Annotated in this window: 57 protein-coding genes and 1 other RNA gene (2 of these 58 running past the window's edge); 34 read left to right on the forward strand and 24 right to left on the reverse strand. The window is 33.7% G+C overall.

Annotation, left to right across the window (positions count from 1 at the left end):
* The 3 genes from EYD45_RS04765 to EYD45_RS04775 all read right to left on the reverse strand — a co-directional run.
* Positions 1-18 carry the 5' end (the start) of an anthranilate synthase component I family protein gene (locus EYD45_RS04765; protein WP_130963208.1) on the reverse strand. It extends 1,389 nt beyond the left edge of the window, so 18 of the gene's 1,407 nt are visible here — the first part of the coding sequence; the start codon lies at positions 16-18; its stop codon lies beyond the left edge, outside the window.
* A gap of 47 nt (positions 19-65) precedes the next feature.
* Entirely contained in the window at positions 66-380 is a 315-nt protein-coding gene (locus tag EYD45_RS04770) for a GIY-YIG nuclease family protein (protein ID WP_317127925.1), read from the reverse strand.
* 288 nt (positions 381-668) lie between these two features.
* A complete protein-coding gene (locus EYD45_RS04775) occupies positions 669-1,130 on the reverse strand; it encodes a MarR family winged helix-turn-helix transcriptional regulator (RefSeq protein WP_130963209.1) in 462 nt (153 codons plus the stop codon).
* A 124-nt stretch (positions 1,131-1,254) separates the two neighbouring features.
* Between EYD45_RS04775 and EYD45_RS04780 the strand changes: the two genes are divergently transcribed.
* From EYD45_RS04780 to EYD45_RS04805, 6 genes are all read left to right on the forward strand, one after another.
* Positions 1,255-1,788, forward strand: coding sequence for a TlpA family protein disulfide reductase (locus tag EYD45_RS04780; protein WP_130963210.1), 534 nt, complete (start codon positions 1,255-1,257; stop codon positions 1,786-1,788).
* 6 nt (positions 1,789-1,794) lie between these two features.
* Entirely contained in the window at positions 1,795-2,412 is a 618-nt protein-coding gene (locus tag EYD45_RS04785; RefSeq protein WP_130963211.1) for a thioredoxin family protein, read from the forward strand.
* A gap of 101 nt (positions 2,413-2,513) precedes the next feature.
* Entirely contained in the window at positions 2,514-2,834 is a 321-nt protein-coding gene (locus tag EYD45_RS04790) for a rhodanese-like domain-containing protein (RefSeq protein ID WP_130963212.1), read from the forward strand.
* A 7-nt stretch (positions 2,835-2,841) separates the two neighbouring features.
* Positions 2,842-3,237 carry a rhodanese-like domain-containing protein gene (locus tag EYD45_RS04795; protein WP_130963213.1) on the forward strand — a complete coding sequence of 132 codons (396 nt, stop codon included), beginning with the start codon at positions 2,842-2,844 and terminating at the stop codon, positions 3,235-3,237.
* Positions 3,238-3,430: 193 nt separating this feature from the next.
* On the forward strand, positions 3,431-4,204 hold the full coding sequence (locus EYD45_RS04800) for a hypothetical protein (protein ID WP_130963214.1): 774 nt from the start codon (positions 3,431-3,433) through the stop codon (positions 4,202-4,204).
* A 198-nt stretch (positions 4,205-4,402) separates the two neighbouring features.
* The gene (locus tag EYD45_RS04805) at positions 4,403-4,729 is read left to right on the forward strand and encodes a hypothetical protein (RefSeq protein ID WP_130963215.1); all 327 of its coding nucleotides are present in this window, start codon (positions 4,403-4,405) and stop codon (positions 4,727-4,729) included.
* 52 nt (positions 4,730-4,781) lie between these two features.
* Here EYD45_RS04805 and EYD45_RS04810 read toward each other — a convergent pair whose 3' ends face one another.
* A complete protein-coding gene (locus tag EYD45_RS04810; RefSeq protein ID WP_130963216.1) occupies positions 4,782-5,807 on the reverse strand; it encodes a LacI family DNA-binding transcriptional regulator in 1,026 nt (341 codons plus the stop codon).
* 222 nt (positions 5,808-6,029) lie between these two features.
* Between EYD45_RS04810 and EYD45_RS04815 the strand changes: the two genes are divergently transcribed.
* From EYD45_RS04815 to EYD45_RS04825, 3 genes are all read left to right on the forward strand, one after another.
* On the forward strand, positions 6,030-7,076 hold the full coding sequence (locus EYD45_RS04815; protein WP_130963217.1) for a sugar kinase: 1,047 nt from the start codon (positions 6,030-6,032) through the stop codon (positions 7,074-7,076).
* An 87-nt stretch (positions 7,077-7,163) separates the two neighbouring features.
* The gene (locus EYD45_RS04820; RefSeq protein WP_130963218.1) at positions 7,164-7,832 is read left to right on the forward strand and encodes a bifunctional 4-hydroxy-2-oxoglutarate aldolase/2-dehydro-3-deoxy-phosphogluconate aldolase; all 669 of its coding nucleotides are present in this window, start codon (positions 7,164-7,166) and stop codon (positions 7,830-7,832) included.
* Positions 7,833-8,018: 186 nt separating this feature from the next.
* A complete protein-coding gene (locus tag EYD45_RS04825; RefSeq protein ID WP_130963219.1) occupies positions 8,019-10,340 on the forward strand; it encodes a hypothetical protein in 2,322 nt (773 codons plus the stop codon).
* A gap of 83 nt (positions 10,341-10,423) precedes the next feature.
* On the opposite strand, the gene EYD45_RS04830 is transcribed toward EYD45_RS04825, so the two are convergent.
* Together EYD45_RS04830 and ssrA are read right to left on the reverse strand one after the other, a co-directional pair.
* Positions 10,424-13,666, reverse strand: coding sequence for a WD40/YVTN/BNR-like repeat-containing protein (locus EYD45_RS04830; RefSeq protein WP_130963220.1), 3,243 nt, complete (start codon positions 13,664-13,666; stop codon positions 10,424-10,426).
* A gap of 117 nt (positions 13,667-13,783) precedes the next feature.
* Positions 13,784-14,177, reverse strand: a transfer-messenger RNA (tmRNA) gene (ssrA, locus tag EYD45_RS04835).
* A 250-nt stretch (positions 14,178-14,427) separates the two neighbouring features.
* On the opposite strand from ssrA, the gene EYD45_RS04840 reads away from it, so the two are divergent.
* Entirely contained in the window at positions 14,428-15,636 is a 1,209-nt protein-coding gene (locus tag EYD45_RS04840) for an NAD(P)-dependent oxidoreductase (RefSeq protein WP_130963221.1), read from the forward strand.
* Here EYD45_RS04840 and EYD45_RS04845 read toward each other — a convergent pair.
* The 7 genes from EYD45_RS04845 to EYD45_RS04875 form a co-directional block, all read right to left on the reverse strand.
* Positions 15,615-17,045 carry a B12-binding domain-containing radical SAM protein gene (locus EYD45_RS04845; protein WP_130963222.1) on the reverse strand — a complete coding sequence of 477 codons (1,431 nt, stop codon included), beginning with the start codon at positions 17,043-17,045 and terminating at the stop codon, positions 15,615-15,617. The two genes, EYD45_RS04840 and EYD45_RS04845, sit on opposite strands and share 22 nt — an antisense overlap.
* A complete protein-coding gene (locus EYD45_RS04850; RefSeq protein WP_130963223.1) occupies positions 17,042-17,716 on the reverse strand; it encodes a DUF1361 domain-containing protein in 675 nt (224 codons plus the stop codon). The genes EYD45_RS04845 and EYD45_RS04850 overlap by 4 nt, the downstream gene beginning before the upstream one ends.
* Entirely contained in the window at positions 17,704-18,087 is a 384-nt protein-coding gene (locus EYD45_RS04855) for a ribosomal maturation YjgA family protein (protein WP_130963224.1), read from the reverse strand. The genes EYD45_RS04850 and EYD45_RS04855 overlap by 13 nt, the downstream gene beginning before the upstream one ends.
* The gene (locus EYD45_RS04860; protein ID WP_130963225.1) at positions 18,084-18,374 is read right to left on the reverse strand and encodes a hypothetical protein; all 291 of its coding nucleotides are present in this window, start codon (positions 18,372-18,374) and stop codon (positions 18,084-18,086) included. The genes EYD45_RS04855 and EYD45_RS04860 overlap by 4 nt, the downstream gene beginning before the upstream one ends.
* A 179-nt stretch (positions 18,375-18,553) precedes the next feature.
* A complete protein-coding gene (creD, locus tag EYD45_RS04865; protein ID WP_130963226.1) occupies positions 18,554-19,924 on the reverse strand; it encodes a cell envelope integrity protein CreD in 1,371 nt (456 codons plus the stop codon).
* 50 nt (positions 19,925-19,974) lie between these two features.
* The gene (locus EYD45_RS04870; protein WP_130963227.1) at positions 19,975-20,271 is read right to left on the reverse strand and encodes a winged helix-turn-helix domain-containing protein; all 297 of its coding nucleotides are present in this window, start codon (positions 20,269-20,271) and stop codon (positions 19,975-19,977) included.
* A gap of 300 nt (positions 20,272-20,571) precedes the next feature.
* Positions 20,572-21,186: a hypothetical protein gene (locus EYD45_RS04875; RefSeq protein ID WP_130963228.1), complete on the reverse strand. Its 615-nt coding sequence runs from the start codon at positions 21,184-21,186 to the stop codon at positions 20,572-20,574.
* A 129-nt stretch (positions 21,187-21,315) separates the two neighbouring features.
* Here EYD45_RS04875 and EYD45_RS04880 point away from each other — a divergent pair, with 129 nt between their 5' ends.
* Positions 21,316-21,699 (forward strand): hypothetical protein, encoded by a 384-nt coding sequence (locus EYD45_RS04880; RefSeq protein ID WP_165453888.1) that lies wholly within the window; start codon positions 21,316-21,318, stop codon positions 21,697-21,699.
* Between the two features lie 39 nt (positions 21,700-21,738).
* On the forward strand, positions 21,739-22,107 hold the full coding sequence (locus tag EYD45_RS04885; RefSeq protein WP_130963230.1) for a DUF1801 domain-containing protein: 369 nt from the start codon (positions 21,739-21,741) through the stop codon (positions 22,105-22,107).
* A 25-nt stretch (positions 22,108-22,132) separates the two neighbouring features.
* Here the strand turns inward: EYD45_RS04885 and EYD45_RS04890 are convergent, their stop codons facing one another.
* From EYD45_RS04890 to EYD45_RS04900, 3 genes are all read right to left on the reverse strand, one after another.
* Positions 22,133-22,369, reverse strand: a complete 237-nt coding sequence (locus EYD45_RS04890) for a CDGSH iron-sulfur domain-containing protein (protein ID WP_130963231.1) — start codon at positions 22,367-22,369, stop codon at positions 22,133-22,135.
* Positions 22,370-22,403: 34 nt separating this feature from the next.
* The gene (kdsA, locus tag EYD45_RS04895) at positions 22,404-23,225 is read right to left on the reverse strand and encodes a 3-deoxy-8-phosphooctulonate synthase (RefSeq protein ID WP_130963232.1); all 822 of its coding nucleotides are present in this window, start codon (positions 23,223-23,225) and stop codon (positions 22,404-22,406) included.
* A gap of 182 nt (positions 23,226-23,407) precedes the next feature.
* The gene (locus EYD45_RS04900; protein ID WP_130963233.1) at positions 23,408-23,767 is read right to left on the reverse strand and encodes a hypothetical protein; all 360 of its coding nucleotides are present in this window, start codon (positions 23,765-23,767) and stop codon (positions 23,408-23,410) included.
* Between the two features lie 150 nt (positions 23,768-23,917).
* Here EYD45_RS04900 and typA point away from each other — a divergent pair, with 150 nt between their 5' ends.
* The 8 genes from typA to EYD45_RS04945 all read left to right on the forward strand — a co-directional run bounded on the left by typA (position 23,918) and on the right by EYD45_RS04945 (position 34,271).
* The gene (gene typA, locus EYD45_RS04905; RefSeq protein ID WP_130963234.1) at positions 23,918-25,717 is read left to right on the forward strand and encodes a translational GTPase TypA; all 1,800 of its coding nucleotides are present in this window, start codon (positions 23,918-23,920) and stop codon (positions 25,715-25,717) included.
* 317 nt (positions 25,718-26,034) lie between these two features.
* On the forward strand, positions 26,035-26,247 hold the full coding sequence (locus EYD45_RS04915; protein WP_233702528.1) for a hypothetical protein: 213 nt from the start codon (positions 26,035-26,037) through the stop codon (positions 26,245-26,247).
* Positions 26,237-27,625, forward strand: coding sequence for a class I SAM-dependent methyltransferase (locus EYD45_RS04920; protein ID WP_130963236.1), 1,389 nt, complete (start codon positions 26,237-26,239; stop codon positions 27,623-27,625). Before EYD45_RS04915 ends, EYD45_RS04920 begins: the two co-directional genes overlap by 11 nt.
* Positions 27,618-29,105 (forward strand): alkaline phosphatase family protein, encoded by a 1,488-nt coding sequence (locus EYD45_RS04925; protein ID WP_130963237.1) that lies wholly within the window; start codon positions 27,618-27,620, stop codon positions 29,103-29,105. The genes EYD45_RS04920 and EYD45_RS04925 overlap by 8 nt, the downstream gene beginning before the upstream one ends.
* A gap of 122 nt (positions 29,106-29,227) precedes the next feature.
* Entirely contained in the window at positions 29,228-30,526 is a 1,299-nt protein-coding gene (locus EYD45_RS04930) for an O-antigen translocase (protein ID WP_130963238.1), read from the forward strand.
* Between the two features lie 57 nt (positions 30,527-30,583).
* Entirely contained in the window at positions 30,584-31,843 is a 1,260-nt protein-coding gene (locus EYD45_RS04935) for an O-antigen translocase (RefSeq protein WP_130963239.1), read from the forward strand.
* 5 nt (positions 31,844-31,848) lie between these two features.
* A complete protein-coding gene (locus EYD45_RS04940; RefSeq protein ID WP_130963240.1) occupies positions 31,849-32,676 on the forward strand; it encodes a glycosyltransferase family 2 protein in 828 nt (275 codons plus the stop codon).
* Complete coding sequence (locus EYD45_RS04945; protein WP_130963241.1) at positions 32,673-34,271, forward strand: sulfatase-like hydrolase/transferase; 1,599 nt, start codon at positions 32,673-32,675, stop codon at positions 34,269-34,271. The genes EYD45_RS04940 and EYD45_RS04945 overlap by 4 nt, the downstream gene beginning before the upstream one ends.
* Positions 34,272-34,277: 6 nt before the next feature.
* Here the strand turns inward: EYD45_RS04945 and EYD45_RS04950 are convergent, their stop codons facing one another.
* Genes EYD45_RS04950 through EYD45_RS04960 form a run of 3 tightly spaced genes read right to left on the reverse strand, consistent with a single transcriptional unit; the run spans position 34,278 to position 37,234 of the window.
* Positions 34,278-35,213: a glycosyltransferase family 2 protein gene (locus EYD45_RS04950; RefSeq protein WP_130963242.1), complete on the reverse strand. Its 936-nt coding sequence runs from the start codon at positions 35,211-35,213 to the stop codon at positions 34,278-34,280.
* A 6-nt stretch (positions 35,214-35,219) separates the two neighbouring features.
* Positions 35,220-36,545 (reverse strand): capsular polysaccharide export protein, LipB/KpsS family, encoded by a 1,326-nt coding sequence (locus EYD45_RS04955; protein WP_130963243.1) that lies wholly within the window; start codon positions 36,543-36,545, stop codon positions 35,220-35,222.
* Between the two features lie 5 nt (positions 36,546-36,550).
* Positions 36,551-37,234 (reverse strand): cell division ATP-binding protein FtsE, encoded by a 684-nt coding sequence (locus EYD45_RS04960; RefSeq protein WP_130963244.1) that lies wholly within the window; start codon positions 37,232-37,234, stop codon positions 36,551-36,553.
* A gap of 224 nt (positions 37,235-37,458) precedes the next feature.
* On the opposite strand from EYD45_RS04960, the gene EYD45_RS04965 reads away from it, so the two are divergent.
* The 4 genes from EYD45_RS04965 (at position 37,459) to EYD45_RS04980 (ending at position 43,676) form a co-directional block, all read left to right on the forward strand.
* Complete coding sequence (locus EYD45_RS04965; protein ID WP_130963245.1) at positions 37,459-40,494, forward strand: tetratricopeptide repeat protein; 3,036 nt, start codon at positions 37,459-37,461, stop codon at positions 40,492-40,494.
* A gap of 68 nt (positions 40,495-40,562) precedes the next feature.
* A complete protein-coding gene (locus tag EYD45_RS04970; protein WP_130963246.1) occupies positions 40,563-42,293 on the forward strand; it encodes a TonB-dependent receptor in 1,731 nt (576 codons plus the stop codon).
* Positions 42,294-42,381: 88 nt separating this feature from the next.
* Complete coding sequence (locus EYD45_RS04975) at positions 42,382-42,774, forward strand: hypothetical protein (protein WP_130963247.1); 393 nt, start codon at positions 42,382-42,384, stop codon at positions 42,772-42,774.
* Between the two features lie 17 nt (positions 42,775-42,791).
* Positions 42,792-43,676, forward strand: coding sequence for a hypothetical protein (locus EYD45_RS04980; RefSeq protein WP_130963248.1), 885 nt, complete (start codon positions 42,792-42,794; stop codon positions 43,674-43,676).
* 427 nt (positions 43,677-44,103) lie between these two features.
* On the opposite strand, the gene EYD45_RS04985 is transcribed toward EYD45_RS04980, so the two are convergent.
* Entirely contained in the window at positions 44,104-45,132 is a 1,029-nt protein-coding gene (locus EYD45_RS04985; RefSeq protein WP_130963249.1) for an acetamidase/formamidase family protein, read from the reverse strand.
* A gap of 232 nt (positions 45,133-45,364) precedes the next feature.
* Positions 45,365-46,072, reverse strand: coding sequence for a class I SAM-dependent methyltransferase (locus EYD45_RS04990; protein ID WP_130963250.1), 708 nt, complete (start codon positions 46,070-46,072; stop codon positions 45,365-45,367).
* 211 nt (positions 46,073-46,283) lie between these two features.
* On the opposite strand from EYD45_RS04990, the gene EYD45_RS04995 reads away from it, so the two are divergent.
* The 3 genes from EYD45_RS04995 (at position 46,284) to EYD45_RS05005 (ending at position 48,598) form a co-directional block, all read left to right on the forward strand.
* Complete coding sequence (locus tag EYD45_RS04995; RefSeq protein ID WP_130963251.1) at positions 46,284-46,778, forward strand: YkgJ family cysteine cluster protein; 495 nt, start codon at positions 46,284-46,286, stop codon at positions 46,776-46,778.
* Positions 46,779-46,902: 124 nt separating this feature from the next.
* Positions 46,903-47,742: a sterol desaturase family protein gene (locus EYD45_RS05000; protein WP_130963252.1), complete on the forward strand. Its 840-nt coding sequence runs from the start codon at positions 46,903-46,905 to the stop codon at positions 47,740-47,742.
* Positions 47,732-48,598 carry a glycerophosphodiester phosphodiesterase family protein gene (locus tag EYD45_RS05005; protein WP_233702530.1) on the forward strand — a complete coding sequence of 289 codons (867 nt, stop codon included), beginning with the start codon at positions 47,732-47,734 and terminating at the stop codon, positions 48,596-48,598. The genes EYD45_RS05000 and EYD45_RS05005 overlap by 11 nt, the downstream gene beginning before the upstream one ends.
* 22 nt (positions 48,599-48,620) lie before the next feature.
* On the opposite strand, the gene EYD45_RS05010 is transcribed toward EYD45_RS05005, so the two are convergent.
* Entirely contained in the window at positions 48,621-49,889 is a 1,269-nt protein-coding gene (locus tag EYD45_RS05010; RefSeq protein ID WP_130963253.1) for an exo-beta-N-acetylmuramidase NamZ family protein, read from the reverse strand.
* 8 nt (positions 49,890-49,897) lie between these two features.
* Here EYD45_RS05010 and EYD45_RS05015 point away from each other — a divergent pair, with 8 nt between their 5' ends.
* Positions 49,898-51,133, forward strand: coding sequence for an ABC transporter permease (locus EYD45_RS05015; RefSeq protein ID WP_130963254.1), 1,236 nt, complete (start codon positions 49,898-49,900; stop codon positions 51,131-51,133).
* Between the two features lie 16 nt (positions 51,134-51,149).
* On the opposite strand, the gene EYD45_RS05020 is transcribed toward EYD45_RS05015, so the two are convergent.
* Both EYD45_RS05020 and EYD45_RS05025 read right to left on the reverse strand, forming a co-directional pair.
* Positions 51,150-51,536, reverse strand: coding sequence for an FEKKY domain-containing protein (locus EYD45_RS05020; protein WP_130963255.1), 387 nt, complete (start codon positions 51,534-51,536; stop codon positions 51,150-51,152).
* A gap of 29 nt (positions 51,537-51,565) precedes the next feature.
* Positions 51,566-51,961: a DUF2721 domain-containing protein gene (locus tag EYD45_RS05025; protein WP_130963256.1), complete on the reverse strand. Its 396-nt coding sequence runs from the start codon at positions 51,959-51,961 to the stop codon at positions 51,566-51,568.
* An 18-nt stretch (positions 51,962-51,979) separates the two neighbouring features.
* On the opposite strand from EYD45_RS05025, the gene EYD45_RS05030 reads away from it, so the two are divergent.
* From EYD45_RS05030 to EYD45_RS05055, 6 genes are all read left to right on the forward strand, one after another.
* Positions 51,980-53,287 carry a DUF2851 family protein gene (locus tag EYD45_RS05030; RefSeq protein WP_317127926.1) on the forward strand — a complete coding sequence of 436 codons (1,308 nt, stop codon included), beginning with the start codon at positions 51,980-51,982 and terminating at the stop codon, positions 53,285-53,287.
* A 37-nt stretch (positions 53,288-53,324) separates the two neighbouring features.
* Positions 53,325-53,552 carry a PspC domain-containing protein gene (locus EYD45_RS05035; protein ID WP_130963257.1) on the forward strand — a complete coding sequence of 76 codons (228 nt, stop codon included), beginning with the start codon at positions 53,325-53,327 and terminating at the stop codon, positions 53,550-53,552.
* Positions 53,553-53,555: 3 nt separating this feature from the next.
* On the forward strand, positions 53,556-54,587 hold the full coding sequence (locus EYD45_RS05040; RefSeq protein ID WP_130963258.1) for a potassium channel family protein: 1,032 nt from the start codon (positions 53,556-53,558) through the stop codon (positions 54,585-54,587).
* Positions 54,588-54,685: 98 nt separating this feature from the next.
* Positions 54,686-56,290, forward strand: coding sequence for an alanine/glycine:cation symporter family protein (locus EYD45_RS05045; RefSeq protein WP_130963259.1), 1,605 nt, complete (start codon positions 54,686-54,688; stop codon positions 56,288-56,290).
* A 6-nt stretch (positions 56,291-56,296) separates the two neighbouring features.
* Positions 56,297-57,178, forward strand: a complete 882-nt coding sequence (locus EYD45_RS05050) for a ComEA family DNA-binding protein (protein ID WP_130963260.1) — start codon at positions 56,297-56,299, stop codon at positions 57,176-57,178.
* A gap of 70 nt (positions 57,179-57,248) precedes the next feature.
* Positions 57,249-57,671, forward strand: the beginning of a protein-coding gene (locus tag EYD45_RS05055) for an acyl-CoA dehydrogenase family protein (RefSeq protein ID WP_130963261.1). 744 nt of this gene lie beyond the right edge of the window; 423 of the gene's 1,167 nt are visible here — the first part of the coding sequence; it begins with the start codon at positions 57,249-57,251; the stop codon falls past the right edge of the window.

A 57,671-nucleotide genomic window follows, 5' to 3' on the forward strand; every position in this document is an offset into this window, starting at 1 on the left:
TAGGCTGTATTTTTTCATAAATTAGTTACTGTCTTTTCCGCGAAGGCGGAAATTTTTTTGTTTTATTATATAAAGAAATGTGATAAATCATTCCAATGTGGATTTAAATCGTTAATAAGGTTTATTTTCCATTGCCTATTCCATTTCTTTATTTGCTTTTCTCTTTTTATTGCTTCTCCAGCAGTTTCAAAATTTTCATAATAAACCAATACATCTAGTCTATGTTTATTTGCAAACCCTCTGGTGTATTTCTTTTTATATTGAGTTAGTCTTTGTTTTATATTTCCTGTCATTCCTAGATACAAAATGCCATCCTTTTTATTTGTTATAATGTATATATAACATGTTTTATCGTTAAACATTGAACGAACGAACCTCATGATTTCCGCCTTCGCGGAAATGACACTATTTTTACACAAAAAAGGCTTGTCGTGAATGACAAGCCTTTTCGATATTTTAAGATTTAAATATACTAGGATTTTACTTCACGAATGTTAGTTTCGAAAGCACCACCACCAAGTATTATTTAAACTTTTATTCATTTTTCTTTATTTATGGCTCAAATATAAAAATGAAAATATAATTACGCAATTGTTTGCCGCTTTTTTTAAACAAAAAAACTACCATATTTCTATGGTAGTTTTAGAGATTATTAAGTGTTGAGAGAGTTAGTTCGCTATTAACCTTATTTTACTTAATAATCTAATTAGTTCGGTAGCTTCTTTATCTGTTAAAGAATTTACCATGTTTACTTCACTGCTATCAATCAATGTATCAATACTCTTTAGAAAAGCCAACCCCTCTGTTGTTATTTTGATATCAATTTTTCTTCTATTAGTTTTATTTATTCGCTTTTTTACTAGTCCTTTCTTAATAAGCTTATCAACCAATCTCGTGGTATTGCTCATCTTGCTGATCATCCTGTCCTGTACAACACTTAAAGATGCTGGATTGCCTTTTTGCCCTCTTAAAATTCGCAAAACGTTGAATTGTTGTAATGAAATATCATAAGGTTTCAGTACTTTATTCAGTTCGCCATTTATCTTTCCAGATGTGTACAAGAGATTGACGATAACACTTTTTGATAGTGGGATATCAGCATTTAATTTTAAGATATCTTCAATCCTCATACAATAACTGTTGTATATACAAATGTAGGTAAAATTATCGACTTAAAGTTTTATTGTTTAAATATTTGTTAAACCCTAAGTTGCTAAGGATGTAATGTTTAATTTTATATAAATAATTTGAAGAATGAAGTTGAAACTCTTTTTAGTGATCTTATTTCTTACGTTTTCATGTAAGGACAAAACCACTTCTAAAGTTGTTGCTAACATTGAAACTGTTGAAGAAAAAGCGGTTGAACCAAAAATTGATTTGGAAGTATACGACTTTGAAGGTTTTAAAAAGTTTTTAAATAAAACTGATGAAAAAACTTATGTTATTAATTTTTGGGCAACATGGTGCGGACCGTGCGTAAAAGAGTTGCCTTATTTTGAAAAGTTAAACGCCGAATATAAAGATAAAGACGTTGAAGTAATTTTAGTGAGTTTAGATTTTCCACATGTTTATGAATCTAAATTGAAACCGTTTATCCAAAAGAAAAATTTAAAAAGTAGAGTAGTGGTTTTAGACGATGACAATGAAAATAAATGGATTAACGAGATAGATACATCTTGGTCTGGGTCAATTCCTGCCACCATTTTATACAATAAAAATGAACGAAAGTTTTTTGAAAAGTCGTTCACTTATGAAGAATTAGAACAAGAAGTAAAACAATTAAAATAAACTGTAATGAAAAAACTAGTTAAGTTAATTCCTGTTATGGTATTTGTATTTTTTGCAAGTGCTTTTACAAATAGTGCATCATTAGACGATGGTTATGATGTTGGAGATATCATTGAAGATTTTAAGCTAAAGAATATTAACGGAGATTTTGTTTCCTTAGCAGACTACAAAGATGCAAAAGGCTTCATAATTACGTTTACCTGTAATACATGTCCGTATGCCATAGCTTACGAAGACAGAATTATTGCTTTAGACAAAAAATACGCATCCAAAGGGTATCCCGTGATTGCAATAAACCCTAATAATCCAAACACTAAACCTGGGGATAGTTTTGAGGCAATGCAACAAAGAGCTAAAGAAAAAGGATTTACCTTTCCTTATTTAGTTGACGAAGGACAAAAAGTATATCCAAAATTTGGAGCGACAAAAACGCCACATAATTATGTGGTTAAAAAAACAAAAAAGGGTATGGTGGTAAAATATATTGGAGCCATAGATGATAGCTCAAGAAACCCTGATGCAGTTCAGGAGACCTATCTTGAGGATGCAGTAGACGCCCTTATTGATGGAAAAGAAATTAAACTTAAGAAGACCAAGGCTATTGGTTGCTCTATAAAAGTGTAAATGTAATATAGATACAGATAAAAATCCGAGGTGTAATACTTCGGATTTTTTTTCGTCTATATTTTTAAGAAGTTTTAACTTTGTCAAAAACCAAATTAACAATGGAAGATTTAACACAAGATGAATGGGCTGAACAACTAGCAAATGATGAAAATGCAGTTGTACTAGATGTAAGAACAGATGAAGAAGTTGCAGACGGTATTATACCGAATGCCATTCATATAGATATTTATAAAGGACAGGAATTTATTGATGCCATAGAAGCACTTGATACATCTAAAAGTTATTACGTGTATTGTCGTTCTGGAAATAGAAGTGGACAAGCATGCCAAATTATGGAAGAACTAGGCTTTGAAAAAGCTTATAACCTTGAAGGCGGAATGCTCCAATGGACAGGAGATGTTGTTGATTTTGAATCATAAACCGAAGATGAAATACAGTCTTATTCTACTTTCAGCTATATTTACATTAGCAGGTTGTATTTCTTCTAACGATAATTCGGTGGTCCTAAAACCAGAAACGTTTAAAAGTAAAATTGAAACTAGGGAAGTACAATTAATAGATGTAAGAACCCCAAAAGAATTCAATTCAGGGCATATCAAAAATGCCGTAAATATTAATTACTTCTCTGAGAATTTTCAAGACAGTCTTAGATTACTACAAATAAAGTCACCAGTTTTTGTCTATTGTCGCTCTGGTAAGCGAAGCTCAAAAAGCGTAGCCGCATTTAAAGCTGTTGGTTTCGATTCTATTTATCAATTAGCAGGAGGCCTTTTAAAATGGCAATCTCTAGACTTCGAAATAGAGAAAAAACAAAAAAAATAGTATTCTTTTAAATATTCTAAACAGAGTCTGTTAAAATATTGTATATTTAATTGCTTCATCTCTCGATCTCTCAACCAATAGTATTTACATGCTATTTGGCTTATCTTTTTTAATATTTCCCTATTACCCTAACTAATAAGCAACCGCTATATAATAGTTATATAGTTTATTAACTAACCAAAATAGTTTTATTATGATTAAAAAATTAGTTTTTTTACCGTTACTAGCCATTGTGTTTTTTGGCTCAAACCTAAAGTCTAATGCTCAAGATGATTCACAGGATTATACAATGTTTGAAAGTATAATGTTAACTCCAGATTACAAGGATTTAAAAACATTAGGCGATAATATGCGATCTCACAATGCAAAATATCATAAAGATGGAGCGCATAGAGCTATCGTCTATAATATATCCACGGGACCAAACGCTGGTAGTTTTATATGGATGATGGGGCCAACCACCTATACACATTTAGATACGCGCCCATCGGATGATGGTCATGATGAAGATTGGCGAGACAATGTAATGCCTTTCATTAAAAAAATTGAAACAGTAGAATTTTGGAGAATGGATGATAAGCTATCTAATTTGGAAATGATGGATGGAGATATCTCTAAAACACCTGTTATTTTTGTTAGATATCATGAGATTAAAAATGGCGAAATCCCAGGTGCTTTGCAGTTTTTAGATTATGTTAGTAAAACCATAAAGGCAATGGATGGAGATAATCCTTGGGGTGTTTATGTTAATGAATTCAGACAAGGTGATTTAGGAAGACATATAGCTACAGTAGGGTTTATGAAGAATTGGGCAGAAATGGATGAAGAAAGCAATAATTTTAAAGGAACTTTTGAAAAAGTTCATGGCAAAGAAAAGTGGGAGTTCTTTCTTGATTTAGGAGAAGAAAGTTTTTCTAACTCATGGGATGAAATATGGAATTACAATGCTTATATGACAGGTAAATAAAAACAACATGTATAATCCTAGAAAGCTCTAACTTAATCTTATTAGTTAGAGCTTTTTTAACTTTTACCTTTTTTTTAAGCACTTCACCTTTTTTATTTTTAGTCAAGTACTTCTTTTACCTAATTTTAATGAAAATTTAAAGTGCAATGTGATGGCATTTTAAGATTTTAATAATTTTTACCCTCAAAGATTAGAATTATGGAAAATGGCTTACTCATATTAGGATTGATATCGTTGTTGTTTTTAAGCATGTATGGATATGCCTATGGTACTGTAGCATTAGAAAAAAGAAAACTTAAAAAGCAGCAACTAGAAATAGAGCGTATTGAAGCTATTAAGAAGGAAGAGCGTCTTGCGCGTCAAAAAGCTAGAGAAGAAAAGCTAGAAAAGCTTAAAAAACGTAGTGAAGAAATTAGACTAGAATTAAATAGGCTTGAAAAAGTAAACCTTCAAAGAGCTACTAAAGATCAAAAGAAGGTTGAAAAAATGAAAGAACGCATTGAGCAAAAGCAACAGGCAAGCTAACAGCAAAGACATTTAAAAATTACATGCAGACACTCTAAAATGGGTGTCTTTTTTATTTTCTTTTAGAAGAAGTTCTTACAATAAGTTCAGCGTCTAAAATCATTTTATTCAGACTTACCTTTTCTTTAGGATTTGATATTCTTTTTAAAAAGGTTTTCGCGGCGAGCTCCCCAATTTTTTTGCTCTGCTGTTCTACAGAGGATATCGCAGGGGTAGAAATTGCCGAAAAAGGTTCGTTACCAAAGCCAACTAAGGCTATATCGTCAGGAACTCTTATGTTGTTTTCTTTCATAACTTCTAGCGCTCCCAAAGCAGCATAATCACTTGATACGTAAATGCCGTCAGGTCTATCAGGAAGGTTTATTATTTTCTTCATGATGTCCCTGCCGTCACTTTGCCTTAAATTACATTCATAAATTAAATTGTCTTCAAAAGGGCGGTTGTGTTTTTTTAGAGCGTCAAAATATCCTCTAATCCTGTTTTTATATATTCTGGTATGGCTAAAACCGCCAATATGGGCAATGCGTTTGCAGCCTTGCTCAACAAGATGGTCTATTACAATATGGCTACTCATATAATCATCAATACCAACATAATCAACATTAAGGTCGTTTTCACCTCTATCAAACAATATAAGGGGAATGCCTTTTTGTTTTATCTTATTGTAATAATCAAGTTTTACGGTTTCATTGGCCATTGAAGCAATAATCCCATCTACCTGTGTAAATAGAAGTGCTTCTATATTTTTACATTCTTTCTCATAGGATTCATTAGATTGTGTAATGATGACGTTGTATCCTTTTTTATTTAGGACTTCTTCTATTTTTTCAATAACAGAAGAAAAGAAATTGCTGTTGGCTCTCGGTATAATAACGCCAACCAAATTGCTTTTTCCTTTTCTAAGAGCCGTTGCTATGTGATTGGGTTGATAGTTAAGATTCTCGGCAACTTGTAAAACAGCTTTTTTAGTTTTTTTACTTATTCTAGGGTGGTTATTTAGAGCTTTTGAAACAGCAGAAGGCGTAATTCCTAAAACATTAGCAATATCTTTTATGGTTGATTTTTTTTTATTTCCCAATTTTTATTTACTTTTGTTCCAACGTTTGAACAAATATAACGTTTTTATCCAAAATTACAACTAAACCATCTTAAACTAATTCAATACTTTCCCTTTTATTATTGACGTTGTTATCATTTAGATTTCATTTTATAAAAGAAGATTGAGGCCGTTTTTGTTTAGTTTTTAATTTGTTCAAACGATAGAACAGTTTAAAAAAGTAAATAAAATTAATTGAGTACAATGGCAAAAGTAGTAACATTTGGAGAAATCATGTTAAGATTAGCTCCACACGGATTTTTAAGATTTTCACAATCCACATCATTTGATGTAATTTATGGTGGAGGAGAAAGTAATGTGGCGGTATCACTAGCCAATTATGGAGTTCCTGTTGATTTTGTAACACGTTTACCTAAAAACGACATAGGCGAATGTGCCTTTATGGAAATGAGAAAAAGAGGCGTTGGTGTTGATAAAGTTGTTTGGGGTGGTGACCGTTTAGGAATTTATTTTCTTGAAACTGGTGCCGTAAATCGTGGTAGTAAAGTTGTTTATGACCGTGCTCATTCAGCAATGGCTGAGATTGAGGCAGGTATGGTAGATTGGGACGCTGCGTTTGAAGGTGCTACTTGGTTTCACTGGACAGGTATTACACCAGCTATTTCTCAAGGTGCAGCTGATGCATGTTTAGAAGCTTTAAAGGTTGCAAGTGCTAAAGGATTGACTATCTCTACAGATCTAAATTATCGTCAAAAACTTTGGAAGTACTGTGATGAAGCGCACCGAGAAACTGTAATGACGGAATTAACATCTTATTGTGACATCATTTTAGGAAACGAAGAGGATGCCGAAAAACACTTTGGAATTAAGCCTGAAGGATTAGATATCACTACGCAGGGAGAGCACGTAAAAGGAGCTGCATTTTTATCTGTTTGCGACCAAATGTTGAAGAAATTCCCTCGTGCTAAAAAAGTGATTACTACATTAAGAGGTTCCATATCTGCATCTCACAACACGTGGGCGGGTGTTTTATATGACGGTGAAACGTTGTTTGAATCGCCTCAATATCAAATTACCGATATTGTTGACCGTGTTGGTGGTGGTGATAGCTTTATGGGAGGTCTAATTTACGGATTGATTGAGTATGAAGGAGACGACCAGAAAGCTTTAAACTTTGCTGTAGCAGCGTCATGTTTAAAACATACTATCAAGGGAGATGCGAATTTATCTTCTATTGATGAAGTTAAAAAACTAATGAGCGGAGACGCATCAGGTCGTGTAGCAAGATAAAAAAGTGTTTAATTGTTGATCTGTTGAATCGGTTATGCGGTTTAACAGTTCAACAACTGCACAAATCAACAATTAAACATTTATAAAATGGCACAATTTTCAAGATTAGAAGTTGCAACTGCAATGAAAGAAACAGGGATGATTCCTTTGTTTTTTAATCAAGATATAGAGTTAAGTAAAAAAGTATTAAAGGCTTGTTATGACGGTGGCGCACGTTTAATGGAATTCACAGCTCGTGGTGATTTTGCACACGAAGTTTTTGGTGAATTAACTAAATATGCCATAGCAGAATTACCTGGAATGATTATGGGAGTGGGTTCAGTTACCGATGCAGGACAAGCATCGTTATACATGGCATTAGGAGCAAACTTTGTGGTAACTCCTGTACTACGGGAAGATATTGCAATTGTTTGTAATAGAAGAAAAGTGCTTTGGTCACCTGGCTGTGGCACACTTACAGAAATTACAAGAGCCGAAGAATTGGGATGCGAAATTGTAAAGTTATTTCCTGGCGATATTTACGGGCCTCAGTTTGTAAAAGGCATAAAAGGTCCGCAACAATGGACGTCAATCATGCCAACAGGTGGAGTTTCCCCAACTGAGGAAAACTTAAAAGCTTGGTTTGATGCAGGTGTAACATGCGTTGGCATGGGATCAAAACTAATATCGAAAGAGATAATTGCTAATAAAGATTATTCTAAATTAGAGCAGGACGTAAAAAATGCACTAGCGATCGTAAAAGCTGTAAGAAAGTAAATTTTTTTAGAAATTCTTAACTGTACATTCGTCCGATAAAATAGGATTAAAAAGCTATTAATCACCTTAAAATTGTGATTGATAGCTTTTTTTTGGTGAAGCCAATCAATTTTTTTTATTTTGATCTTTGTATTTTGCATCTATACAGGATGTTTAAATCATTAAAAAGTAAACCCAAATCGTAAAGTGAAGCATTTTATACTATTTATAGTACTATCTATTACCTCAATTAATATCTACGCTCAAGATGAGGTTGTGAGGACAAAGTTTATTGAAAACGGAAGTATTCACGAAAGTGTTGATGCTAATTCCTCAATAGTCATTCAATTTAAAAGAAATCAAAAGTGTATAGTTTTAGAGTATTCCGGTCAGAATACATATAAGGTTAAATATGATGAAGTTTTAGGTTATGTAGGTGATGAGTTCCTTGATATTACTGACGAAATGATGGATTTATTCTATGATTACGAAGAGCGGGAGATGCAAAAATTAATTGCTGAAGAAGAAAGTAGACAGAAGAAAATACGTGATATTGTTGAGGAGAAAGAGAAAAGAATAAGGGATTCCATTGCTAAAATTGAAGAGGCTAAGAGACAAAAAGCATTGGCAATTCAACGAGCAAAAGAATTAAGGGAAAAGCGCATCAAGGATTCTATTACAAAGGTTGAAGAAGCCAAACGTATTAAGGAGCTGGAACGCCAACGTTTAGAAGCTTTAAAGGAAAAGAGAAGACTGGACTCCATAGCCAAGGTTCAAGAGGAACTAAGGCGTATCGAACGAGAGAAGGAGGAAGCCAGAAAGCGCGCCGAGGCGTTAAAAGAACAACGTAGGTTGGACTCGATTGCCAAAGCGGAAACAGAGGCCAAAAGACAATTTGAACGACAAAGAGAGCTGGAACGCCAGCGTTTAGCAGCCTTAAAGGAAAAGAGAAGACTGGACTCCATAGCCAAGGTTCAAGAGGAGCTACAGCGTATAGAGCGCGAGAAGGAAGAGGCCAGAAAGCGCGCCGAGGCGTTAAAAGAACAACGTAGGCTGGACTCGATTGCCAAAGCGGAAGCAGAGGCCAAAAGACAACTGGAACGACAAAGAGAGCTGGAACGCCAGCGTCTAGCAGCCTTAAAAGAAAAGAAGAGATTGGACTCCATAGCCAAGGTTCAAGAGGAGCTACGGCGTATCGAACGCGAGAAAGAAGAGGCCAGAAAGCGCGTCGAGGCGTTAAAAGAACAACGTAGGCTGGACTCGATTGCCAAAGCGGAAGCAGAGGTCAAAAGACAACTGGAACGACAAAGAGCGTTAGAACGCCAGCGTTTAGCAGCCTTAAAGGAAAAAAAGAGATTGGACTCCATAGCCAAGGTTCAAGAGGAGCTACGGCGTATCGAACGCGAGAAGGAAGAGGCCAGAAACCGCGCCGAGGCGCTAAAAGAACAACGTAGGTTGGACTCGATTGCCAAAGCAGAAGCAGAGGCCAAAAGACAACTGGAACAACAAAGAGAGCTAGAACGCCAGCGTCTAGCAGCCTTAAAGGAAAAGAAGAGATTGGATTCGATCGCGAAGGTTCAAGAGGAGCTACGGCGTATCGAACGTGAGAAGGAGGAAGCCAGAAAGCGCGCCGAGGCGTTAAAAGAACAACGTAGGTTGGACTCGATTGCCAAAGCGGAAGCAGACGCCAAAAGACAACTGGAACAACAAAGAGCGTTAGAACTTCAGCGTCTAGCAGCCTTAAAGGAAAAGAAGAGATTGGACTCCATAGCAGAAGCACAAGAAGCTGAAGCCTCAAGACAGTTAAAATTGCAAAAGGCTCTTGAACGGCAAAAGCGAGAGGCAGCAGAAGCTAAGCGTAAGTTAGATTCAATTGCTAGGGCAAAAGAGTTAGAAAAGCAAAAACTTGCAAATGAGTTAAAATTAGCAAGAAAGCAACTAGAAGAGCTAAAAGAAAAACGTTTAATGGATTCAATTGCTAAAATTAGAGAAGATGAAGAACGCAGGTTGCAAGAGGTTTCAGGGCAAAGGGAAACGGTATTAGAAAACCAAAATACCCAACAGGATATTGAAAGACAACAAAAAGAGGCTAGAGAAAGATTAAAATATAGAGATTCTTGTCATTATCAAATTAACGAATATGACAGATTTTATAACATTAGAACCATAAGAACTATTGAGTATAGTATAGCAAGGAATTTAACAGTTGAACTGTATAAACAAGGCTCAAAAACAAATGTATTTTTTAATTTATCCGAATACAATTTAGGATGTGCCAGTTATTTGCCAAACCAACGTTCTAGCGTAAAAGTTACTCTAGAAAGTGGTCAAGTAGTTTCCTTTTACCACTCGTGGGATATTGAATGTGGACGCTTTCTATTTAAAGCGAACTTAGATAATGGAAAAATTTCTAGTTTAGTAAAATCTCCAATAAAATCTGTTCTTCTTAAAGGCACTGAGGACACATTGGAAATAAAAGATATAATTTACAAGGAGTTTTTTATGGATAAGTTAAAATGCATAAAATAAACTGAAGCTCTTTATTAAATCAAAACCCTCGTCTATAATTGATCGAGGGTTTTGATTTGAGTGGAGAATAAAATCTTTTTTTACTAATCTAAAATTTGAGGAACTCCCGCATCTAACAAGGCTTTTTCAATTTTAGGAACTTCTACGTCAATAAGTTTAGTAAGCCTAGGCTTCACCCTGTAAAAAAGTGATTTAGCCATTTCTAAACTTTTCATATGTGTTTTTGTTGGGCCATAAATAGTACTAAAACCACGCTGTGCCACAGATAATCTTGAAGCAATAGATTGAACATCTTTTTCACCAACTTCTGCCTTAGCAGAATTTCCTCCTAATAATTGTTTTAACGCCAGCATTTCTTTCTTCAAAGCACTAATATCCCTTTCAATTACTCCAGGGTTACTTTTTGCATAAACCGTTGCTTTACTCAGGGCATCGAGTTTTTTGCTTGCAGTATTAAAATCGTTTACAATAGACTCGTATTCGGCTTTGAACGTTTTTAAATCTTCAACATAGCTGTCCATTTTGGTAGCTACAGGATTATTCAGAACATTTTCCCTAATTCTTACTACTTCAAAAGTTTGAGATTCTGATAGGGCTTTAATTTCTCCATTAATTTTCGAAAACATTGATACTTCATATATGCCTTGGTCAGCAAAGGTACTATAATAATATGTTGAAGGATTATCATTAATTCTTTCAATATTTAAAGAAGTATTGGTTGGAATTTTTAAATTCCATGCAACCCGATTAAATCCTTTTTTATAGGGAGCATTTATTCTGGTGATAAAGTTGCCTTTACTGTCTTTAATCACCATAATTATTGAAGCGCCTTCTTCATTCTTTTCGGTTTCTAAAACATCCCATCCTGGAAATGGAATATTCTTGTTTTCCTTTTTTAACTGCTTTTCAGATTTTTGACGCTTTGCTTTTAAACTTTTAAAACTTTCTGGCAGGTAATAAGTAAAAACCGCCCCATAGTCGGGATTTTTGGCCGTAAAGTATGAACCTCCCTGACTTGACGTACCACCACTTACAGGTTTGTACTGTAAAGCCTTTCTGGGTTTAAATAAAGCGGCCGACGAAAAGGATCTAGCATCCATATTCCTTAGGGGGCTATAGTCATCCAAGATATAAAAACCACGTCCAAATGAAGCAGCAACCAAATCGTTTTCTCGCTTTTGAATAGCCAAATCCCTAAAAGAAATGGTGGGCAAACCTTCTGAAAACTTCATCCACTTTTCACCTTGGTTTAAGGTAACATAAATACCGTATTCTGTAGCTAAAAACATTAAATTAGGGTCTACATGATCTTGCACAATTCGCCATATTAGTGTATTTCCTGGTATGCCATTTACGATGTTTTTCCATGATTTCCCACCATTTGTACTCTTCAATAAGTAGGGCTTGTAATCTCCAAATTTATGATTGTCCAACGCAATATAAACTGTATTTACATCGTGCAAATCAGCTTTAATATCATTTACAAAAGCTGTTGATGGGACATTAGGTAAACTACCAACTAACAGTTTGGTCCAAGAGCTTCCTCCATTTTTGGTATACTGAATAATACCGTCATCCGTTCCTGCATATAAAACATTTTCATCCAACGGAGATTCTGCAAGAGAAGTAATGGTGTTGTAAGTAGACATGGCATAAACGTCCCAAGCAGCATCCCAACTTTGTTGCTTGCCCATTATCGGCAATGACAAACGTTCTTCATTTTTTGTTAAATCTTTAGAAATAGGTGTCCAGCTATCGCCTCTATCATCAGATTTCCAAACGCGCTGTGTGCCAAAGTAAAGACGCTTTGGGTCGTGATGACTCACTAAAATTGGAGAGTCCCAATTGTTACGTTCATAAGGTTCATCAATATCCGATTGTGGTTTTATATATACCGCTTCTCCAGTCGTTCTATCTACCCTGTGCAAATTACCCTGTTGTGATTGTGCATAAACAATATTGGGGTTTCCTGGTTCTGTGGCAGGTTGATGCCCATCGCCTCCCAAGAGCACAAACCAATCAGAGTTCGCAATCCCATTGGTTCTGAACGTTCTTGAAGGACCTCCTTGAGAATTATTGTCTTGTGTGCCTCCGTAAATATTGTAAAAGGGTTCAGCATCATCTACCGCCAATTTGTAAAATTGCGTAATAGGAAGGTTGCTCACAAACTTCCATGTTTCTGAGCCATCAAACGATTCGTAAATTCCACCATCAGTTCCAATCAACATATAATTAGGGTCATCAGGTCTAAAGGTTAAGCTATGGTCGTCGCCATGTTTGTTGAGTTTTTTCATGACGTTAAAAGTCTTTCCTCCATCTTCAGAATACAATGTGCTGTTGTTCATTAAATAAAGTTTATCAAAAACATGGGGCGATGCAATTAACTCTTGATAGTAATGTGGACCGGTACCGCCCGAAACGGTATTCGACATTTTTTTCCAACTCAGCCCTTGATTTTCCGATCTGTAAATGCCACCGGTTCTTCTTTCTAACTCAATAGCAGCATATATCACATCAGGATTTATAGGAGAAATGGCTAAACCTATTTTGCCCATATCTGTTTTTGGTAACCCGGTTTTTAACTTATTCCAAGATTCTCCCCCGTCTGTACTTTTGTAAATGGCAGTCCCGGGACCGCCGCCCATATATGCAGCAACGTTTCTATGGCGTTGCCAGGTGGCAGCATAAAGTATGTTTTCGTTTCTCGGATCTATAACAATATCGGTTACTCCTGTCCATTCATTATCGCTCAATACTAGCTTCCAAGTGTCGCCACCATCCGTAGTTTTATATAAGCCCCGCTCTCCACCAGAACTCCATAATGGACCTTGTGCAGCAACCCAAATTTCATCAGAGTTTTTTGGATTAACTATAATTTTAGAAATATGCTCAGACTTTTTAAGTCCCTTATTTTTCCAACTTTTCCCGCCGTCGTAGCTTACGTAAATACCATCACCAATGCCAATGTGTCTTCCACCAACATTTTCACCAGTACCTAACCAAACTACATTCGAATTATTAGGGTCTAAGGTGATACATCCCGTAGAATAGAACGATTCTTTGTCCGTTAACGGTGTCCAAGTAGTGCCAGAATTAACAGTTTTCCACACACCTCCTGAACCTACTGCAACATACCATATGTTTTGGTTGTTGGGGTCTATGGCAATATCAGCAATACGTCCAGACATAAAAGCGGGACCAATACTTCTAAATTTTAAACCAGTTAATGTGGAATCTTTTTTAGTTTCTGATGATTTCTGCGCGCTTCCGTTTAGTGCAAAACAAAAAATCATCATTAAAGCGATGAAGAATTTTGAATTAGTCATGATAGTTTTTTTTCAAATTTAACTATTGGACTAACAGATATTTTAATTTTTAATAAAAAAATAACATTATTAAAAGTAAAAACTCCAATAACAACAAAAATTGTCATTGGAGCCTTTCTGTGGAGTCGGAGAGAATCGAACTCTCGTCCAAACAAGTAACCAAAGGGCTTTCTACACGTTTAGTCTATTCTTGGGTTTTCGATTGCAAGCTGGCTAAAGACAGCCTACTTACAACTTAGCTTCTAAATCTCGAAAGGGCACCAAAGCACTACCCAATCTTAGTCAATATTTACGATGCCTTAAAAAGGAACGCCATTAACCAAGGCTTTCCGGAGACATTTAGCTTGTACACCTTGTGTACCTAGGCCAATCCTACTATAATTCAGATTATGCAGCTAAAGCGTAGTTATTCTCGCCGTTTAAAATTTGGTCTAGCCTTTTACGTGTTTCAATGCCATTACACGACGTGCTTACCGTTCAATTAATCTCGCTGTCAAAACCAGTCGACCCCGTTATCAATAGAATAGTAATAAACATTAGGGCGTTACCCACAAGGGGTCGGGCTTTCACTACTCGCTCTCTGCGAGGAGCTCAAACATGCCGTTCAATCCCTAACGCAAGCGGCAAATTTACCAAAAACTTTGCTAATCATGCCAAATCCAACTAATTTAGAGCAAAAATTATTCCAAATTATCAGTTGGCAGTGTACAGTCGCAGTATGCAGTTAAACGTATCAACAATTAAACAAATCAACAACAGATATGAAATTCGCCATCATCAAAGAACGTAAAAACCCACCAGACCGTCGTGTGGTATTTTCGCCATCAAAACTAGCCGACGCCAAAGCAAAATATCCCGAAGCTACGTTTAAAGTAGAGTCTTCAGATATACGTGTTTTTCTAGATGAAGCTTATGCATCAAAAGGTTTTGAAGTTACCGACGATGTGTCAGATTGCGATGTGATGATAGGTGTAAAAGAAGTGCCAATTGACGCTTTAATTCCGAATAAAAAATACTTTTTCTTTTCGCATACCATAAAAAAGCAACCTTATAACAGAAAGCTATTAAAAGCCATTTTAGAGAAGAATATTGAACTGTATGACCATGAAACCATAGTCAACGAAAAAGGATTCAGGTTAATTGGGTTTGGACGTTACGCAGGTATTGTTGGTGCATATAACGGATTTAGAGCTTGGGGCTTAAAATACAATTCTTGGGAATTGCCAAAAGCAGGTCCATTACCAAATCAAGCTGCTTTAATTGATGAGCTAAATAAAATCGACATGCCAACCATCAAAATATTACTCACAGGAAGTGGTAAAGTAGCAAGAGGTTCTCAAGAAATGCTGGATGCCATGAATATCAAATCGGTTTCAGTAGAAGACTATCTCAATAAAAACTACGAAGAACCTGTGTATTGTAAAATAGATGTACTAGATTACAATAAACGATTGGATGGAACCCAAGTAACCGATGTGTTTGATTTTTTCAATCACCCAGAAAAGTACGAATCCAATTTTATGAGATTCGCTAAAGTGACTGATTACTACATTGCTGGTCATTTTTACGGAGATGGTGCACCATATCTTTACACAAGAGCAGATGTAAAATCGAAAGATTTTAATATCAAAGTTGTGGCAGATGTAAGTTGTGATGTTGATGGTCCAGTGGCCACTACATTACGCGCATCAACCATAGCAGACCCCATTTACGGCTACGACCCAGAAACCGAATCTGAAGTAGATTATAAAACCAAAAACGCCATAACTGTAATGGCAGTAGATAATCTTCCTTGTGAATTACCACAAGACGCTAGTGAAGGTTTCGGAGAGATGTTTCTACAGCATGTTATTCCTGCATTTTTCAATAATGATGCAAATGGTATTTTAGAACGTGCCAAAATCACTGAAAACGGAGAATTAACAGAACGATTTAGCTATTTACGGGATTATGTGGATGGTTTGGAGTAAGTATTTATTTGAGTTTTACTTTCAAGAATAACAGACTGGTTCATTTTATTATAGTTCACTTTAGATAAAATTGACTCCAATAAAGGCAACATGTTATTTAAGTTTTTGGTCTTAATTATAAAATTCCAAAGCGGTTCAAATTTTTTCCAACCGCCAGAATAGAGAAGGTGTTTTAGTTTATGCTTATGCGATTCATGGTTAAAACTTGCTTCAAAAATGTTGGACCATTTGTAAAATTCTTTATATGCCCAATCATAACCGTTTTTTAATTCTTCTGCTGATAAATTTGTGGTTTTGTACACTACATTCCTAGTATCATATAAGTCCCAGTTTTTTGTAACGATTCGATTTTGCTGCTCCATATCCTTGTATAATTTTGTTCCAGGATAAGGTGTTAAAACATGATAAGTAGAAGTGGTTACGGCATTTTTTACACCCCAATCAACCGTTCGTTTAAACACATCTTTATCATCTTCATCTAAACCAAATACAAAACTGCCATTTATCATGATGCCCAAGGCATGCAACCGATTTACAGCTGCTTCATAGTCCTTTTTAAGATTCTGTTTTTTATTGCTTTGTTTTAAGTTGTTCGGTGAAAATGTTTCAAAACCTACAAATACACTGCGTAAACCAGCTTCTGCTGCTTTTTCAATAAGATTACCTCTCAAAATTGCATCTACTGTAGATGCCGCTTGAAAAACACGATTCATACCTTTCATCCCTTCAAAAAGGTCGGTAGCAAATTTGGCATTACCCAATAAATGATCATCTAAAAAATAAAGATGTTTACCAGGAAGTCGGTCAATTTCAGCAAGTGCATCATCGACTAATTGTGTGTAAAATGATTTACCACCTTGGAAAAATGCATCTTTGTAGCAAAAACTACAGTGATGTGGGCAACCTCTTGTAACTACAATTGAGTTTGGCACTAAGTATTTATGGCGTTTAATTAAATCGCGTCTAATAGGTGGTAAAGTAGTTAATGTTCTCACAGAAGAACTGTATCTCTTTTTAGGGTTTCCGTTTTTGAAATCTTTTAAAAACTCAGGAAACGTATCTTCACCTGGTCCTAAAAAAATAGAATCGGCATGTTTTGCGGCTTCATCTGGTAAAGAAGTAACATGTAACCCACCAAGAATAACGTAACATCCTTTAGCTCTATAGCTATTAGCAATTTTGTAAGATCTGTAGGCATTGGTAATGTAGACTTGAATTAACACCAAGTCTGGTTCGTCATTAAATTTTAATGTTTCTACATGCTGATCCTGTAAATCAATCTCATCATCTGGTGACAAAAATGCAGCTAAAGTAGCTAATCCCAAAGGCGGGAATAATGAGTATTTTATGGGTCTCCAAAATGGACTTTCGGCTTCTGCCAACGCGGGTAGTATAAGTTTTACTTTCATGACTGACTTTGTTTGTGCGTTGTATTAAGTGACTGGAACATCCAAAACCCTAAACTTAAAAAGAGACCAAATAGAAATGTGAATAACCAAGCTTCTGGATTAGAAAACGGTTGTAATAGGATGGTAAAAATATCTTCAAATAAATATTTAGGATTACTTAATATTTCCCAAGAATTGTAACGTAAAAACCGCCCAAGATATACCCCAAAACCATTTAAGAAAAAAAGACTAAAAATTAAGTACTTGATTTTAGAAGCACTCACATAAGGTTTTAGAATACTTTTCATGTCTAATACTGATAAGAAAAACAGTAATAGCCCATTACTGGCAAAGGATAAAACAACTAAAACATCTAACCATAAAAGTGAGGTATTGCCCATTTTTAAATGCAGCAAATCTGTAACGATGTAGGGCGCATTGGGTAAAAAAAGCAGCCAAACCCCAAAACAAAGTACTAACCACAACCAATTAGGTTTGGGGATACTTATTAAATATGTGGTTATGGCAAAGGGAATGGCTGCCAGAAATAAATTCCATACTAAAAATAAGTAGAAGAATGAATGTGTTAACTTCATTCTAATCATTAATAAAATGATGCTAAATAGCATGGAAACGCTTACTAACGCAAACGTTTTGAATCGGGACAAAAAGAGGTTTTTTACGTAATCCATAGTTTATATATTTTGTATTCTAAGCCTACTACGGTAATGATACCGAGAGTGTAAGCCACTAAATCTGAGATATGAAATGAGCTACCTAAAATCAATTTTGCGAGATAATTATCTTGTAAATTGAATAGCTTTAGATAATTAGTGAGCTGCAAAAATTCTATAACAAAGGCAAATGCTAAAACAGATATAGCTATTTTAAAATGGTTGTCTTCAATAAAAATTTTAAAAAAACTGTACATGAGAATTGCAACTAGAAAGTCACCAACAGTATGACGAATAAAGCCAGTTTTTAGGTAGATTGCTATTAGTGCTTCTGTTAGAAATAAAAGCAGTGTTATTAATGCGTATGTTTTGTGGAATTTGAGTTTCATATAAATTCAATTAGTATATAGAAATAAATGAATGCAATTGGGATATTTAGTAGTACAATACCTATGGTTTTTAGAATCTCTGTTTTGTCGGTACTCGACCCCAACATTGAAAACCCAAGAGCTAAAAATGTTATAGTATTTAATATGAATGCTATAATTATGAATAGTATTCCAGGATAAACAAATGCAAATGAAGTGGTATTATACATTTGTAGCGCAAACAGAATAGTGCCAATTATAAAGCTTATAAAGGCAATGGATTTACTTGCTGTTATTAAATTTTTCATCGGTGTCTTTTGCGTTAGCGATTGAACGGCCTGTTTGAGCTCCCCGACGTAGGAGGGAGCGAGTAGTGAAATGTTTACATTCACGATTTCATAAATTTGAAATAAAATGAGATGAGTAAAGCGCGACCCCCGCTTTTGGGCGGGGGAAACGCCCTCAAAAAAAACACTAACCAATACAATTAACCATTGTTCCAATCTATTTTTCGGGATACATACATGACGATGGCGAGTATGAGGAACAGACCTATACTGCCTACTAGTAGTGCATAGTTTTCGAGTTGTATGATGACATAGATAAACGCATATAATGCACTTAACGATGCCCCAATGAATAATGGGAACTTAAATGTTTTTAATATAGATTTTGAGTATAGTGTGATGAGAACAATCACTGATATTCCTGCTATTAAATAGGCTTTTAAGAAATTACTGTGCTCTGATATTGAGACTAAAAGTGTATAAAACATAGTAAGCGCCAGCCCAATCATTAAGTACTGAAAAGGATGAATGTTGATTTTGCTTAATGTTTGAATGAGGAAGAATACTAAAAATGTAAGACCGATTACAAGGAAACCGTATTTTGCAGAGCGTTCACTTTTTTGATATTCGTCTACCATGACCATAAACTTTGTGCCGAATGCAAATTGAGTAAGGTTGGGAATGCTTTTAAGGTGTTGTTGTGAAAAAGCACGATTGATGTGCAGTACTTTCCAGTCTGCCTTAAATCCATCTTTAGAGATTTGTTTGGTTTCATCGTTAGGCAGATAATTGCCCATAAAACTTGGGTCTGCCCAATTGGAAGTCATGTGCATGGTAGTTGTTTTGCCTATAGGAATAAGCTCAACTTTTCGGCTACCATTAAACGTAATTGAGAAGGTGAAATCTGTATTTTTAGATTTGAATAGGTCTGCATCTTTAATGAAACTAGACTCTAATACATCGAGATTATTATTTTTATTTTGGTTAAAATTGGTTTCAAAATTATAGGCTTTATCCTCTAGCTTTATTTGAACTTCACTTTTGATACCTTTTAGATTTGAAGTTTTAATAACGATTTTTGCTTTGTCCCACATAATATCTTTGGGTTTAATACCCTTAGCGGTCAAGTCAACCGGAATATAGTGTCCAGCAAAGTCCATTTGAGTGGTAAACACAGCAGATTCAAAATTGCCACGTTTTAAAGTTTTGGAGTTTACTTCTACTTTAGAGTTTAGTTGCTCTGGAAATACGTAAGCATATTTAATGTGCGTTTGGGTTTCTTTAAAGTAGGTTTTTGTTTTTTCATTATACGTTTTGGTTTCCGTATAGGTTTTATATGGAAGCTTTAATATAGGGCCGTAAACTAAAACATTGTTGCCCCATTTTTGATTGATTTCGTTTACAACATCTTGTTGTCTATAAGCGCGCTCGTTAATTAAACTGCTGATATACGATAATGGGATTAATAGAATGATAACTAAAAATCCAACCATAAGCATGCGTGCTGTAATTGATGTTTTAAGCCAATGGCCAAATTTGTTGTTTTGTGGTGTGTGTTCTTGTGTTTCCATTGTTATGATTTTTAAAGTACTTTGAAATTCAAAGTAAAGTGATAAAAAAATTATTTTTGCTTATTGATAATAGCCTCGAGGGCTTCAATATGTTTTCTAAATGCAGCTCTACCTAGTTTTGTGGTAGAGTAGCGGGTATTGGGTTTTCGTCCTATAAATTGTTTTTCTACTTTTATATATTCAGCTTTTTCAAGTGCTTTGGTATGGCTTGCCAAATTGCCGTCCGTAGCTCCTAAAAGCTCTTTCAACATATTAAAATCAGCGTATTCGTTAACCATTAGAATAGACATGATGCCTAGCCTAATTCGGTGATCAAATAGTTTATTTATGTTGTTTATGATGCTCATATCGTTTTCTGCAAAGACAGGAATCTTAATTTTTGATTATATATTTTTTTATTAGGCGGTATGCGATGTATATGATTAATGCAATATTCAAAATTATCCAAAGATAATAAGAGAAATACGCTACTTTTTCAATTAATGACATACTTTCTAAACTGAAATATTCTCCTTTTGATTCGTCATAAAAATCTTCATAATTTAAAAGGATTAATCCAATAATAATCCATAAACCTAAATCAATTACTATGAATATTATAACTAAGAGAATATTTTTGAGGACTTTCATAATGCAAATCGAAATTGCTATTGCTTTTTAACATCATATTTAAAGTGCATCCACGAACCATAAATAATATGCATTAACCCAAAACCAATCACCCAAAGCCAAAAGCCATAACCAGGTTTCCAAGCTCCAATCAATCCTAAAATTATTTGAACGTAGCCTAAAAATTGAATATCTCCAATACTATATTTTGATGCATTAACTAATGCTAAGCCATAAAAAATTAACATTAACCCTCCTGATTGCCCGTATTTACCTTGACTTAAAATGATTAAGATATAAAGACCTCCGACAACTAGAGGAATCAAAAAGTTTAATACCAAACGACGGGAAGTGCTATCCCAAATTTTTGCATCATCTTTTTTGGCTTTTCTTGTGGTTAATAAAATACCAGTACCAATGCTTAATATTGCCACAATTACTAAAGTGAGAAGACAGGTTTCATAAACCCAGCCATCTAAAATTAAAATGCCGTTGCTATAAGTCATTACTAACCAATACGCTATTGCTGCACCTATTAATGCATAAACCCCTGCTAAAATTCCAGACAATCCACTTAGTGAAATAAAGCGGGAGGATTTATTCATCATATTTTTAATTTCGCTAATGTCTTTTAGATAATCTTTTGATTCCATTTTAAAGTACTTTGAAATACAAAGTAAATAAAATAATTTTAATTTACCTGAATAAATTTTTGTTAATTTTATTGATGGTTAAAATTTTTGCTTAAAGTTTAGATGAGATCCAAACTCTGGAATATAACTTTGATTTTAGTATTATTTTATAGTTGTAAGAACGACCGAAATCTTGATGGGAATTATTCTATATGTAATTATGGAGAATATGCAGAAGTATATTTCAAGGGAGATTTTATGAGGGTTGCATCTGAAAGTGAGTGGGTGAAGTTATCTGAATGGAAACAAGTTAAAATTAATAATGATACTCTTTATTTTGAATCGTTCGGCGAATGGAGAGATAATTGGAAAGCAGAGATAAAATATATTGGAAAAAATAAAATTGAACTATATAACTTAGCAACTGATATAAGTGTTAGCTTGGAGCCAATTAATGTCGATTTAAATTTTGAAAATTCTAAAGAATTTTGGAAAGGTTTTAAGACTCGAAAAAATTTAAAGGGTTGTAAATGAAGATATCTAATATTAAAAAAATTACTTAGAGAATTGCTCATGAATCCAGCCGAAGAATATATCCTCAACCAACCAGATCCGTATCGTTCTATTCTATTACATATTCAAATGATAATTGAACGGACTATTCCAGAAGCAGAATTAAAATACAAATGGAGAATCCCTTGTTATTACCATGGCGAAACACCTATCTGTTATTTAAATGCAAGCCATAAAAAACAGTTTGTAGATATTGGGTTTTGGCATTCGGCATCCTTGTCTAAATTTGATGAATACCTCGTTAGTGAAAATCGCAAAGTTGTAAAATCACTACGCTACTCGTCTTTAGAAGAAATTGATGACACTATTTTTATAGCCATACTCGAAGAAGCAAAAAAACAAAAGGGAAAATTATTTTATAATAAGTAAAATGTGTCACTATAACTTTGAATGTTTAGTTATGTGAACCATCACAATAAGGAGGGTTTTTAGTTTGCTTGCATGTGCATAGATAAGCAGTTTTATCTTCATCTACCGTAAATACCATTGATGGCGTAGCTTTTGCTGCTCTGTGTGATCCATTGCAGAACGGTTGTTCATCACTGTGCCCGCAGGTGCACCATGCATAATTTTTGTTTGCTTCTAATTCGCATTGTATCGGTGCGTCCCCGCCTCGTTTGTTGTTTTCCATAGTTTTCTAGTAATTAACGGTTACTAAAATACTATTATTTCAAGCTATTTACAGTTTTTTTAATAGAAACTAAGTTAGTTAATAACAGTTCTAAATTATCCAGATGCAACATATTGGCCCCGTCACTCTTGGCGTTAGCGGGATCAAAATGAGTCTCGATAAATAAACCGTCCACATTATTTACTATACCTGCGCGAGCAATCGTTTCAATCATGTCTGGACGCCCACCAGTAACTCCCGCAGATTGGTTGGGCTGTTGCAACGAATGGGTAACGTCCAAAACAACTGGTGCATATTGGCGCATCGTTGGAATGCCCCGAAAGTCTACAATCATATCCTGATAGCCAAACATAGTACCTCTATCGGTTATCCAAGCTTTATTGCTTCCTGAGTCCTTTACTTTTTGTACTGCATGTTTCATCGCTTCGGGACTCATAAACTGTCCTTTTTTTAAGTTTACGACTTTACCAGTTTTGGCTGCCGCAACGACCAAATCCGTTTGGCGTACCAAAAATGCAGGAATTTGAAGCACATCTAAATATTCAGCAGCTTTTTCAGCATCAGTTATTTCATGAATATCGGTAACCGTGGGTACATTAAAAGTATCTGAAACTTTCTTTAAAATTTTTAATGCCTTTTCATCGCCAATGCCTGTGAAACTATCAATACGGCTGCGGTTTGCTTTTTTAAAGCTACCTTTAAATATGTATGGAATTTCTAATTTATCGGTAATAGAAACTACTTTTTCCGCAATACGTAGTGCCATATCTTCACCCTCAATGGCGCATGGGCCACATAGCAAAAAGAAATTATTGGAATTGGTGTGTTTTAACTTAGGAATATCGCTTAGTTGCATGTATTTTACATTTAAAGCGTAAAGTTAAGGAAATGATGTGATTTGATGAGGCTTAATTTTGGAATTACACTGTTGTTGGCAGGCAGGTGTTTTAGTTATTGTAGCGGCAGCTTTTGGCGAGGCGCGCATCAAGCCAAAACTATTAGCGGAAAGCACGACCCGCAGGGTAACACCCTAAAAACTTATAGGCTTTTGTTTAAAGAGTTTCTAATAATCCACAATGCCATGATTAAGCTTGCAAATATAAAGATGCCACCATATACTGTGAGTTCCTTTATAGGCTGTGAGAGTGATACTAGTTGTAACATGTCTGATAGGAATGCTAAAATGAGATAGGACGAAAGGCAAACAAATGTAATGCCTAATGTGAAGTTTAGCTTTTTGTTAGGTTTTATAATTTGCCATAAAAATGGGGTGCCAAAAAGTAAAATGGGATACGCGCTAATGCCTTCTGTTTGGTTAACGGTTTTAAAGAGATAGGCTGTTACTACAATAAAATATAGGTAAGGTGTGTGTTTTGAGCAATCTTTGATAAAATTCATTTTCGATAATCTTTAAAATACTTTATTATTTAAACGAATTGAAGGGCTAAATAGTTTTTTGATATCGTTCATATAACATATAATTAACTAATTTTGGTATTAAATGTTAAAATATGCAGTACCTTTGCACGCTTAAATAAGGGATTCAGAATGAAGAACATAAAGAACATTGCGATAATTGCTCACGTAGACCACGGAAAGACAACATTGGTAGATAAAATTATGTACCATTGTCAACTTTTTCGTGAAAACGAAAATACAGGTGATTTAATTCTTGATAATAACGATTTGGAACGTGAAAGGGGCATTACCATTACTTCTAAAAATGTTTCTGTAATTTATAAAGACACAAAAATTAATATTATTGATACTCCTGGTCACGCTGATTTTGGTGGTGAAGTAGAGCGTGTGTTGAACATGGCAGATGGTGTGTTGTTGCTTGTTGATGCTTTTGAGGGACCAATGCCTCAAACTCGTTTTGTGCTTCAAAAAGCTATTGATTTAGGTCTGAAACCTTGTGTGGTTATCAATAAAGTAGACAAGGAAAACTGTACACCTGATGAGGTGCATGAAAAAGTGTTCGATTTAATGTTTGAATTAGGTGCGGAAGAATGGCAATTAGATTTTCCAACAGTTTACGGTTCTGCCAAAAACAATTGGATGAGTGAGGACTGGCAAAATGAAACTGAAAATATCGAACCGCTTTTGGATATGGTAATAGAGCATATTCCTTCACCTAAAATTGAAGAGGGGACTACACAAATGCTAATTACCTCGTTAGATTTCTCATCATTTACAGGCAGAATAGCCATCGGGAGATTAACCCGTGGCGAATTAAAGGTGAATCAGAATATTTCATTGGTTAAGCGTGATGGTGCAATCGTAAAATCCAGAATAAAAGAATTACACACGTTTGAAGGCTTAGGTCGTAAAAAAGTTGATGCGGTAAAAGCTGGGGATATTTGTGCCATAGTGGGGCTTGAAGGTTTTGAAATAGGTGATACGGTTGCCGATTTTGAAAATCCAGAAGGTTTGAAGACCATAGCAATTGATGAGCCTACCATGAGTATGCTTTTTACTATCAACGACTCACCTTTTTTCGGAAAAGATGGTAAATATGTCACTTCTCGTCATATTAAAGAGCGTTTAACCAAAGAGTTAGAAAAAAACCTAGCACTAAGAGTTGAAGAAACAGATAGTGCTGATAAATTTATGGTTTTTGGCCGCGGTGTTTTGCATTTATCAGTATTGATAGAAACTATGCGTCGTGAGGGTTATGAGCTTCAAATAGGACAACCGCAGGTTATAATTAGAGAAATTGATGGTGTTAAATGTGAGCCTGTTGAGGAAATGACCATTGATTTGCCAGAGCATGTCTCAGGAAAAGCCATTGAAATGGTAACGATGCGAAAAGGCGAAATGTTGAGTATGGAAGCCAAAGGCGATCGTATGGTTTGTGAATTTATTATTCCATCTAGAGGAATTATCGGTTTAAGAAATCAATTGTTAACTGCCACAGCTGGAGAAGCCATTATGGCGCACCGTTTTAAGGAATATCAGCCAATAAAAGGGGGAATCCCAGAGCGTCAAAATGGAAGTTTGGTATCTATGGAGAACGGAACGGCTATTCCATATTCAATTGACAAATTGCAAGAACGAGGTAAGTTTTTTATCGACCCAGGTGAAGATATCTATGAAGGACAGGTGATTGGTGAAAATTCGCGTGGTGATGATATGACGGTGAATGTAACGAAAACCAAAAAATTGAGTAATGTACGTTCTGCCGGAGCAGATGATAAAGCTAAAATTGTGCCTGCTATCAAGTTTTCTCTGGAAGAAGCATTGGAATATATTCAAAAAGATGAATATGTTGAGGTAACACCAAATCATTTAAGACTCCGAAAAATATACCTCACTGAGGTCGAGCGCAAGCGTAATAAAAGTATTTAACTAGGTAAACCTAGTTTGGGGTATTATTACCTAAATATAATAAGCATGCTATGGAGCTATTCGGAATAACATTAACGGAATGTGTTGGTTATCTCGCATCGTTAATGGTATTATTATCCTTTGCGATGAAATCTGTCAGAGTACTGCGAATGGTGAATATGGTTGGGTGTATTCTATTTATTATCTATGGGTTTTTACTGCCAACATTAAGGATAGGTTTGCCCATAATAATTGCAAATACGGCCATTTTTTTAGTGAATCTCTATTATTTATTATATAAGAGGCAATAGAGTTCTTATATTTACCGAAAATATCTAATGATGCATTTTCTATATTTCGATCCTACAATCGGGGCAATGATAGTTCAAGCCATTGTTGCTGCTATAGCAGGGGTAGTATTGTTTTCAAAAAACTTGATGTATAAAATCAAATCTTTTTTGGGCTTAATTAAAGATGAAGAAAAAGATATGTTTGATGATATAGATATTGAGAATTCCGATTTAGAAAATAAAAATTCTAGTGACTCCTAAAAAAGCCATTCCTTCCTCATTTAGAGACCCTTCAGGTTATGTGTTTTTAGACAATGGTGTTATTAAACGAGTTATTAAGCCTATTTATTTTGAACAGTACAAATCCCTAAGAGATTCAGGCTTTTATAAAAGATTGTTCAATAACAACATTTTGATTCCTCATGAGGAACTCTCAAGCACAAGTTCTGATATTATTATCCAACCAGAACAAATACCATTCATTACATATCCTTACGAGTGGTGTTTTAATCAATACAAAGAAGCGGCATTATTAACTTTAAAACTTCAAAAATTTAGTCTGGATCAAGGGTATTCATTAAAAGATGCTTCAGCGTTCAATATTACATTTCATCAGGGGTCTTCAATTTTTATAGATACACTATCCTTTGATTTTTATAAAGAAAACTACCCTTGGCGTGCTTATAAACAGTTTATTTCACATTTTTTAGCACCACTTCTTCTGGCACATTATCATGGTTCTCAATCGCTTAAATTAATGCGTGAGTTTATTGATGGTATTCCGCTAAGAATGCTATCGTCTATGTTGCCTTTTAAGTCTAAACTAAATCCAATTATATATACAAATGTTCACCTATTGGCAAAATTTGAAGGTAAACATAGCGAAAACTATAAAGGAGAGGCTAAGGTAAAATCTTTATCAAAAGGAGGTCAGTTAAAGATTATTGAGAGTTTGTATGGCTTTGTTAAAAAGTTGAAATTAAAAGAATATACCGAATGGGGCAATTATTATGATAAAACCAATTATTCCGATACTTCTTTTGGTTTGAAAGCTGAGGTAATCAATACTTGGGTGTCTAAATTAAACCCTCAAAATATTATTGATATAGGTGGTAATGATGGGACTTTTGTAAGAGCAATTGCCAGTAAGGTAAAGCAGGCATTAGTTTGTGATATAGATAATAATGCTGTAGATTTTAATCATCTAAAAGTTAAGAAGCATAAGGAAAATTATATGTTGCCCTTCGTTTTAGACGTTTTAAACCCATCTGCTTCTATTGGATTTAATAATAAGGAAAGGGCTTCTTTTCTGCAAAGAATCAAAGATTTTAATTTAGATGTAACTTTGGCCTTAGCGCTAATTCATCATATGACCTTGTCGGGTAATGTAACTTTTCATATGTCTGCCCGATTTTTTGCTTCATTTTCCAAAATTTTAATACTTGAATTTCCTAAAAAGAATGATTCATGGGTAGAGCGCTTATTAAATTCTAAAGCAGAGTTTAAGAATCATTTTGATTTTTATTCCTTAGAGAATTTTGAAAAAGCGTATTCAGAGTTTTTTGAAACTGTAGAAAAAAAAGAAATTGAGGGTAGCGAAAGAGTGATGTTTTTATTGAAAAGAATAAAGGATGTTTAAATTAAGGTCACGAATATTAGCCTTTCTTGAAAGTAAAAAGGAATATCCCATAATAGCAGCTATAGCAACAGGTTTATATCCGTTTCTATATTATTACAATTCTAATTTTACACTGGTTAATTCTTGGGAACAGTTTGGGTTTTTCATTTTGTGCTATGTTTTTATTCCAATTTGTGTTTTTTATTTACTGTACATATTTTTTGAGAGAATAGATAAAAATAAAAGATATCTTAAATACTTAATCCCTATTTTTAATCTAATTACTTTTAGTGCTTTTGTGGTTATTTCAACTTATGGCTTCAAAACTAAAGCTTTAGTATTAGCAATTACGGTTGCTATTTTGATAGGTATTGTTTTTTCTAGACACATAAAGAAGATAATAGTGTTTCAATATTTATTGGCATTTTTTGTTCTATTAAAACTAGTTCCAGATATTTATAAAGTAACCAACTATTCATCAAAATGGATGGCCCAACCAGATGACATTGAAAACGTTGTATTTAAAAAAAAACCAAATATTTATGTCATACAACCTGATGGGTATGCTAATTTTTCAAAGCTAAAAGATGTACCTTATAATTATGATAACAGTAATTTTGAGTCTTTTTTAAAGGATAATGATTTTAAATTTTACAGTGACTTTAGAAGTAATTATATCTCCACTTTAAGTTCAAATAGTTCAATGTTTGCGATGAAACACCATTATTACAATAATTCACCTTCTGGTAAAGAATTGTATGGCACAAGAAAGGTAATTGCAGGCGATAATCCCGTAATTTCCATCCTTAAAAAAAATGGCTATAAGAGTTTCCTTTTATTGGAGCGCTCGTATCTCCTTGTAAACCGACCACACTTATATTATGATTATTGTAATATTGATCTTAGTGAAGTTTCATATTTGGCAAGGGGTTTTGAGATAAATAAGAGTTTAGTAGGTACTATGGATACGTTGGTAAGTAATAATACTGAAACCGATAATTTTTATTTTTTAAGAATAATGCGTCCTAGCCATGTATCAGTTAATAAGAGCGAATCAAGAGGAATAAAAGGGGAGCGAGAATTTTACTTATCTGAACTAGAAAAGGCAAACCAAACTTTAAAAGAAATTATAAATATTATTAATAATAAAGATGAGAACAGTTTGATAGTAATTATGGCAGACCATGGTGGATACATAGGGTTAAATTACAGCATGGAAAGTAGAATAAAACAAACTAATGAGACTACAATTAATTCTATTTATACTTCGGCTTTAGCCATAAAATGGCCGAATAAAGTTCCTGATTTTGATGATAAATTTAAAACCCCAGTAAACTTGTTCAGAATTTTATTTTCATATTTAAGTGATGACACAAAGTATTTAAGACACTTAGAAGGAGATAAAAGTTATGCTATAATAAATAAAAATGCCCCTGTTGGCGTTTATGAATACATAAACGAGAATGGAGAAGTGGTATTTAGTAAGCATAAAGCTCACTAATCTGAAGTTCTAGTTTGGCTGATGTGAACATAAATCATTTTGTATATTTGAAAACTAATAAACGACCAATTCCCTCTCAAAATTTATTAATAGTAATAGTTTAAGAATAACAACTAAACTAATTGAAAAAACTAATAGATTATATAAGTTCTAAGGTTTTAATAAAGGCTACTTCACTAAAAACTGCAGCAGTTTTTACTAGGGTAATTGCAGGTTTGTTAACATCAAAAGCTATTGCTGTAATTATTGGTGCAGAAGGTTTGGCTCTTGTTGGGAATCTTAGAAATTTTGTGGCTTCTACCCAAACATTTGCCACACTTGGGTTTTACAAAGGAGTCGTTAAGTATGTAAATGATTTTAAAGAGGATCTAGTAAGGCTTAGTAAAATACTATCAACAGTGTACTATGTTGGTTTTGTAATGACTATTCTTGTTTCTTTTTTCTGTTACTTTCAAGCAGAAACTATAAATGACCTTATTTTTCCAACATATAATGATTACGAATATGTAATAAAGATTTTTGCTATTGTACTGCCCTTTTATGCGCTAAATATGTTTGCATTTTCTATTATGAACGGGTTTTCTAAGTATAAAATCTTAATTATAATAAATATCATTGGGCAAGTTTTAAGTTTATGTGTGGCGCTTTTATTAATATATCAAAACAAATTGGACGGCGCGTTGATTTCTGTTGCTATTTCAGAATCCCTTATATTCTTAATCACCTTAGTTGGTATCATTAATAGAAAAAGCTTGGTGCCTTTAATAAGTGTAGGGCACGTTAGTCTTACTCACTTAAAAAAGTTAAGTTCTTACTCTGGTATGGCCTTGTTTTCGGCTGTTATCTTGCCACTAGTTATTTTAGCTATTCGTTCTCATATTATTGATACTATCGGTTATAAAGATGCTGGTTTTTGGGAGGCAATGCTTAGAATTTCGAAATACTACCTTATGATGGTAAGTTCGTTGTTAGGTTTATATATTATCCCTAGATTTTCTGAAATAAACGATATTAAGGAATTTAAAAAAGAAGTATTCTCACTTTACAAAACCATTGTGCCCTATTTTGTACTTGGCTTGGTGCTAATATATTTATTACGACCTTTTATAGTCTTATTAGTTTTTACTGAGGAGTTTGAACCTGTTGAAGATTTGTTTTTATGGCAGCTTTTAGGCGATTTCGTTAAGGTACTTTCTATGATAATTGCATACCAGTTTTTGGCCAAAAAGATGTTTTGGCATTACATTATTACCGAAGCTTTTTTGGTCATAATTCTATATACTACGAGTATATACTTCATAAAAATTTATGGTGTTGAAGGTGCAGTAATTGGTCATTTTGTTAGCTATTTAATGTATTATGGCGTAATCTTGTTAATATTTGGAAGCTCTCTTTTTGGAGTTGAATCTGATAAGAAATAGTGTTAATTAGTTCATATTTATTTTTTGAAACTACCTAAGTTTATAAAACAAAATTTATTGTTTAAGGTTACTTCGGCTAATGCATTTCTTGTGGTTGCAAGAATGGGCTTTACTTTGGTGGCACAAAAGGTGTTAGCCATAATTATTGGAGCTGAAGGTATCGCAATAGTAGGTAACTTAAAAAATGTAATAGCTTTTTTCGAAAGGTTTTCGGTTTTAGGTACTTCAAATGGTTTAGTGAAATATATTGCTGAGTACAAAGAAGATAAAGAAAAGCTAAATCAATTATTCTCAACTACTTTTTTGTTCAGTTTAGTTTCGGCTCTGCTATCTTTCGTTATACTTTTTTTTGGAGCGGACAACTTAAATCAATTACTTTTTGGAAATGCGAGGGATTTTAAAATAGCATTTAAAATTTTAGCATTTGTTATACCGTTTTTTTCCTTAAACGCTATTATTCACGCACTCTTAAACGGACTTTCAGCATATAAAACCTTTACCAAATCTACGCTATTAATAGTTGCAATAAATGCAATTTTAATCGTTGGTTTAACATATAAGTATGGTCTCTATGGAAGTTTGTTGGCCGTTGTTACTATTCCTTTTGTGCAATTTATTTGCTACTTAATTCTTACTTATAAAACAAGTTTTAAGTATATAAATTTAAGAACTGTAACACTTAGCTCAAGTTTTAAAAGTAAACTACTTCCTTATAGTTTGATGAGTATTTTAGTAGTGCTTTTTATTAATATTAACGATATTGCCATAAGAAGATTGATAGAAAGCAAAATAGGAATTTCAGATTCAGGATACTGGACAGCTATGAACTCTATTTCCAAAACATATATGCAGTTTACTGCTGCTATTTTTCCACTTTATATCTTACCGAAATTTTCTAGAATTTCCAATACATTGGATTTTAGAAGAGAAGTAAAACAGATATATAAAATGTTGTTGCCACCACTAATTATAGGTCTTTTTTTAGTGTTTTTATTAAAAGATTATATTATTAGGTTACTCTATACACCAGAATTTCTGGAAATGTCAAAATACTTTAAATGGCAATTATTGGGAGATTTAGTTAAGTTTATAGCTATTGTAATTGCGTATCAATTTTTGGCCAAAAAACAAACAAAAAATTTTATACTTACTGAGCTTTTTTCAGTAGTTATTTTTTATATACTATCTGTATATTTTATAGATTATTACGGTACCGAAGGAGTAATCATGGCGCATTTTGTAAGGTATATATTGTACTTTGTAGTGGTTTTGTTTATTTTAAGAAATACCTTTATTGGGGGTAACAAAGCTTTATAGTTTTTATGAAAGCATCAACTTTAGAACATAAATTGGGGTTGGAAATTCTTGTTTCTACCATGGACAGAAGTTCGCTTTCTTTTCTAGATAATATGTTTCCGCATCATGATTTAAGAAGCTTAAATATTTTAATAATCAATCAAACTACGATAGGACAGGAATTAACTTCTAATCAAAAAAATATAAGAGTAATAAATTCATATGATAAAGGGCTTTCGAAAAGCAGAAATTTAGCTCTTGAAAATGCTATTGGAGATATTTGCTTAATTGCAGATGATGATGTTGAGTATGTTGAAGGTTTTGAAAATGCTATTAAAAATTCGTTTTCAAAACTCAAAACTATTTCTGTAGTGCTTTTTAAGATAAAAACATTTGATGGTAATTATTATAAAGGTTACCCTCAAAACAGTAAGCTCTTATCAACAAAAAAAGAATTAGCAAAATCGTCTTCAATAGAAATAGCTTTTAGAAGAGAAGATATAGAGAAACATAAGATTAGGTTTAATACGCTTTTTGGATTAGGCAGTCAATTTCCATCAGGAGAGGAGTATTTGTTCTTAAGAGATGTACACAAACATAAAATGAATGTGTTTTTTGAGAATACCTATATTGTAAAACATGAACGAGAAAGCTCTACAAGTAAAGTAGAAAGTGATAGTTTTTTAATGACAAAGGGTGCTATTTACTACATAGACTATAACTTGTCTGCTTATTTTTTTGCCGTTAAATATGTCCTTTTTCTTCTAAGAAAGGGTAAGATAACATTAGGTGAGATATTTAGAACCTATTTTAAAATTATAAACGGTATTTTGGCTTACAAAAATCAAATATGAAAGATTTTCTAAACGTATATAAGAGGTTTATCTACATTGCTATTCCCGTTTTTTTTGTTGAGTGTTATTTAAATGGTTTCTCGCTAGCTACCATTCTTAATTTAATTGAGAATTTAATTTTTGCTACACTTATTATTATTCCATTTGGTTTTATAAGTAATAGAAGGGTTTCAATAATTTACTTTATAATTTCCATAATTCTATTTGCGTGTACTCTGTTCTTTGAGGTTACCTATAAATACCTTTTTAAAACATTTTTTAGTGCATCTGCCATTTTTGTAATGCTTGATTCTAATTTAGAAGAGAGTAAAGAGTTTTTGGCTTTTTACGTAGATAAGCCAGTAATTATCTTTTTGTTCGTGATTCTGGTTTTAATAGTAATAGCTCTTTATAATTTTAGAGTATTGAATTTTGAACGATTATGGAACAAAAATTTTTCCAAGATTAAACTTGTGGGCTTGTTTGTGCTAATATTGGTGTTCTTAAAATTTACTAAATTAATAGACACTAATACACCTTATCTTATAACTAGAGCAATCAGTGGATACATCACAGAAACGAATCGATTAGGCAACTATAAAGACAATAAGAAAGGAAGTTTTCAAAATGTTAGAAGAGTATCAAAGAAAGATGAAGAAGAAGTTTATGTCGTCTTAATAGGAGAGTCAACTAACAGAGATCACCTCCAGATTTATGGCTATCATAGAGAGACCACACCAAATTTGAAAAAGAGAGAAGCAGAATTATTAATTTATGATAATGTAATTAGCCCACATGCTTATTCTGTAGGAGCACTTGCCAAAATTTTAACTTTAGGTAATTATGAAAATCCCGAGAATATTTCTAAAGGCTCAATTATTCAATTATTTAATAGGATAGGTTTTAAAACTTACTGGCTTTCAAATCAAAGACCAATAGGACCTTTTGAAAGTATGATTACAAAAATTAGCTTATCAGCGAATAAATACAAATTTTTAACTACATCAATAGCAGGAAACAATCAAGTTTTAGATGGAGATTTAATAAACGAATTTAATGATGCTTTAAAAGAACCAGTACCAAAAAAAGCTATTTTTTTACATCTAATGGGAACACATCACCATTACGAAAATAGGTATCCTGAAGCATTTAATGAATTTAAAAACAATCCCAAAACAAAATTTCTATCTGATGAGAGTAAAACAAAAATTAATCATTATGATAACGCAATACTATATAATGATTTTGTGATTTCTCAAGTTATCAATAAACTAGACAGCTTAGATGTAAAAAGTTTTGCACTTTACTTCTCAGATCATGGAGAGGAAATGTATAGAGATTTGGATATGGCAGGACACAATGAAGATGTGTATTCAAAACAAATGTTTGAAGTGCCATTTTTCCTTTGGAAATCTGAAAAATTTAATAAGTTAAAGACCATTTCTTATTTTAAAAATAGAAGCTACATGATAGATGATTTCTTTCATTCAATTGCTGATATGTTAGATGTTTCGGCTGATGAAGTTGATTCTTCTCGTAGTATTTTTAGTCAATACTTTAAGGAACGAAAACGGATTATCAAGGATACTATCAATTATGACACCTTTTTTGATTAAAGGACTTTATTTATAAGACGATACATAAAACCCTTTTGAAATTAAAAACAGATGTATTTTTTTTAGCAGGATAACCAATGAGGAAGGTGTCTGCAGCAAAAGACGCTGTTTCCAATTAAGCAGGGATGTATCAATTTCTGGCAATAGTTTTTTAAATGTTTTCTTATTTTTAGCTCTTTTACATTGTATGGCAAGCGAGTATCTGTTCAAGGTAAGGTATAGGTGTAATGATTTATTATTTAGTTCTTCATCTGTAAAGCTATTAAATAGCAGATATTTACCTTCTTGATGGTTTTCTTTAGATAGGCTGTTCTGTACGGTTTTATCATAATAACAGGTAATGGTTGGATTAAAAACCACGGTTTTTTTAAGTCCAAAGCGTATCAAAAGATCTAAATCTTGCCCAGAGATAATCGTATCGTTGAAACCTCCAATAGCATCAAATGCACTTTTCTTTATAACTAATGCAGAAGTCCAACCTATAGGGTGTATTGTACTTGCTTTAAAGTAATCTGTTATAATATGGGGCTCGTTTTTTGTTTCAATGTTATAAGTAGCGTTTTCAATATGAGATGCAGATAGTTTTAAAGCATAAGCATTACAAAACAAATCGCCGTCTGTAAACCTTATAATAGACTTGTGGTGTTCTTCTAAGTGATTAGGATACCAAGTGTCATCAGCATCTAAGAGCGCTATATATTTTGAGGAAGATTTTGTTATACCTAAATTTCTAGCACTAGAAGCTCCTGCGTTTTTTTGAGAATAAATTTGTATTCTGCTATCGGAAACTGATGCTGCTGTTTGTAAACTTTTATCAGTAGATCCATCGTTCACGATTATAACTTCAAAATCAGAAAAACTTTGGTTAAGAACGTTTTTTAAGGTGTTCTCAATTTGTTCTTCTTTATTGTAAAGTGGTATAACTACTGAGAAAAAAGGCATATTGACTTATATGGTTGAATGTTCTTTAATAATTCTTTCTGCGATACGCTTAGCTGCATTTAATTCTTGGTCGGTTATAAAGCCCTCAATTAAATGATTAAAAAATAACTCATGCAAAAAACGATATATCGCGTCTCTGTCGGGTTTAAAGTTTATGGCTTCGCTTAAAATTGTTGATAGATTATCACCGTTATCATATGTTAAACAAATTTTTGGATTTGCGTAATATGAGTTGCCTAGAACTACCGTAGGTTTATATTTTGCTATAGCTTCTAATCCAACAGTAGAGTTGTTCACAACTACCACGGAAGCTATTTCTAGTATTTCTCTGATGTTATTAGTTGTATCAAATGCAATGGAGTTTAGTTTTGCATAATCATATAGGCGCTTCTCATATTTTCCTTTATAAACGGGATGTTCTCTTATTACAAGTTGGGCATTATTGGGCAAACTCTCATATACTTTTTTTAAAATGTCAAAATGATTTTTGAATGTGCTATGATATATCATATTTACATCCAGAGGAACCTGAAGAATTAGAAAAAATATGGATTGATTTATAGTTTTATTTGGCTTTAATTGGGCTAAGCTTTTTTTAGTCTTTTTTGGAAATTGAAAAGTGTCTGTGAAGCTTAAATCTGGAGGGAAAATTATAGTAGATTTAAAAAGTAAATTAAATAGGTAATCGCAAGATCGGTAAAACAAAGATCTTCTATATTTTTCTTGTTTTGATCTATTTATAAATGACGAAATTAATAGTTCTTTTGAGGAGTTTTTTTCTACCTTATTATTTATAACAAAATCTTTAATAGATGCATTGGCGTTAACACCTTTTGCGTCAAAAAAGGTAGTGCCGAAAGGCCCCTGCTCAATATAATATACTTTGGAATTATAAACTTTTGCTAATGTTTTTGTAACTTCTATTGCAAGCCTCGAGTCACCAATCAAAAGTACTATGTTGGGTTTGTGTTTTATAAATTCTTTATCAAGTATATCTAGATAAGACATCGCCTGTAGTAACAAATCTCTTTTAGAAATGGTAGTGTTAAGTTTTACATGATAGTAAATTAAAGACTCTAGGTTGATATTCTTGTAAACTATACTTTTGTTTAAAGTTGTTAAATACTTTTTTTTATTGAAAAGTACATTTAACCATGATTTAAAGGGTAAAAATGAAGACGAGGTGTTTCTTATAAAAGCATAAAAAAAACCACTAAAAAAAATACTTTTAATTTTAAATTCTAAACCTGGGAATTCTTTTTTTAGCTCTTTTTTAATCCCGATAAAGAATCTAGAGAATTTATCATAATAACCAATACAAAGTACTTTCATGGATTTTATCCTTTACGCTGCACCACCTCATACACCTGATTCTCATCACACTTCAATGTTTTGCTCGGATACTTTAAAAGCAACGCATAATCGTGGGTGGCCATAAGTATGGTATTTCCATTTTTGTTGATTTCCTGTAGCACTTTCATAACCTCTACACTGGTTTGAGGATCAAGGTTACCTGTGGGCTCATCGGCTAAAATTAGCTCAGGGTCATTCAATAAAGCTCTCGCAATCGCAACACGCTGCTGTTCACCCCCCGAAAGTTCATGAGGAAATTTAAATCCTTTGGTTTTCATACCCACTTTGGTAAGCACTTCTTCAACTTTGGCGGTCATTTTGTCTTTGTCTTTCCAGCCTGTGGCTTTCAAAACAAAAAGTAAGTTGTCGTTAACGGTTCTGTCAATCAACAATTTAAAATCTTGAAAAATCACACCAAGCTTCCGTCTCAAAAAAGGGATATCTTTTTCTTTTAGCGTTTTTAAATCGTAGTCTACAATAAACCCTTCACCTTCATTAAGGGGTAAATCCCCATAAAGCGTTTTCATAAAACTACTTTTTCCAGTCCCGGTTTTTCCAATAAGGTAGACAAATTCACCCTTATTTATTTCAACATTAACGTTTGAAAGCACCAAGTTTTCCCCTTGGTAAATAGAGGCGTCTTTAAGTTGTAAAATGGTTTCGGACATGCAAGAAAGTGTTTCTAACTACAAGTTTAAAGCTTAAAGTTTAACGGCGCAAACCATAAACAGTTTTTCTTTTTGTTTATTGCTTTTATCAAGAAAAATATCGTCATATTTTGTTCGGTTTTTTTACATTTAATAAATCGGTTTATAATTCTAGCACGATTGTTGCGTTATAGGGTAGATATTAAATTATCTTTGAATTTCATCAAACAAAAACCAGATACTAAATGCATCTTAAACGTTCTATTTCAATCCTAGCAATATGTATCGGATTACAAGTATTTGCACAACAATCAGCAGTATATACCAATAGTTTAGCCGATTATCAAAAAGCGTTGAGTCTGTATAATAATCAGCAATATCAAGCTGCAAAATCGCTATTTTCTCAAATTAGAAAATCTACTGATAAGGAAGGTTTAAAAGGCGAGTGTTCATACTATATTGCAAATTGTGCGGTACGGTTGAATCAGCAAAATGCAGATCAACTCATAAGTGATTTTGTAAAAGAGTACCCCACAAGTACCAAGCGAAATACAGCTTTTGTTGATGTGGCGGATTATTATTTTACTAACGGAAAATATGCCTATGCACGAAAGTGGTATAGTAAAGTGGACGAAAGTGCTCTATCTCGAAAAGAGCGTCAAAAATTTTATTTCAATAATGGCTACACCGCTTTTGTAACCAAGCAATATAAAGATGCCAAAAAATATTTAGGCAGGGTTGAAAACTCTCCAGAATATGGTTCGCAAGCCAAATATTACATAGGTTTTATGGCTTATGAAGGTGATGATTACGACAGGGCCAATGAATACTTTGAACAAGTTGAAGATCAAGAGCGTTACAAAGAAAAGCTATCGTATTATCAAGCCGATCTAAATTTCAAACTAGGAAAATTTGAAAAGGCTATAGAGTTGGCAAAGGCGAGATTAGACTCTATTGATGATGAGGAAGTGTCAGAACTTTCCAAAATTATCGGTGAGAGCTATTTTAATTTAGAGCAATATGCTGAGGCTATTCCGTTTTTACAAGCTTACAAAGGCAAGAAGGGAAAGCGACAGAGAACTGCAAAATGGAACAACACCGATTTTTATCAATTAGGTTACGCGCATTATAAACAAGGTGATTACGAAAGTGCCGTTTCAGAGTTCAACAAAATTGTTGGAGGAACAAATAGCATTGCCCAAAATGCGTATTATCATCTAGGTGAGAGTTATATCAATTTAGATAAGAAGCAGGAGGCTTTAAATGCCTTTAGAAATGCATCTCAAATGGATTTTGATTTAAAAATTCAAGAAGATGCGTGGTTAAACTATGCGAAGATTAGTTATGAAATAGGGAATCCTTACCAATCCGTACCACAAGTATTAGCAAGTTATTTAGATAAATATCCAAAAACGCAATACAAAGAAGAGATCGAAACACTTTTAATTGATTCTTACATTACGTCAAAGAATTATGAAGAAGCCCTTAATCTTTTAGAAAAGAAGAAGAGTTTTGAAAACAAAGCAGCATATCAGAAAGTAGCGTTTTACAGAGGTTTGGAACTGTATAACGAAAATCAATATTTAGAAGCCGAAAATCTTTTTGACAAATCGTTGAGTGAATCTTTAGACGGCTCTTTTACGGCAAGGGCAACATTTTGGAAAGCTGAAGCTGACTATAACTTAACAAATTATGAAGATGCCCTGGTTGGTTTTAAGCAATTCATGCAACAAGCAACAGGAATGGATGTGCCAGAACAGAAAAACATCGATTATAATTTGGCGTACACCTATTTTAAACTGAAAAATTACAATCAGGCCTCAAATTTTTTTAATCAATTTATTTCAAAGAACAGCAATGATAAAGTACGGTTAAATGATGCCTATCTAAGATTGGGCGATGGATATTTTGTATCTAGTAACTATACTCAGGCCATAAATGCATATGCAAAGGCCATCAAAATGAACGCCGTAGAATCGGATTATGCATTTTTTCAAAAAGCGATAAGCACAGGTTATGCTGGTAATCCTTCAAAAAAAATAAAAGAACTGGAAACTTTTATTAGCGAATACCCAAAATCAAAATTACGTGATGATGCCTTATACGAATTAGGAAATTCATATGTGAAAGTAAATCAAATCGATAAAGCGATGGCGCGTTATGATAAACTAAATTCGGAATATAGAATGAGTTCGTTTGTTCCAAAATCGTTGTTGCGTCAAGGATTGATTCATTACAACGCTAGTAAAAACGAAGCAGCTTTAAGCAAATTCAAAAATGTAGCTGGTAACTATCCTGGAACTCCTGAAGCTGTTCAAGCAGTTGCTACAGCACGATTGATTTATATTGATTTAGGACGTGTTAACGAGTATGCGGCTTGGGTAAGACAATTGGATTATGTTGAGGTAACCGATGTGGATTTGGACAATACATCATACGAAGCGGCAGAAAAACAATATTTAGAAGGCAATACTGATGCGGCAATCAAACAGTTTAATAGCTATTTAAATAGTTTCCCTAACGGAATTCATAGTTTACAATCGCATTTTTATTTAGGTCAGTTATACTACAAAAAAGATTTAATTGCGAATGCGGCACCGCATTACAAGTTTGTGGTAGAAGCATCGCAAAGTGAATTTACCGAAGAGGCTTTATTAAGATTGTCTCAATACTATCTTGAAGATAAAAGTTGGAATGAAGCAATACCATTGTTAAAGCGATTGGAAAATGAAGCAAACTTCCCTCAAAATATTGTGTTTGCACAATCTAATTTAATGAAGGCCAACTACCAATTAGAGGATTTTGATAATGCTGTGGCTTACGCCGAAAAAGTATTGAAAAGTTCAAAAATTGATAACAAAATAAAAAGTGATGCCCATATCATCATTGCGCGATCAGCAATAAAAACTGGAGATGAGGCAAAAGCTAAGTCAGCATATAAACAAGTACAAAGAGTAGCTACGGGAGAAACCGCTGCAGAAGCCTTGTATTATGATGCATACTTTAAAAATAAAGAGGGCAATCATAAAGCCTCCAACACATCAGCGCAGAAGTTAGCAAAGGATTATTCTGGGTATAAATACTACGGCGCCAAAGGATTGGTAGTTATGGCGAAAAACTTTTATGCCTTGGATGATGCCTATCAAGCCACTTATATTTTAGAAAGCGTTATCGAAAACTTCAGTCAGTTTGATGATGTTGTGGAAGAGGCACAAACAGAATTAAAAAGGATCAAAAGAGAAGAGGCAAAGACAAATTCATCAATTGCTCCACAGGATTAAAAAAAGTAAACATTCTTAAAATTCAGAAATCAAAAATCGTTAATCGTCAATCTTAAATCGAAAAACACATGCGAAAGCAAATCAAACATATTTTAGCAGTTGTACTTACTTTAAGTATTACAATATCATTCGCTCAAAAGAAAAAGAACGACACCATTAATACTGGTGTAATCGATGTTATAAAACCATATACGCCATCCATATCAGATGCATTTAAAGTGAAGGAAGTACCGTCAACAGATGAGGACGAAGCCATTAAGATAAAAGAAATCAAATACAATATTTTTTCTTTTCCGGTAGCATCAACATTTACACCAGCAAAAGGAAAAGCGGCCACTGTTGAAAAAGCGAAACCGGTAAAGTTATTTGATAATTACGCAACTGTTGGTGTGGGTTCCTATACCACATTTTTAGGAGAAGTATATTTAAACCACGCTATCAATAGAACCGAAAGCGTAGGCGGTTACTTTAGTCATCATTCATCTGGTGGAGGCATTGAAGGTGTGCAGTTCGATGATAATTTTTCCAATACTAAAATTAAGGCCAACTATGGATCGCAATTGCGCGATTTATCTTGGAATGTTGAAGCTGGTTTTCAATACCAGCGCTTTAATTGGTATGGTGTGCCTCAGTCTCAAATTACGGCAGCACAAAACGATGGTATGATGCCAGAGCATGCATTTTCTAATGCGCATTTTGGCGGTGATATCAATTTTGAAGACACGTATATCAATTCCGGTAGTTTCTTTTTTAGACGTTTTAGTGATGATCAAGGTTCTGGTGAAAACCGTTTTGTTGCGAAGGCAAAAATTGATATTCCAGTGAATAGGGAAGAGATATCCACCGATATTATTTTGGATTATTTAGGCGGAACATTTGATAGAGGTTATGACGTAAATGATGAATTGAAATATGGTAATTTTATAGTTGGTGTTGCACCATCATATCAAATGAAACAGGATGATTTAACGGTAAATCTTGGTGTATCTATTAATTATTTAAATGATAGAGAGTCTGGAGATAATATACTATATATCTATCCTAATGTAACAGCGACTTACAGATTGGTAAGTGATGTATTGATTGCTTTTGGAGGTATTCAAGGTGGTTTAACGCAAAACTCATATCATGGTTTTGCTTCCGAAAATCCGTTTGTGTCGCCCACTTTGATGGTGGCACCAACCGACCAGCAATACAACGCCTATGTTGGTTTAAAAGGGAAATTATCCAGTAACATGAGTTATAGTTTTAACGGTTTGTACAAGGCAGATAGAGATCGTGCGCTGTTTAGAAATAATGATATTATCCTAATGCCAGATCAAGCGTATTCCTATGGCAATTCATATGGCGTTGTGTATGATGATGTAGATACCTTTGGCGTTGCAGGAGAATTAAATGTGGATGTAAATAGAAATTTCACTTTAGGTATTAAGGCAGAATATTTTAGCTACAACACTGATGATGAAGCGGAAGCTTGGAATTTGCCCGACATTGTTGGCTCTTTATTTTTAGATTATCAAATCAACGAACACTGGTTTGCAGGTGCTAATTTAATTTACACTGGCGAACGTAAAGATCGCTTCTTTTTAAATGACGGTGTCACTGCTACAACACCATTTACAGTTACCTTAGATAGCTTTTTTGATGCCAACGCGCATTTAGGGTATCATATAAATGACCAAATTTCGGTATTTGCCAAGGCGAATAATATTGCCAATAACGAATACCAACGTTGGCAAAATTTCCCAGTACAAGGCATTCAGTTTTTGGCGGGTGCTACATTTAAGTTTGATTTCTAAATGACTAACTTTTGTCATTTCCGCGAAGGCGGGAATCTACTGCTTTCCTGAACTTGTTTCAGCATTCTATTGTAGATAATTATATATTATGAAAAAACTTGTATTTTTTGGAATGTTATTATTCTTTTCATTTATCAATTCTCAAGAAAGTAGATGTATTAAATCAGAAAATGAGGTTAAAGAGAGGATTCTTGGATATTGGAAAGAGAAAAATGTAGAAACCAATATTTTTTATCGATTTGTTTTAAAAGAAGAGGAAGTTAAAATTGAGATAATAGAAAATATAGACTTTATTGAAAAAGCAGAAAATCATCTACCTTTTACTTCAGAAGAAATAGTAGAGATAAACGAATTTGATAATTGTTTTCAAGTAGGAATACTAATTAAAAGAAAATATGGAAGTGTATATAATTCGTTCAAATTTATCCATGAAAATGAATTTAAGTACTTCGAGAAAACCTTTATAAGAATCAATATTTAAGGAAATTAATTGTTAGTATGAATATCAGAGTTTTATTTATGTTTCTGAGTTTCGCAAATATTTTATTTTGCCAAAATATAGCTGATGTAAAAGAAATTGAAGGTGTCTGGATAGCAGAAGATTTTTATAATTCTTTTGAAAAAACTCATAATATTCATAAGTCAAAGAATAGTTTTAACTCTAATTACCCTGTTGCTTTAAGGATTAACCCGAAAGAAACTCTAAAAGGAAAAGTTTATATTGGTTATCAGTCATTGCATGACCATCTTCTTCATGCTGAGGAATCAAAATATGTGGTAATTGATAATGATACTTTGGGAAAGAAAGGTTGTTTTGAAATAGATTTTTCAAGAAAAGATAGTCTCAATCATTTCTTAACTTCTGAAATACTATATTTTAATCACGATTGCAAATCTTATTTAACTTGGGATAAAGATGTGGTAATACTTTATAGGCCGAAAAGCGGTGAATTGAAATCGGAAACTATAAGATATAAAAGAGTGTCAAACAAATTTCATAAAAACTATCAATACCCAAATCCACTATATTTTTATACAAGAAAAAAGTTGTTAGTCGGAAATTATATTTTGAAAGAATATAAAGGTAGAACGTTAACCAAATCTTTAAAAATTAAACCAAATGGATTGGTTTCAGGTTATTCAAGATTTAAAAAAATGTATGCTTATTATTCAACTGATATTTACTGTGGACTACCTACAACAGATGAACATCTTATGCTTTTTGATGATGTAACAAAAGAAGATTCAAAAAGCATTCATTTTGTGATAATCAGACCTAATTCTAGAACCGTTTTTTTATACGAAATGTATCCTAGAAGGCCTGAGTTTGGTCAAGAACTGGATGGACTAGGAGAACCAAAATATGTTTTAATTAAAAAATGATTCTGTCATTTCTTCTTTGGAAGAATGTATTAATAGGAATCTTATGAAAAAACGTTTTCTTTTTGGAAAGGTTCGTTTATTCGTCTTGCCTATGGTTATTTGCGTTGGGACTAAAGATAGCAAAAGGGGACGAACCTGAGGAAAATTTAGAGAATTTTCTGATTGACACTTAGACACTCAAGCAATTAATTATATAGGTTGTAGGCAATAGTATATTATTTATCAAAACTAATGTATCCGTGACTTATTTTAAATTCTTCTATTAATGAATAATCAATTCGAACAATATCTTATATCTTTTTTGAAGCTACGCATAGGACCAAATATAACATAAGTGTTGGCAGTTTTATGAACTTTTCACTTCAAATGCTTGTTAATAAATTCTGTACAAAACCGACTTTAATTGTTGTGTGTATAATTATTTAAACTACTCTTTCTTATCATCTTCAAAAAGATTTTTGGATATGTGCATAGTCACTAGCATATGAGGAACATCAACAGTTTCAGCAATTTTTAAATCACCTGATAAAGAACAAAGAGCATAAGCTTCTAACTGAGTAAGTTTATATTCAGTCATCAAATAATCTATCATGTATAATGTGGCTTTCTTAGCTGCTTCATCTATAGTTGTTCCAAAACCTGTTGTTGCATAATAATCGTCAGTTTCATATTGAGGCTCTTTTATGGTTTTGTTTTTTACTATTTCAATTTCATAAATTACACGTAAAGGCACTTCTATTGCAGTACCACAAACTTCGCCATGACCTTGTACAGCATGTCCATCACCTAAAGAAAATAAGCCCCCTTCTACAAAAACTGGAAAATATATCGTAGTACCTTTAGTCATGTTTGGGTCGTCCATATTCCCTCCATTGGCTCTTGGAGGAATGGTAGACAATAATTCTGAGGTTGCTGGTGCAACTCCCATAACTCCTGGGAATGGGTTTAATTTAAGTTTAATGTTGTCTTTAAAATTAACATGAGTAACATCTTTTCCTAATTTATAAGTTCTTAAATATGATCCTTCAATAGAGTCTGCAACGAAACTAAAGCCAGGAACAATGGCATTCCAGCCCCAATCGCCAACCTCAATTTCATGTAAAGTGATTTTTAAAACATCTCCTGGCTGTGCATCTTCAACATATACAGGTCCAGTAAGCGGATGTACAAGGTCTATATCAAAATTTTTAAGATCTTCAACTGTAGAGTTTATATTCAATTGTTCATCAAATGCATCTTCGGTAAATGCTTCAATTATAGCACCAGATTTCACTCTCAAGATAGGTTCAATAGTGCTGCTAAATTTATTGTGGGTTTGGTCTTTAGTTAATGTATATTGAGGTTTGATATCTTTTACAACTTTAATTTCAGAATCAACTTTAGTTTGTGTTTCATTTTTACAGGAAAAAATTAATAATAAAATTATACATAGTAGAAGACTTTTATTGGTTTGCATATTGAAGAAATTTAAGAATGAATAAGTAGTTAAAGTTAAGGAATTTAGTTCTAAGTTTATGGTTGAGTGTATTAATGCCAATGATTAGATATGGTTGCGTTATAATGGACGACATCGTTCGATAAACGAAGTCATCTCTTTTTTCTGACAAAATCAAGTTGAAATTAAATAAGGAAAAGGGTTATTTAGTTTTTTGGAAATTCCTGCCTGCAAAGGAATGACAGGAATGTTTCTAACGCAACCGCGCCAAATAATCAAAATGCTCCCCCTCCAAAACCAATTCGCATTGTAACCCTACGGACTCACAAGCTAGTTTTAAAGTCTCAAAATCCAAATACAACCATTTTATGGGTATTTCTTTTTCACCTTTATAACTAATAAAATAATCTAGCTCACCATAGTAATTGGCATTGGTATCCATCCAAAAACCACCATCTTCATCTTCATACATATATTTTATATCTGAAGAGTCAATTAAAATTTGTCCGTTAGGATTCAATAAAGATTTCAGGTGCTTTAAGTATTTTGAAACCTGTTTCAACTCCTGAAAAATACCTGTACCATTCATCAACAATAAAATAGTATCAAAAGTTTCAGTTTCATCAAGAATATCTAAAACTTCAGCATACTTCATGCCTCTTTGGTTAACAACTTCAATAGCTCCTTTAGAGATATCAATAGCTTTAATATTAAGTCCCTTGTTTTGCAAATACATGCTATGACATCCAGAACCACAGCCCACATCTAAAACTTTTCCCTTGGCCAATTGTAAAGCCTTTTGTTCCAATTTTGGCATTTCTTTATAACTCCTAAATAAGTAGGGAAGCGGCAATACATCTTTATCTGAGATATTTGTCCAAGTCACAATATCTTCTGCTTCATAGTCAGAAAAAATACTATTGTAATAATCTAATAGGGCTTTCCCAAAAATGTCTTTCATATCAATTCAATTGTCAGTTCGAGTGATTTCATTTTATGAAATCGTATCGAAAACCATTTTACGTGTCATTGCGTGGACGAAGGACGAGGCAATCTCCTCTAGGTTATTCAGCAGATTACTTCGGTCATAAACTTCGTTTAGGTATTTTCAATCAAAATATATTTTGATTTCAATAATCCTTCGTAAGGACTAAAAGTATTAATTTTATGCCATGCAAGACATCATCAATAATCTTCCAAAGCAGGCCAAAGATAAACATAACGAGAACAAAAAATTCTTCGCTAAACTTAAAAAGAAGCCTCCAAAGAATTTGGACTATGTAATGCAAGAATTACATGAAGCCGAGTTTAAACGAACGGACTGTTTAGAATGTGCCAACTGCTGCAAAACTACAGGCCCCTTGTTTACGGATAAAGATATTGCGCGTATTTCAAAATTCTTCAAATTGAAACCACAACAGTTTATAGAACAATATCTGCGAATTGATGAGGAGAATGACTATGTATTGCAAAGTGTGCCTTGCACGTTTTTAGGCGCAGATAATTACTGTTCTATTTATGATGTGCGTCCCAAAGCCTGCAGAGAATTTCCGCATACTAACAGGAAAAAGTTTCAGCAAATTTCAAACCTAACCTTAAAAAATGTGGCCATTTGTCCTGCTGCTTTTAATATTGTGGAGGCCATGAAGCATAGGGTGAAAATTTAGTTTATAGATTAAGTGTCGGTTTTCACCATAGTTAGTATTCTGTCTTTCATTATCCTACCCTTTGTGCCTATGCGCCTTTGCGTGCCGTTAATAATTTTTATATTTTTAAGATAAAATTTTAATTTTGGAAGCTTTATTAAATTATTTCGAAACCATTCCGTCCCACCATCGTGCCATGATAATTGTTGGTGGCCTTACTTTTTTTTGGCTCCTTGAGGGCATTATGCCATTATTTGGCAAGCCTTATAAAAAATGGGCGCACGCCATACCTAATATCTTTTTTACTGTTACTACAATTTTAGTCAATTTACCGTTGGCCTTTTTATTGTTAAAATCCTCTGATTGGGTAGCAGTAAACAATTTTGGTATTTTAAATTGGTTGCCAGAAATGCCATTATGGCTTTATATTATAGTCGGTTTATTTTTAATGGATTTAATTGGTGCATATGCACCACACTTCGTAGAACATAAAGTAAAGCCGCTTTGGATGGTACATTTGGTGCATCATACCGACCATAATGTGGACACCACTACTGCCAATCGTCATCATCCTTTGGAAAGCGTCATCCGCTACATATTTACGCTTATCGGTGTCTTTATCATCGGCACTCCAATCGCTTTGGTAATGCTGTATCAATCGTTATCAGTAGTTGCAACCCAATTTAACCACGCAAATATTAAATTGCCCAAGAAGATTGATGATGTTTTAAGCTATGTGGTTGTTTCACCAGATATGCATAAAGTACACCATCATTATAGGTTGCCTTACACAGATTCTAACTATGGTAATATTTTTTCAGTTTGGGATAGGTTGTTTGGTACTTTTATGAAACTTGATCCCGATAAAATTGTATATGGTGTTGATGTGTTTCCAGATGAAAAGAAGAATGGGCATATAGGTGAGTTGTTAAAACAGCCCTTCCAGAAATATGAAAAGCCAACGATAACACCAGATGAAAATTAGCAAATTAGCTGCGTTTTCCTTTCTTTTTCTAATGCATTGTAATACTTCAAAAACCATTGATATTCAAGGGCACCGTGGATGCCGAGGTTTGTTTCCAGAAAACACATTGGAAGCCTTTGGTAAAGCTATTGAGTTAGGTGTACATACTTTGGAATTGGATGTAGCGGTTTCTAAAGACGACGTTGTAATTGTCTCTCATGAACCATTTATGAGTAGAACGATTTGTTTGGATTTAGATGGCAATGAGATTCCTAAAAGTTTGGGTAAGGCGTATAATCTGTATCAAATGACTCTTGATAGTATCCAACAGTTTGATTGTGGTACTAAATTTCATCCTAGATTTCCAAATCAACAAAAACTAAAAACATATAAACCATCTTTAGATGCCGTGTTTAAGACGGCTAAGAGTAAAAATCCTGATATTAAGTTTAATATTGAGCTTAAGGCAAAACCTGAATATGATGGGATTTATACTCCAAAACCTGAGCGTTTCGTAGCATTGGTATTGGATATTGTAAAAGCAAATGATGCTTTAGAGTTAACTAACCTTCAAAGTTTTGATTTAAGAATTTTAGAAGAAATAAAACAGCAAGCACCAGAGATGCGAGTAGCGCTTCTAGTGGATGAAAATGAAACTATTTGGTCTAAAATAGGAAGATTAAGTTATTTACCTGAAATTGTAAGTCCGCATTATAAGTTGCTCGATGCTAAAACTGTTAGGAACTTACAAGCTGAACATTTTAAAGTAATTCCGTGGACCATCAATGACACTGACTGGTTACAGCAAATGATCGATTTTAAAGTTGATGGCATAATTACAGATTATCCAGATAGATTGATAGCACTGTTAAAATAATTGTGATTATTAAAGGCATTGATTAATCATATATCAAATATTTTTTTCTCACTTTTTTGAAAGCTATCAAGTCATCTTGCCATGTCGCTTTTATATCTTTTTCACTCAGGCCCGCTTCAATTTGTTGTTGTAAAACTTCAGTTCCGGCATGTTTAGTGAAATTATTAGTATTGAAAAACTTGGATTTATCTATTGAATTTTCATAGGCTTTTATAATCCATTTTAAAGTCATTCCACCATTAAGGTTTTCGTCTTTTAAATCTTCACCATAACACAATTTATTCTGATGTTTTGGATATTTAGCACCAAAATTGGCAACGGGTGTGTACTTAAATGTCATAGTTTCTGGATTTAGAAACGGAGCGCCATACCTTTGAAACTGAAATTCTGTACCACGTCCTGCATTTACATTAGTACCTTCAAATAAACCTAAACTTGGATATAGCTTAATGGACTGGTCATTTGGCAAATTGGGTGAAGGTCGTATGGGTAAACTATATGCGATGTAGTGCGAGTAATTTTTAACAGGAATCACTGTAATATCACATTGTATTCCATCAGCTAACCATTGTTCGCCATTAATCATTTTAGCATATTCGCCAATGGTCATTCCATGAACTAGAGGAATGGGGTGCATTCCCAAAAAACTTTGGTATTTAGTCTTTAAAGTTGGTCCATCAATATAATGGCCGTTTGGGTTTGGTCTGTCTAAAACTAAAACAGGTATATTAGCTTCGGCACAAGCTTCCATCACATTATGAAGCGTAGAAATATACGTGTAGAAGCGCACACCAACATCTTGAACATCAAAAACAACAATATCTAAGCTTTCTAAAGATTCTGGAGTGGGTTTTCTATGTTTTCCATGTAAAGAAACTATAGGTAGTTTTGTTTTAGTATCTATGCCATCAGCAACAGCTTCTCCAGCATCGGCTTTTCCACGAAATCCGTGTTCTGGGGCAAAAACTTTTTTGATATTAATATTTAAACTTAAGAGCGAATCGACTAAATGAGTATAACCATCATTGGGAGGTGTTTTGGATGATGGAGCTGTCTCCTTAAAAATCACAGAAGTCTGGTTAGCCACAACCCCAACAAGTTTCCCCTTTAAAAACGGTAAGTATAACTCGATTCGATTCGCACCAACAACAACATTTTTGTCATCTTGAACTTGTTTCAGGATCTTCTCTCCCGTGTTATTATGTGTCGTTTCATTTTTAACTTTAGAAGCACAGGAAACCGTTGCTAAAACAAATAATAAAACTGTATTTTTGAAAACATTAAATCGCATAAAGTAGTTTGAATTACGAGTATTTTATAGCTAAACGTATTATCGGTGGTAAAGCGTATAAAAGTAGCATTTCGGCACCAATAATAAAAATTGGAATTGCTGCCATTGCTATAGGTATGGTAGTAATGATGATTGCTATTGCAACAGGTATTGGGCTTCAAGAAAAAATAAGGGAAAAAGTGGTGGCATTTAATGGTCACGCTACAATTACCAACTATGATAGTAATGCCTCACAAGAAAGTGTAGTGCCTATTTCAAAAACACAAGAGTTTTATCCTGAGTTTAAAACGGTGGATGGGGTTAAACACATACAGGCTGTAGCTACAAAATTTGGTGTGATTAGAACAGAAACCGATTTTGAAGGTGCAGTTTTAAAAGGCGTTGGAAGCGATTATAATTGGCAATATTTTGAGGAATATTTAGTTGAAGGACGGATACCAAGTTTTGATGCCAAGTGGAGTGAAGAAGTGCTGATTTCAGAATATTTGGCAAACCGCCTGGGATTTAGTCTAGGTGAAAAATTCCAGATGTATTTTTTGAAGGATGATACCGAAAAACCGCCGAATATCATCAGTTTTGAGATTGTAGGGATTTACAATTCACGATTTCAGGATTTTGATGAAACATTCCTTATTGGAAACCTAAGACATATTCAACGTATCAATAAATGGACTGAAGACCAAATAGGAAATTTTGAAGTATTTATAGATGATTATGATGATATTGAGCGCATGGGCGTTGAAATCTTTCAAAATACACCATCAACATTAAATACATCTACCATAAACGAAAAGTTTTATTCCATAATTGAATGGATAAAAATATTTGATAAAAACATTTATGGTATTATCGGTATCATGATTTTGGTTGCGGGTATCAATATGATAACTGCATTATTAGTATTGATTTTGGAACGCACCCAAATGATTGGGATTTTAAAAGCCTTGGGAAGCTCTAATTGGAGTATTAGAAAAGTATTTCTTTACAATGCCTCTTACTTGGTCCTGTTGGGTTTGCTTTGGGGTAATATTTTGGGCTTAGGTGTTTTGTTTGCTCAAAAATATTTTAAGATTTTAGAAATGAACCCAGATGTGTATTATGTTACCGAAGCTCCAGTATATCTTAATTGGACGTACATTTTAGGGTTAAATATTGGGACGCTGCTTTTATGTTTATTGATGCTTTTGGTGCCTTCTTATATTATCACAAAAATTTCTCCTGTTAAGGCGATTCGGTTTGAGTAGATAAAAAATAATCTAATTAGTCACATAACTTAATTTCTTTGTTTTCGATTTTTATCCATTTTATTGAATCTATTTGTTTTTGATAAATTTCCATCCAGTTAGCTTCATTTATATCATTTAAATGTTCATCTATCACTTTGTTATAAGATTTTATTCCATTCAATTCTGGCAATGTTATAGTGCATCCAAAAGCAATATTCTCAAAACCATACTTCTTACTTATCTTATTCAAGTCTTTTGGGTATACTAACTGTTCTCCAACTAAAATTTTTTTCGGAGTGTTATTCCTTATATCAGTTTTTGCTTGAAAATAATTATAAGGGCTGAAAAATCCGTAGTACCAAAGTATTATTCCAAACGAAATTAATATTAAAACTAATTTTAGAAGTGATGCTTTGTCCATAAGCTCATTTCAATAAAAAATTTATCATTTTACTTCCCCTCAATATCACTAATATGATGCTCTAGTGCCTTTACTGAAATCTGTATTTCCAAAATTAAAAATGCCAAAGAGGCAATTAACAGCAACAATGCCACCCCAAATACCCAAACAGCAACCGTGTGTTGTTCAATATAAATTAAAAACATGGTTAAAACGCACAACAACAAACTTGAAATGCCTAAAATTTGCATGGAACGCGTTAAGTACAAGCGTCTTTTAATATTTTCTATCTGAGCGATTAATACAGAATCTTTGTTTTGAATGTATTTATCGTGCAGACTTCTAATGGTAGCGGCATAAGCCAAAAACCGGTTGGTATATGCCAACATAATTAAAGAGATTGCTGAAAATAATAATGCAGGAGTGGTTAGTGTAAGCTGTTCCATAAATTCTGTAAAAAAATAATGTCAAAGTTATATAAGTTTTTATATTTTCGGATGGTGCAAGAGGACTTTCTACATTATATCTGGAAACACCGCAAGTTTTCCACAGTCAACTTAAAAACTTCAGACGGAGAAGCCATCAATATTATCTCAAATGGACAGCATAATATAAATTCTGGTCCAGATTTTTTTAACGCACAATTAAGGATTGGAGAGCAGCTTTGGGCAGGCAATGTAGAAATTCATATAAAATCATCGGATTGGTTTTTACATAATCATGAACAGGATAAAGCCTATGATAATGTGATTCTACATGTGGTTTGGGAGCATGATGCAGAAGTATTTAGAACCGATAATTCTGTAATCCCCACGTTGGTATTGAAAGATATTGTTTCTAGCAGTGCTTTACAAAATTATAAGCAGCTTTTAGGTTCAAGGGGATATTGGATTAATTGTGAAAACAATTTTGCAGATGTTGATGATTTTACAACAACGAATTGGTTAGAAAGACTCTATTTTGAGCGTCTGGAACGAAAATCTCTAGAAGTGGTTAAACTTCTAGAAACCTCTAAAAACAACTGGGAAGCTGTGTTGTTTAAAATGCTGGCAAAAAGCTTTGGACTAAAGGTAAACGGCGATGCTTTTTTAAGTATAGCCAACTCGTTTGATTTTTCAATCTTAAGAAAATCGCAAGCTAAGGCATTGAGTATTGAAGCTTTGCTTTTCGGTCAAGCATCGTTACTTGAGAAAGATGTAGAGGATATCTATTTTAAAAATTTGCAACAAGAATATCAGTTTTTAAAACAGAAATTTGGATTGGAAAATACCTCCGTAGTTTCGCCTTCATTTTTCAGATTACGACCTAATAATTTTCCAACCATAAGATTATCACAATTGGCCAATGTGTATGCTACGCATCAAAATCTGTTTTCAAAAGTAATTGAAGCTAAGTCACCGCAAGACATTAAAGACATATTCAACGTTGGAACTTCAGAATTTTGGGAAACGCATTATACCTTCACCAAAGCGTCAAAAGTTTCAAAAAAGATAATCTCAAAATCATTTATAGATTTATTACTTATAAATACGCTGATACCTTTAAAATTCAGCTATTTAAAGTATCAAGGGAAATCAAATGAAGAGGCTATTTTAGATTTGATTTTACAAATTCCTTCAGAAAAAAATAGTATTGTAGATAAGTTTAATTCAATTAAAAAAGTATCAAAAAACGCATTGCAATCGCAGGCATTAATTCAACTTAAAACAGAATATTGCGATAAAAACCAATGCTTAAAATGTGCTATTGGCAACAAACTTTTAAACCGTTAAACTTTTAAAAGAATAAACTAAAGGTTAACTTGCGCTTATGAACATTTTTTACACAATATTATTGTTTTTACAAAAACATGGATATCATGTATGCCAGCGTATTGCAGATCGCTTTGGTATTAGAGCCAAGGTGGTACGTACCTCGTTTATGTATATTACATTTGTAACTATAGGTTTTGGTTTTGCACTATACATGTTTTTGGCATTCTGGATGCGCATTAAAGATTTAGTTTACACAAAACGTTCCTCAGTATTCGACTTATAGCCCATGAATCCCTTAGTACGACTTTTTAGATCAAGAATATACACCGCATTAATTCTGTTGGTGTTTATCATGTTGATTGGAGTGTTTGGTTATCGGTTTATTTCTGATTATTCTTGGGTAGATGCACTTTATATGACGGTTATTACAATGACAACTGTTGGTTTTGGTGAGGTAATGCCTTTGGACGATCAATCTAAAATATTTACTATATTTTTAATTTTAGCAAGTGTAATTATTGTAGGTTACGCCTTGTCCATAATTACAGAATATATTTTAAGCAAAAACGATGTTGAAGAGTTAAAACATAAAAAAATGCAAAAGAAAATAGATGCTTTTAATGACCATGTTGTTATTTGTGGTTATGGCAGAAATGGCAAACAAGCCGCTAGAAAGTTACAGGCGCACAACAAGTCGTTTGTAGTCATTGAAAAAGATAAAGAGGTTGAAGAGCGGTTGAAACACGACGGCGTGCCATACGTAATAGGGAATGCCAACGAAGATGAAACCTTGCTATTGGCAGGTGTTGACAGGGCTTCCAGTTTCATTACCGCGCTTCCAAGTGATGCCGATAACCTGTTTGTAGTATTATCTGCCAGACAGCTTAACAGCAAAATAAACATTATAAGTAGAGCGTCTCAAGAATCATCTTATCAAAAGCTAAAGTTTGCTGGAGCAAATAATGTGATATTGCCTGATAAAATAGGTGGTGATCATATGGCGTCTTTAGTAGTTGTTCCTGGTTTAATGGAATTTATTGATAACCTTGGTATTGTGGGAGCTTCTAATATCAATATTGAAGAGGTTGCAGTAGAGAAACTTTTTAATTCAGAACGTGCCCGAACTATAAAAGATTTGGATGTAAGACGAAAAACAGGTGTTACTGTAATAGGTTACAAAGACGAAAAAGGTGAATATTCAGTTAATCCTGATCCAGACAGAAACTTAGCTCCAAATTCTAAAATTATTGTTTTGGGTAGACCAGAACAGATTGAAGATCTAAATTCAAAATATGATATAGAGCTAGAAGATTCTTAACATTAACTTAATATGTTTTAAAAAATGGTTTTTTTTTAGCATCTTGCTGACTTCTTATGCATATTTTTCAATAAAAACACTAACTAACATAATCCATTATGAAGAAATATCTTCTATCATTATTTGCTATCATTTCTCCATTTTTAACGTTTGCTCAAGAAGCCCAGGAAATGGGAATTGACCAAAAAATTGATAAGATTTTTGGGGATTTAACGGGATGGTTTGTAACTGCAATTTTCTATCAAATACCTTTTACAGATGAAGTTAGCGTGTACTGGGTTTTGTTTCCATTAATTATTGGGGCAACCTATTTCACGTTTTATTTTAATCTGATAAATTTTAGAGGGTTTTGGACGTCCATAAATATTGTTAGAGGAAAATATGACGATTTAGAAGGAAGAAAGGACCATAAGGTTGAAATAGCCAAATCTCCTTTTACAGATGAGGATGATAACCCAGATACCATAAGAGTTGAAGGTCACGAAGGGGAAGTGTCACATTTCCAAGCTTTAACGGCTGCATTATCTGCTACTGTTGGACTGGGTAATATAGCCGGTGTAGCAATTGCAGTTTCAATAGGTGGCGCAGGTGCAACATTTTGGATGATTGTTGCAGGTTTCTTAGGAATGGCTTCAAAATTTGTGGAATGTACTTTAGGTGTAAAATATAGAGATATCGAGGATGATGGTACCGTTTACGGTGGACCGATGTATTATCTAAGAAAGGGTTTAAAATCAAAAGGCTTAGAGAAATTAGGAAAGATATTGGCTGTTTTATTTGCCATATTTGTAATTGGTGGTTCCTTTGGTGGTGGTAATATGTTTCAGGTAAACCAAGCATTTCAATTAGTTGAAAGTATCACGGGTGGAAACGAATCCGTTCTGCATGGAAAGGGTTGGTTATTTGGAGTGGTTATGGCTGTTTTGGTTGGTATCGTGATAATAGGCGGTATCAAGTCCATAGCTAAAGTAACTGACAAAATTGTACCGTTTATGGTGGCTATTTATGTAGCGGCTGCCTTATTTGTGATTTTTGCTAATATCGGAATGGTGGGAGATGCATTTGCACAAATTTTTAACGGTGCTTTTAGTCCCGAAGGTGTTGCTGGTGGGGCGGTAGGAGTATTAGTGCAAGGCTTTAGAAGAGCAGCATTTTCAAACGAAGCGGGAGTTGGTTCTGCGTCTATAGCACATTCAGCCGTAAAAACAAGATATGCCGCTAGTGAAGGTATGGTAGCTTTATTAGAACCATTTATTGACACGGTTGTGGTTTGTACTATGACTGCATTAGTGTTGATAATTACAGGAAATGTAACGTCGGCCAATGCAGGATTAAACGATGCACAAGCCATTTTATTAACCTCTGGAGCATTTGAATCTGTAATTTCTTGGTTTCCATATGTATTAACCATAGCAGTAGTATTGTTTGCATTCAGTACCATGATTTCTTGGTCTTATTACGGTTTTCAAGGATGGGCGTTTTTGTTTGGGAGATCTAAAAAAATGGAATATGCCTATAAATTGATTTTCTGTGTATTTGTAGTTATTGGTGCCGCAGCAAGTTTAGGCTCTGTTATTGGATTCTCTGACGCCATGATTTTCGCGATGATGGTTCCAAATATGATTGGTTTGGTATTACTGGCGCCTAAAGTTAAGAAGGAGCTTAATAAATACATGCAAGCTATAAAAGAGATTAAAAAATAAATTACCATGAGTAATTTTAAATCCCATTTTGTATTCACTAAAGAACAACGAAATGGGATTTTTTTATTGCTACTTCTCATTGTTGTTTTACAATGTGTTTACTTTTTTGTTGATTTCTCTTCTGAAGATATATCAGTAAATGAAACCGAATTAAAAGCATATGAGGCAGAAATAGACTCTTTACGACAAGCAAAAACAGAAGCAAGTAAACCTCAAATTTATCCTTTTAACCCAAATTATATAACGGATTATAAGGGATCAACCTTAGGGATGAGTATAACAGAAATTGACAGATTACTCGCTTTTCGAAAGCAGGATCAATGGATTAATTCTGCAAAACAATTTCAGGAAGTTACAGGAGTTTCAGATTCTTTATTGGCAGCAATAAGTCCGTATTTTAAATTTCCGGAATGGGTTACAAACCCTAAGCCCAAAAAAAACTATTCAAATAACTATTACGGCAGCAAACTTAAATCATTTGCAGAAAAAATAGATTTAAACAAAGCCACGGCAACCCAACTACAAAGGGTAAATGGTATTGGAAAAACATTGTCTCAACGTATTATTGATTACCGGGAAAGGTTTAATGGAGGTTTTGTTTCAGATGTACAATTACAAGATATTTATGGCTTATCTCCAGAAGTTATTGCAAGCATCACAAAACATTTCACGGTAAAAACTCCCAGAAACATCAAAACATTCAACCTAAATACTGCAACGGTTGAAGAATTGGTAAACGTACAATATATTGGTTATGAGGAAGCATATAATATTATAGAATACCGAAAGCTTCATGAAGGCTTTTCCTCATTAGACGAATTAAGAAAAGTTAAAGATTTTCCAGTGAGCAAATTAGAGATAATTAAATTATCTTTGCACATTCAATAAATGAGTGCATTAAAATTTCCTATCCTATCAAACCAAGCATAGTTTTAATGTTTATCAAAAAATTGCACGTATGACGAGTATGTATTTTACTGAAGAGCATAATCTCTTTAGAAAAAGTTTACAAGAATTTCTTAAAAAAGAGGTGGTACCTCACATTGAAGATTGGGAAAAATCAGGAGAAATAGATAAATCGGTTTGGTTAAAGTTTGGCGAAATGGGCTTCTTTGGCATCAACTATCCCGAAGCTTACGGCGGATTGGATTTAGATTTGTTTTACACCGTAATTTTATTGGAGGAACTTCAAAAAATAAATTCAGGCGGATTTGCTGCAGCAGTTTGGGCGCATGTGTATCTAGCCATGACCCATTTAAATGCCGAAGGCGATGAAACCATCAAGGAAAAATATTTGGTACCTAGTATCACGGGCGAAAAAATAGGCTGTTTATGCATTACGGAACCCTTTGGAGGTAGTGATGTGGCAGGTATGCGCACT

Origin of the sequence: Hyunsoonleella flava (assembly GCF_004310325.1) — a bacterium.
In the GTDB taxonomy this organism is placed as follows: Bacteria; Bacteroidota; Bacteroidia; order Flavobacteriales; family Flavobacteriaceae; genus Jejuia; species Jejuia flava.

Bases quoted from the DNA above. Each gene is read 5' to 3' on its own strand.
- typA (WP_130963234.1), top strand. From the start codon at position 23,918: ATGAAGAACATAAAGAACATTGCGATAATTGCTCACGTAGACCACGGA.
- EYD45_RS04990 (WP_130963250.1), bottom strand. From the start codon at position 46,072: ATGAAAGACATTTTTGGGAAAGCCCTATTAGATTATTACAATAGTATT.
- EYD45_RS05005 (WP_233702530.1), top strand. From the start codon at position 47,732: ATGAAAATTAGCAAATTAGCTGCGTTTTCCTTTCTTTTTCTAATGCAT.
- EYD45_RS04805 (WP_130963215.1), top strand. From the start codon at position 4,403: ATGGAAAATGGCTTACTCATATTAGGATTGATATCGTTGTTGTTTTTA.
- EYD45_RS04855 (WP_130963224.1), bottom strand. From the start codon at position 18,087: ATGAAACTCAAATTCCACAAAACATACGCATTAATAACACTGCTTTTA.
- EYD45_RS04875 (WP_130963228.1), bottom strand. From the start codon at position 21,186: ATGGAATCAAAAGATTATCTAAAAGACATTAGCGAAATTAAAAATATG.
- EYD45_RS04785 (WP_130963211.1), top strand. From the start codon at position 1,795: ATGAAAAAACTAGTTAAGTTAATTCCTGTTATGGTATTTGTATTTTTT.
- EYD45_RS04995 (WP_130963251.1), top strand. From the start codon at position 46,284: ATGCAAGACATCATCAATAATCTTCCAAAGCAGGCCAAAGATAAACAT.
- EYD45_RS04965 (WP_130963245.1), top strand. From the start codon at position 37,459: ATGCATCTTAAACGTTCTATTTCAATCCTAGCAATATGTATCGGATTA.
- creD (WP_130963226.1), bottom strand. From the start codon at position 19,924: ATGGAAACACAAGAACACACACCACAAAACAACAAATTTGGCCATTGG.
- EYD45_RS04795 (WP_130963213.1), top strand. From the start codon at position 2,842: ATGAAATACAGTCTTATTCTACTTTCAGCTATATTTACATTAGCAGGT.
- kdsA (WP_130963232.1), bottom strand. From the start codon at position 23,225: ATGCAACTAAGCGATATTCCTAAGTTAAAACACACCAATTCCAATAAT.
- EYD45_RS05020 (WP_130963255.1), bottom strand. From the start codon at position 51,536: ATGGACAAAGCATCACTTCTAAAATTAGTTTTAATATTAATTTCGTTT.
- EYD45_RS04940 (WP_130963240.1), top strand. From the start codon at position 31,849: ATGAAAGCATCAACTTTAGAACATAAATTGGGGTTGGAAATTCTTGTT.
- EYD45_RS04820 (WP_130963218.1), top strand. From the start codon at position 7,164: ATGGCACAATTTTCAAGATTAGAAGTTGCAACTGCAATGAAAGAAACA.
- EYD45_RS04890 (WP_130963231.1), bottom strand. From the start codon at position 22,369: ATGGAAAACAACAAACGAGGCGGGGACGCACCGATACAATGCGAATTA.
- EYD45_RS05035 (WP_130963257.1), top strand. From the start codon at position 53,325: ATGAACATTTTTTACACAATATTATTGTTTTTACAAAAACATGGATAT.
- EYD45_RS04845 (WP_130963222.1), bottom strand. From the start codon at position 17,045: ATGAAAGTAAAACTTATACTACCCGCGTTGGCAGAAGCCGAAAGTCCA.
- EYD45_RS04860 (WP_130963225.1), bottom strand. From the start codon at position 18,374: ATGAAAAATTTAATAACAGCAAGTAAATCCATTGCCTTTATAAGCTTT.
- EYD45_RS04780 (WP_130963210.1), top strand. From the start codon at position 1,255: ATGAAGTTGAAACTCTTTTTAGTGATCTTATTTCTTACGTTTTCATGT.
- EYD45_RS04830 (WP_130963220.1), bottom strand. From the start codon at position 13,666: ATGACTAATTCAAAATTCTTCATCGCTTTAATGATGATTTTTTGTTTT.
- EYD45_RS04870 (WP_130963227.1), bottom strand. From the start codon at position 20,271: ATGAGCATCATAAACAACATAAATAAACTATTTGATCACCGAATTAGG.
- EYD45_RS05050 (WP_130963260.1), top strand. From the start codon at position 56,297: ATGAGTAATTTTAAATCCCATTTTGTATTCACTAAAGAACAACGAAAT.
- EYD45_RS04840 (WP_130963221.1), top strand. From the start codon at position 14,428: ATGAAATTCGCCATCATCAAAGAACGTAAAAACCCACCAGACCGTCGT.
- EYD45_RS04915 (WP_233702528.1), top strand. From the start codon at position 26,035: ATGATGCATTTTCTATATTTCGATCCTACAATCGGGGCAATGATAGTT.
- EYD45_RS05030 (WP_317127926.1), top strand. From the start codon at position 51,980: ATGTCAAAGTTATATAAGTTTTTATATTTTCGGATGGTGCAAGAGGAC.
- EYD45_RS04790 (WP_130963212.1), top strand. From the start codon at position 2,514: ATGGAAGATTTAACACAAGATGAATGGGCTGAACAACTAGCAAATGAT.
- EYD45_RS04950 (WP_130963242.1), bottom strand. From the start codon at position 35,213: ATGCCTTTTTTCTCAGTAGTTATACCACTTTACAATAAAGAAGAACAA.
- EYD45_RS04850 (WP_130963223.1), bottom strand. From the start codon at position 17,716: ATGGATTACGTAAAAAACCTCTTTTTGTCCCGATTCAAAACGTTTGCG.
- EYD45_RS05040 (WP_130963258.1), top strand. From the start codon at position 53,556: ATGAATCCCTTAGTACGACTTTTTAGATCAAGAATATACACCGCATTA.
- EYD45_RS05010 (WP_130963253.1), bottom strand. From the start codon at position 49,889: ATGCGATTTAATGTTTTCAAAAATACAGTTTTATTATTTGTTTTAGCA.
- EYD45_RS04945 (WP_130963241.1), top strand. From the start codon at position 32,673: ATGAAAGATTTTCTAAACGTATATAAGAGGTTTATCTACATTGCTATT.
- EYD45_RS04975 (WP_130963247.1), top strand. From the start codon at position 42,382: ATGAAAAAACTTGTATTTTTTGGAATGTTATTATTCTTTTCATTTATC.
- EYD45_RS04985 (WP_130963249.1), bottom strand. From the start codon at position 45,132: ATGCAAACCAATAAAAGTCTTCTACTATGTATAATTTTATTATTAATT.
- EYD45_RS04770 (WP_317127925.1), bottom strand. From the start codon at position 380: ATGAGGTTCGTTCGTTCAATGTTTAACGATAAAACATGTTATATATAC.
- EYD45_RS04970 (WP_130963246.1), top strand. From the start codon at position 40,563: ATGCGAAAGCAAATCAAACATATTTTAGCAGTTGTACTTACTTTAAGT.
- EYD45_RS04775 (WP_130963209.1), bottom strand. From the start codon at position 1,130: ATGAGGATTGAAGATATCTTAAAATTAAATGCTGATATCCCACTATCA.
- EYD45_RS04925 (WP_130963237.1), top strand. From the start codon at position 27,618: ATGTTTAAATTAAGGTCACGAATATTAGCCTTTCTTGAAAGTAAAAAG.
- EYD45_RS05025 (WP_130963256.1), bottom strand. From the start codon at position 51,961: ATGGAACAGCTTACACTAACCACTCCTGCATTATTATTTTCAGCAATC.
- EYD45_RS04900 (WP_130963233.1), bottom strand. From the start codon at position 23,767: ATGAATTTTATCAAAGATTGCTCAAAACACACACCTTACCTATATTTT.
- EYD45_RS04815 (WP_130963217.1), top strand. From the start codon at position 6,030: ATGGCAAAAGTAGTAACATTTGGAGAAATCATGTTAAGATTAGCTCCA.
- EYD45_RS04980 (WP_130963248.1), top strand. From the start codon at position 42,792: ATGAATATCAGAGTTTTATTTATGTTTCTGAGTTTCGCAAATATTTTA.
- EYD45_RS05045 (WP_130963259.1), top strand. From the start codon at position 54,686: ATGAAGAAATATCTTCTATCATTATTTGCTATCATTTCTCCATTTTTA.
- EYD45_RS04955 (WP_130963243.1), bottom strand. From the start codon at position 36,545: ATGAAAGTACTTTGTATTGGTTATTATGATAAATTCTCTAGATTCTTT.
- EYD45_RS04885 (WP_130963230.1), top strand. From the start codon at position 21,739: ATGAATCCAGCCGAAGAATATATCCTCAACCAACCAGATCCGTATCGT.
- EYD45_RS04960 (WP_130963244.1), bottom strand. From the start codon at position 37,234: ATGTCCGAAACCATTTTACAACTTAAAGACGCCTCTATTTACCAAGGG.
- EYD45_RS04800 (WP_130963214.1), top strand. From the start codon at position 3,431: ATGATTAAAAAATTAGTTTTTTTACCGTTACTAGCCATTGTGTTTTTT.